The 57671-nt window shown below is 44.2% G+C and carries 49 protein-coding genes (2 of these 49 only partly in view); 37 read left to right on the top strand and 12 right to left on the bottom strand.

What is annotated here, in order from left to right:
• The 3 genes in view from AB1K89_RS08000 to AB1K89_RS07990 are tightly spaced (at most 23 nt apart) and all read left to right on the top strand, a layout consistent with a single transcriptional unit that may run on beyond the window.
• Positions 1–407 carry the 3' portion of a nuclease-related domain-containing protein gene (locus AB1K89_RS08000; protein WP_413054239.1) on the top strand. It extends 586 nt beyond the left edge of the window, so 407 of the gene's 993 nt are visible here — the last part of the coding sequence; its start codon lies off the left edge, out of view; it ends in the stop codon at positions 405–407.
• Positions 408–425: 18 nt separating this feature from the next.
• A complete protein-coding gene (gene trmB / locus AB1K89_RS07995; RefSeq protein WP_413054238.1) occupies positions 426–1070 on the top strand; it encodes a tRNA (guanosine(46)-N7)-methyltransferase TrmB in 645 nt (214 codons plus the stop codon).
• Between the two features lie 23 nt (positions 1071–1093).
• On the top strand, positions 1094–1939 hold the full coding sequence (locus AB1K89_RS07990) for a YtnP family quorum-quenching lactonase (protein ID WP_413054237.1): 846 nt from the start codon (positions 1094–1096) through the stop codon (positions 1937–1939).
• A gap of 77 nt (positions 1940–2016) precedes the next feature.
• Here the strand turns inward: AB1K89_RS07990 and AB1K89_RS07985 are convergent, their stop codons facing one another.
• Positions 2017–2331: a hypothetical protein gene (locus AB1K89_RS07985; protein ID WP_413054236.1), complete on the bottom strand. Its 315-nt coding sequence runs from the start codon at positions 2329–2331 to the stop codon at positions 2017–2019.
• Between the two features lie 185 nt (positions 2332–2516).
• On the opposite strand from AB1K89_RS07985, the gene AB1K89_RS07980 reads away from it, so the two are divergent.
• The 9 genes from AB1K89_RS07980 (at position 2517) to AB1K89_RS07940 (ending at position 12800) form a co-directional block, all read left to right on the top strand.
• Positions 2517–3590, top strand: a complete 1074-nt coding sequence (locus AB1K89_RS07980) for a M42 family metallopeptidase (RefSeq protein ID WP_413054235.1) — start codon at positions 2517–2519, stop codon at positions 3588–3590.
• A 72-nt stretch (positions 3591–3662) separates the two neighbouring features.
• On the top strand, positions 3663–4181 hold the full coding sequence (locus AB1K89_RS07975) for a DUF84 family protein (RefSeq protein WP_413054234.1): 519 nt from the start codon (positions 3663–3665) through the stop codon (positions 4179–4181).
• A 74-nt stretch (positions 4182–4255) separates the two neighbouring features.
• A complete protein-coding gene (locus tag AB1K89_RS07970) occupies positions 4256–4771 on the top strand; it encodes a hypothetical protein (protein WP_413054233.1) in 516 nt (171 codons plus the stop codon).
• A 72-nt stretch (positions 4772–4843) separates the two neighbouring features.
• On the top strand, positions 4844–5662 hold the full coding sequence (locus tag AB1K89_RS07965; RefSeq protein WP_413054232.1) for a DUF1444 domain-containing protein: 819 nt from the start codon (positions 4844–4846) through the stop codon (positions 5660–5662).
• The gene (gene ytpR, locus AB1K89_RS07960; RefSeq protein ID WP_413054231.1) at positions 5659–6264 is read left to right on the top strand and encodes a YtpR family tRNA-binding protein; all 606 of its coding nucleotides are present in this window, start codon (positions 5659–5661) and stop codon (positions 6262–6264) included. Before AB1K89_RS07965 ends, ytpR begins: the two co-directional genes overlap by 4 nt.
• A 115-nt stretch (positions 6265–6379) precedes the next feature.
• The gene (locus AB1K89_RS07955) at positions 6380–9175 is read left to right on the top strand and encodes a DNA translocase FtsK (protein WP_413054230.1); all 2796 of its coding nucleotides are present in this window, start codon (positions 6380–6382) and stop codon (positions 9173–9175) included.
• 140 nt (positions 9176–9315) lie between these two features.
• Entirely contained in the window at positions 9316–10629 is a 1314-nt protein-coding gene (gene murC, locus AB1K89_RS07950; RefSeq protein ID WP_413054229.1) for a UDP-N-acetylmuramate--L-alanine ligase, read from the top strand.
• An 897-nt stretch (positions 10630–11526) separates the two neighbouring features.
• Entirely contained in the window at positions 11527–12012 is a 486-nt protein-coding gene (locus AB1K89_RS07945) for a DUF948 domain-containing protein (RefSeq protein ID WP_413054228.1), read from the top strand.
• Between the two features lie 149 nt (positions 12013–12161).
• Entirely contained in the window at positions 12162–12800 is a 639-nt protein-coding gene (locus AB1K89_RS07940) for a YtxH domain-containing protein (protein WP_413054227.1), read from the top strand.
• 57 nt (positions 12801–12857) lie between these two features.
• On the opposite strand, the gene AB1K89_RS07935 is transcribed toward AB1K89_RS07940, so the two are convergent.
• Positions 12858–15008 carry a cell division protein FtsA gene (locus tag AB1K89_RS07935; protein ID WP_413054226.1) on the bottom strand — a complete coding sequence of 717 codons (2151 nt, stop codon included), beginning with the start codon at positions 15006–15008 and terminating at the stop codon, positions 12858–12860.
• A gap of 140 nt (positions 15009–15148) precedes the next feature.
• Between AB1K89_RS07935 and AB1K89_RS07930 the strand changes: the two genes are divergently transcribed.
• Positions 15149–16231, top strand: coding sequence for a bifunctional 3-deoxy-7-phosphoheptulonate synthase/chorismate mutase (locus AB1K89_RS07930; protein ID WP_252503200.1), 1083 nt, complete (start codon positions 15149–15151; stop codon positions 16229–16231).
• A gap of 101 nt (positions 16232–16332) precedes the next feature.
• Positions 16333–17331, top strand: coding sequence for a catabolite control protein A (ccpA, locus tag AB1K89_RS07925; RefSeq protein ID WP_413054225.1), 999 nt, complete (start codon positions 16333–16335; stop codon positions 17329–17331).
• An 83-nt stretch (positions 17332–17414) separates the two neighbouring features.
• On the opposite strand, the gene AB1K89_RS07920 is transcribed toward ccpA, so the two are convergent.
• Genes AB1K89_RS07920 through AB1K89_RS07910 form a run of 3 tightly spaced genes read right to left on the bottom strand, consistent with a single transcriptional unit; the run spans position 17415 to position 19864 of the window.
• The gene (locus AB1K89_RS07920) at positions 17415–18569 is read right to left on the bottom strand and encodes an acetoin utilization protein AcuC (RefSeq protein WP_413054224.1); all 1155 of its coding nucleotides are present in this window, start codon (positions 18567–18569) and stop codon (positions 17415–17417) included.
• Entirely contained in the window at positions 18569–19216 is a 648-nt protein-coding gene (locus AB1K89_RS07915) for an acetoin utilization AcuB family protein (protein WP_413054223.1), read from the bottom strand. The genes AB1K89_RS07920 and AB1K89_RS07915 overlap by 1 nt, the downstream gene beginning before the upstream one ends.
• A 15-nt stretch (positions 19217–19231) precedes the next feature.
• The gene (locus AB1K89_RS07910; RefSeq protein ID WP_413054222.1) at positions 19232–19864 is read right to left on the bottom strand and encodes a GNAT family N-acetyltransferase; all 633 of its coding nucleotides are present in this window, start codon (positions 19862–19864) and stop codon (positions 19232–19234) included.
• Positions 19865–20043: 179 nt separating this feature from the next.
• Between AB1K89_RS07910 and acsA the strand changes: the two genes are divergently transcribed.
• Positions 20044–21762 (top strand): acetate--CoA ligase, encoded by a 1719-nt coding sequence (gene acsA / locus AB1K89_RS07905; RefSeq protein WP_413054221.1) that lies wholly within the window; start codon positions 20044–20046, stop codon positions 21760–21762.
• 55 nt (positions 21763–21817) lie between these two features.
• Here the strand turns inward: acsA and AB1K89_RS07900 are convergent, their stop codons facing one another.
• Positions 21818–24799 (bottom strand): transglycosylase domain-containing protein, encoded by a 2982-nt coding sequence (locus AB1K89_RS07900; RefSeq protein WP_413054220.1) that lies wholly within the window; start codon positions 24797–24799, stop codon positions 21818–21820.
• Positions 24800–25163: 364 nt separating this feature from the next.
• On the opposite strand from AB1K89_RS07900, the gene tyrS reads away from it, so the two are divergent.
• The gene (gene tyrS, locus AB1K89_RS07895) at positions 25164–26429 is read left to right on the top strand and encodes a tyrosine--tRNA ligase (protein ID WP_413054219.1); all 1266 of its coding nucleotides are present in this window, start codon (positions 25164–25166) and stop codon (positions 26427–26429) included.
• 124 nt (positions 26430–26553) lie between these two features.
• Here tyrS and ku read toward each other — a convergent pair whose 3' ends face one another.
• The gene (gene ku, locus AB1K89_RS07890; protein WP_413054218.1) at positions 26554–27381 is read right to left on the bottom strand and encodes a non-homologous end joining protein Ku; all 828 of its coding nucleotides are present in this window, start codon (positions 27379–27381) and stop codon (positions 26554–26556) included.
• Between the two features lie 122 nt (positions 27382–27503).
• Here ku and AB1K89_RS07885 point away from each other — a divergent pair, with 122 nt between their 5' ends.
• Positions 27504–29345 (top strand): DNA ligase D, encoded by a 1842-nt coding sequence (locus tag AB1K89_RS07885; protein WP_413054217.1) that lies wholly within the window; start codon positions 27504–27506, stop codon positions 29343–29345.
• A gap of 194 nt (positions 29346–29539) precedes the next feature.
• Complete coding sequence (locus AB1K89_RS07880; RefSeq protein ID WP_413054216.1) at positions 29540–31132, top strand: long-chain-fatty-acid--CoA ligase; 1593 nt, start codon at positions 29540–29542, stop codon at positions 31130–31132.
• A gap of 61 nt (positions 31133–31193) precedes the next feature.
• Here AB1K89_RS07880 and rpsD read toward each other — a convergent pair whose 3' ends face one another.
• Entirely contained in the window at positions 31194–31796 is a 603-nt protein-coding gene (gene rpsD / locus AB1K89_RS07875) for a 30S ribosomal protein S4 (protein ID WP_413054215.1), read from the bottom strand.
• 345 nt (positions 31797–32141) lie between these two features.
• On the opposite strand from rpsD, the gene AB1K89_RS07870 reads away from it, so the two are divergent.
• Positions 32142–34010: a sensor domain-containing diguanylate cyclase gene (locus tag AB1K89_RS07870; RefSeq protein ID WP_413054214.1), complete on the top strand. Its 1869-nt coding sequence runs from the start codon at positions 32142–32144 to the stop codon at positions 34008–34010.
• Between the two features lie 84 nt (positions 34011–34094).
• Complete coding sequence (megL, locus tag AB1K89_RS07865; RefSeq protein ID WP_413054213.1) at positions 34095–35306, top strand: methionine gamma-lyase; 1212 nt, start codon at positions 34095–34097, stop codon at positions 35304–35306.
• 49 nt (positions 35307–35355) lie between these two features.
• Here the strand turns inward: megL and AB1K89_RS07860 are convergent, their stop codons facing one another.
• The gene (locus tag AB1K89_RS07860; RefSeq protein ID WP_413054212.1) at positions 35356–35838 is read right to left on the bottom strand and encodes a GAF domain-containing protein; all 483 of its coding nucleotides are present in this window, start codon (positions 35836–35838) and stop codon (positions 35356–35358) included.
• A gap of 211 nt (positions 35839–36049) precedes the next feature.
• On the opposite strand from AB1K89_RS07860, the gene ezrA reads away from it, so the two are divergent.
• From ezrA to AB1K89_RS07805, 11 genes are all read left to right on the top strand, one after another.
• A complete protein-coding gene (gene ezrA, locus AB1K89_RS07855) occupies positions 36050–37744 on the top strand; it encodes a septation ring formation regulator EzrA (protein ID WP_413054211.1) in 1695 nt (564 codons plus the stop codon).
• A 217-nt stretch (positions 37745–37961) separates the two neighbouring features.
• Positions 37962–39092 carry a cysteine desulfurase family protein gene (locus AB1K89_RS07850; protein WP_413054210.1) on the top strand — a complete coding sequence of 377 codons (1131 nt, stop codon included), beginning with the start codon at positions 37962–37964 and terminating at the stop codon, positions 39090–39092.
• 3 nt (positions 39093–39095) lie between these two features.
• Positions 39096–40301, top strand: a complete 1206-nt coding sequence (gene thiI, locus AB1K89_RS07845) for a tRNA uracil 4-sulfurtransferase ThiI (protein WP_413054209.1) — start codon at positions 39096–39098, stop codon at positions 40299–40301.
• An 84-nt stretch (positions 40302–40385) separates the two neighbouring features.
• On the top strand, positions 40386–40595 hold the full coding sequence (locus AB1K89_RS07840; RefSeq protein WP_252502615.1) for an alpha/beta-type small acid-soluble spore protein: 210 nt from the start codon (positions 40386–40388) through the stop codon (positions 40593–40595).
• Between the two features lie 175 nt (positions 40596–40770).
• Positions 40771–42345 carry an acyl-CoA synthetase MbcS gene (gene mbcS, locus AB1K89_RS07835; RefSeq protein WP_413054208.1) on the top strand — a complete coding sequence of 525 codons (1575 nt, stop codon included), beginning with the start codon at positions 40771–40773 and terminating at the stop codon, positions 42343–42345.
• 109 nt (positions 42346–42454) lie between these two features.
• Positions 42455–43372: an EamA family transporter RarD gene (gene rarD, locus AB1K89_RS07830; RefSeq protein ID WP_413054207.1), complete on the top strand. Its 918-nt coding sequence runs from the start codon at positions 42455–42457 to the stop codon at positions 43370–43372.
• Between the two features lie 63 nt (positions 43373–43435).
• Positions 43436–44440 (top strand): signal peptide peptidase SppA, encoded by a 1005-nt coding sequence (sppA, locus tag AB1K89_RS07825; protein WP_413054206.1) that lies wholly within the window; start codon positions 43436–43438, stop codon positions 44438–44440.
• A 12-nt stretch (positions 44441–44452) separates the two neighbouring features.
• A complete protein-coding gene (locus tag AB1K89_RS07820) occupies positions 44453–45037 on the top strand; it encodes an RDD family protein (RefSeq protein WP_413054205.1) in 585 nt (194 codons plus the stop codon).
• Between the two features lie 33 nt (positions 45038–45070).
• Positions 45071–45577, top strand: coding sequence for a thiol peroxidase (gene tpx, locus AB1K89_RS07815; protein WP_413054204.1), 507 nt, complete (start codon positions 45071–45073; stop codon positions 45575–45577).
• 87 nt (positions 45578–45664) lie between these two features.
• Positions 45665–46585, top strand: coding sequence for a class I SAM-dependent methyltransferase (locus AB1K89_RS07810; protein ID WP_413054203.1), 921 nt, complete (start codon positions 45665–45667; stop codon positions 46583–46585).
• 234 nt (positions 46586–46819) lie between these two features.
• On the top strand, positions 46820–47461 hold the full coding sequence (locus AB1K89_RS07805; protein WP_413054202.1) for an HD domain-containing protein: 642 nt from the start codon (positions 46820–46822) through the stop codon (positions 47459–47461).
• A gap of 70 nt (positions 47462–47531) precedes the next feature.
• Here the strand turns inward: AB1K89_RS07805 and AB1K89_RS07800 are convergent, their stop codons facing one another.
• Entirely contained in the window at positions 47532–47981 is a 450-nt protein-coding gene (locus tag AB1K89_RS07800) for a universal stress protein (protein ID WP_252502623.1), read from the bottom strand.
• Between the two features lie 347 nt (positions 47982–48328).
• Here AB1K89_RS07800 and ald point away from each other — a divergent pair, with 347 nt between their 5' ends.
• Positions 48329–49444 carry an alanine dehydrogenase gene (gene ald, locus AB1K89_RS07795; protein WP_413054201.1) on the top strand — a complete coding sequence of 372 codons (1116 nt, stop codon included), beginning with the start codon at positions 48329–48331 and terminating at the stop codon, positions 49442–49444.
• 42 nt (positions 49445–49486) lie between these two features.
• On the opposite strand, the gene AB1K89_RS07790 is transcribed toward ald, so the two are convergent.
• Positions 49487–50584, bottom strand: coding sequence for a M24 family metallopeptidase (locus AB1K89_RS07790; RefSeq protein WP_413054200.1), 1098 nt, complete (start codon positions 50582–50584; stop codon positions 49487–49489).
• 105 nt (positions 50585–50689) lie between these two features.
• On the opposite strand from AB1K89_RS07790, the gene AB1K89_RS07785 reads away from it, so the two are divergent.
• Both AB1K89_RS07785 and AB1K89_RS07780 read left to right on the top strand, forming a co-directional pair.
• The gene (locus tag AB1K89_RS07785; RefSeq protein WP_413054199.1) at positions 50690–51370 is read left to right on the top strand and encodes a metal-dependent hydrolase; all 681 of its coding nucleotides are present in this window, start codon (positions 50690–50692) and stop codon (positions 51368–51370) included.
• 144 nt (positions 51371–51514) lie between these two features.
• Positions 51515–52822 (top strand): DRTGG domain-containing protein, encoded by a 1308-nt coding sequence (locus tag AB1K89_RS07780; protein ID WP_413054198.1) that lies wholly within the window; start codon positions 51515–51517, stop codon positions 52820–52822.
• A gap of 34 nt (positions 52823–52856) precedes the next feature.
• Here the strand turns inward: AB1K89_RS07780 and AB1K89_RS07775 are convergent, their stop codons facing one another.
• Positions 52857–53177: a YtpI family protein gene (locus tag AB1K89_RS07775; RefSeq protein WP_413054197.1), complete on the bottom strand. Its 321-nt coding sequence runs from the start codon at positions 53175–53177 to the stop codon at positions 52857–52859.
• Between the two features lie 91 nt (positions 53178–53268).
• On the opposite strand from AB1K89_RS07775, the gene AB1K89_RS07770 reads away from it, so the two are divergent.
• From AB1K89_RS07770 to AB1K89_RS07760, 3 genes are all read left to right on the top strand, one after another.
• Positions 53269–54210 carry a DHH family phosphoesterase gene (locus AB1K89_RS07770; protein ID WP_413054196.1) on the top strand — a complete coding sequence of 314 codons (942 nt, stop codon included), beginning with the start codon at positions 53269–53271 and terminating at the stop codon, positions 54208–54210.
• Positions 54211–54229: 19 nt separating this feature from the next.
• Positions 54230–57295: a DNA polymerase III subunit alpha gene (locus tag AB1K89_RS07765; RefSeq protein WP_413054195.1), complete on the top strand. Its 3066-nt coding sequence runs from the start codon at positions 54230–54232 to the stop codon at positions 57293–57295.
• 152 nt (positions 57296–57447) lie between these two features.
• A protein-coding gene (locus AB1K89_RS07760; RefSeq protein WP_413054194.1) for a FadR/GntR family transcriptional regulator crosses the window boundary here: on the top strand, positions 57448–57671 show its beginning. The gene runs 427 nt beyond the window's last position; only the first 224 of its 651 coding nucleotides appear in the window; its start codon is at positions 57448–57450; its stop codon lies beyond the right edge, outside the window.

Genomic DNA, 57671 nt, shown 5'->3' with positions numbered 1-57671 from the left:
TGTTGGAAGCCGAGAGCGCGGCTGCATATATCGGAAATGGAGACCGGTTTTGGACGAAGAAATTCGGGGATCAGGAATCCAGGGTATTAAATCCGCTTATCGGACTGACAAGGATGGAGAAAATAGTGTCGGGAATCTTTGCGGCGAACGAAGTCGATTTCCCTATTAAGAAATTGATTATCTCAAGAAACGGCTATATTGATTACCCAGGGTTGCCTTACGATACAGACATCGTCGACCGAAGAACGTACGAAAACTGGTTTGCCTCGCTCCGGAAATCGACAGTGCCAATGAAGTACAACCAATTCAAGGCAGCACAATCGATTTTGGATAACGGGCAAACTACTGCGGTGAGCAGACTTTTTGAAGAGCAGATTGATCAGGGACAGCCTGATAATAATGAATAGAAATGAGTGTAATTGATTATGCGGCTTCGCAATAAACCGTGGGCAAAAGATTTCATGGCAGAGCATCCTGATGTGTTGATCCACGAAGAAGAAGGAACAGCAATAGAGTGGAAAGCGGTTTTCGGCAATGAAAATCCGATACATGTAGAAGTCGGAACAGGGAAAGGGCAATTCGTCATCGGCATGGCTCTAGCCAATCCAGACATCAACTATATAGGAATTGAGCATTTCGATAATGTGATCGTGTCCGCATTGGAAAAGGTCATTGAGTCGGAAAAACCTTCCAACTTACGGCTTCTTAGAGGAAATGGTGCCAATCTAGAGGGATTATTCCAAGCAGGGGAATTGGATAGGATCTACTTGAACTTCTCCGATCCTTGGCCGAAATCACGCCATGAAAAACGCCGGTTGACCCATGCATCATTTTTGGCCCGCTATGAGACGGTGTTGAAGAAAAGAGGGGAAATCCATTTCAAGACTGACAACAGGAAGCTGTTCGAGTACTCTCTCGTTTCCATGTCGGCTTACGGGATGATTCTTCAGGATGTGTCACTTGATTTGCATGCGGAAATGCCTGAGGATAATATTATGACAGAATATGAGGAAAAGTTCTCAGCAAAGGGGCAGCCTATCTACCGGTTGGAAGCAATGTTCAATAATTAGACGTGCGAAAGGGGATGTTATGTTTGGATACATACAATTTTCACGATATGAAACTAGCTTGGCTTGATGGGGGAGTCAATTTTCTTGACGGCGGAACGATGTTCGGGGTAGTTCCGAAAGCGTTATGGTCGCGTAAATATGATGTCGATGAAAACAACTTGATCGAGCTTCGTACTGATCCGATCTATATTTCCTATGAAGGCAAACATATCCTCATAGATTCAGGGATCGGGAAAGGGAAGCTTTCGGACAAGTTGAAGCGCAATCTCGGCGTCCGTGCCGAGACGAAAGTGGAGGAGAGTTTGGCAGAACTTGGATTGACGCCTGCTGACATCGATATGATCCTCATGACGCATTTGCATAATGACCATGCTGCAGGATTGACTGGTTATGCGAATGATGAACTTGTGTCGGTTTTTCCGAATGCGGAAATTCATGTATCTCAAGTCGAATGGGATGAAATGAGGAACCCTAATATCCGTTCGAGGAATACATACTGGAAAGAGAACTGGGAACCTGTCCAGCATCAAGTGAAAACATTCGAAGGTCGGGTGGAGATCTTGCCAGGCATCGAAATGATCCATACGGGTGGCCATAGCGACGGACATAGTGTAATTAAATTGACCCGAAAAGGTGAAACACTCCTTCATATGGGAGATCTTATGCCGACGCATGCCCATAGCAATCCGTTATGGGTGTTGGCTTTTGACGACTACCCGATGACTTCGATCTTTGCGAAGGAAAAGCTCATGAAAGAAGCATTGCCTGACCGATATCGTTTCATCTTCTACCATGATGCGGTTTACCGTCTCGTCCAATGGGATGAAGGCGGCAAAGAAATTACCGAATCGGTCGAGCGTACAAGATAATAAACATAAAAAAGCAACAGGTGAGGGGAATTGTTATGCTCCTTCACCTGTTGCTTTTAGTATGCATATTTTCTTTTTCATTTTTGAATCAATTCGACGACAGTGCCTGTTTGAGCGTTAGCCGCAAATTCGAATTGCTCCAGTTCGCCATTACGGATTCTTGTGATGCCGCCGCGGTACACTTCCATCGACAGGACATTGTTTGTAAACGGCTCTGGTTTCATTACAATCCACGAACCATCAATTGGGCCTTCTATTTTGAAGGCGTCCTTCACGGCATTCAAGACATGCTCCGCCGGAGTGTTCGGGTTCATCTTTCCGATTGCCTGATTGACAACGAGTCCGGCAGCTACACCTGTTAAAACTCCTGCTATGAAATCTTTCACTTTCATGTCTGTGAAACCCCCTCCATCAATCTTCCCCAAGTGTACCATATTTCAAAAAAATGTTTAACTCTTGAAATGGGAAATCATTTTTGAGTGAAAAACTAATTCGGAAAGCTAAATATTATAATGGAAAGTTTCAAATTCGTGCACTATACTAGAAGAAGTACATATCGAATTGGGGGAAAATTCTCATGAACAATGAAACGTTGACGATGTTTAAAACATTGACGGAACTGCCTGGAGCGCCAGGAAATGAGCATATGGTCCGCAACTATATGCGCGAAGAACTAGGCAAGTATTCCGATGAAATCATCCAAGACAATCTTGGTGGTATTTTCGGCGTCCGTAAAGGTCCTGAAGATGGTCCGCGGATCATGGTTGCGGGACATATGGATGAAGTTGGTTTCATGGTCACTGCGATCACCGATAACGGCATGCTCCGTTTCCAACCGCTTGGGGGCTGGTGGAGTCAAGTTCTATTGGCGCAGCGTGTCCAAATTATTACTGATAAAGGACCAGTAGTCGGTGTAATCGGCTCCATTCCACCACATCTGCTTAGCGATGAAATCCGAAATAAACCGATGGATATTAAGAACATGCTCATCGATATCGGAGCGGATGATAAAGAGGATGCAAAAAAAATCGGCATCCGTCCAGGACAGCAAATTGTTCCGATTTGCCCATTCACCCCAATGGCAAACGACAAAAAGATTCTGGCGAAAGCGTGGGATAACCGTTACGGCTGTGGCTTGGCGATCGAGCTGTTGAAAGAGGTTCATGGGGAAACGCTCCCGAATAACCTTTACTCTGGAGCGAATGTCATGGAAGAAGTCGGTTTACGCGGAGCGCAGGCTGCCGCTCGGATGATCAATCCTGATCTGTTCTTCGCTTTGGATGCGAGTCCGGCAAATGACGCTTCCGGCAATAAAAATGAATTTGGCCAACTTGGAAAAGGAACATTGTTGCGCATATTCGACCGTTCGATGGTGACGCACCGCGGCATGCGAGAATTTATTCTTGATACTGCGGAAACGAACAATATCCCTTATCAATATTTCATCTCCATGGGTGGAACAGATGCCGGACAAGTACACATTTCAAATGAAGGCGTGCCAAGTGCGGTAATTGGAATCTGTTCACGATACATCCACACGTCCGCTTCCATCATCCATACCGATGACTACGCGGCGGCAAAAGAGCTTCTCGTTAAATTAGTAAAAGCTTGCGATAAAACGACTGTTGAAACGATAAAGAGTAATGTTTGATTGAATTGCGATACAGCCATCCTTTTAAGTAACATTGAGGGTGGCTTTTTTTAGGACAGAAAGGAGAACAGCATGAATTTCATCATTGGTTCGACCAATCAAGCGAAAGTCAAAGCGGCACGTACAGTTATCGAAAACCACTTTCCAGGAAGCAAGGTGTCCGAAGTGAAAGTTCCGTCCGGAGTGAAGGATCAGCCTGTTGGCGATGAAGAAACGAGAGCCGGAGCATTGAACCGCGCAACGAATGCCACTAATGAATTAGTTGGGGCTATCGGCATCGGCTTGGAAGGCGGGGTGAAGGTGCTTGAGGACGAAATGTTCGTTTGCAACTGGGGTGCTCTCGTGTTGCCTTCAGGGAAATCATTCACAGCCGGAGGAGCGCAGATTCCATTGCCTGACGAAATCGCGTCCGAATTGCTGAAAGGACGGGAATTGGGAATTGTCGTCGATGAATATTTTAAAGCTAGCGGCATCCGGCATAGCGAAGGCGCAATCGGGATGTTCACTGCACATGCAGTCACGCGTGATAAGCTTTTCGAACACGTCATGCAATTATTGATTGGTCAATTGAAGTACTACAAGAACGCTTAATTTGCATATAGGCGTTATTATCTTTAAAATAGGTATCGGTATTTAATTAAAAATGTACGATTGGAGGAAGCTGAATGTTCCGCTTTTGGAAATTCTTATTCCTGGCACTCCTATCCATAATTGTATTAACCGCATGTGGCAAATCTTACGATGAACAAGCCACCGAGGCGATCCTCTCGGCAAAAGAGGCTTTTCAATTGCATGATCAACATGTGAATGATGAAGTCCATGGCGTTTCATTATATAAACCAGCCGGATTTACGGTAGACGAGAAGTCCGATGCCCACAATATCGTTATGAAAAAAGGCGATGAAACTTTCCTTCTTTTCATTAATCCAAATGAAAAAAAGGATAGCACACTCTTTTACGATCTGTTGAAAAAAACAGAGGATAAAGACAGGTTCGAGGAAGTGTTCACCGACGATGGATATTTCGGTTTCGCATCGATTGCCAAAAAAGGTGAGGATCAGGCCGAGCTCATTGCAAGTGTAGGCGGAATTAAAATAACGACAATTACTAAGATTAATAATATTGAAGCGAATATGGGCAAAATGATGGAAATTGTACGCTCCATCGAACAAGGCTCCTAATTCGTTGACGATTCGGTCACCCGGCGCAATTGCGGCGAGCGGCCGTTTATTTTTGAAGAAAGGGTGAAGGGCATGAATTCACAAAAATTAGTGGAACTACTGAAAGAGCAACTGCCATCCGAGCATTTGCAATGGAGCTTCGATCGGAAAACTGATAAAGTCCGTTTGGAGCATTCCATTCTGAAAAGAGGGATGGATATTTCCTTGCCGGAAATCCTTGCGAAATATGAAACGAAAAAAGAAGCTGCAATTAATGAAATCGTATACACGATACGGGAAACGTTCAATGCGATGGAAAAAGAGCAGACGGAAGGATTCTTGAAAGAAAATGGAATCTATCCCGTCATTCGTTCGACTTCCTTCCCAAAAACGTCAAAGGCGGGAGATCGCTTCATTGTAAAAGATCATACAGCGGAGACAAGAATCTTCTATGCGCTGGACTTGGGTACTACATACCGTCTTATCGATGAGTCGATGCTTGAATCTCTTGGCATGACGGAGTCGGAAATAATGGAATCAGCACTGTTCAAGGTGAGATCGTTGCCGACAACTATGAAAAAGGACGAAGTGGCAGGAAACCTGTTTTATTTCGTCAATAATAATGACGGTTACGATGCGAGTCGTATTTTAAATCATTCCTTCCTGAAGGAAATGGAAGAGAATATTGAAGGACATATGACCGTTTCGGTTCCTCATCAGGACGTTCTGATTATCGGCGATATCCGAAATGATACCGGGTATGATGTGCTTGCACAAATGACGATGCAATTTTTCACAGTCGGGGCGGTGCCAGTCACCTCCTTGTCATTCATTTATGAAGATGGTAAATTGGAACCGATTTTCATAATGGCAAAAAATCGGGTTGCTCGAAAGGAAGGTAAAAAGAAATGAATATTTTTTACAATGAAAACGGAGTGGGCGATGTACTCCTCGTTCAATTGACGACAGAACGCCCAGAAAATAGTGAAATTGAAAAGAAGAATGATATTGCTCTTATTAAAGACGCAGCAACGGATAAAGTCGTTGGTTTCAACGTCTTCAATGCTTCAGACTATGTGAAGACGGAAGTTAACGGACAAGTTGAAACGACGGAAGAAATTGTCGATCAGCTGCAAGAAGCGCTGAAGTCGAATGGAGTGGATCTCGAGTTGGATGTCGATTTCACTCCGAAGTTCGTAGTCGGGCACGTCGTAGCAAAAGAAAAGCATCCAAATGCGGATAAATTGAGTGTGTGCAAAGTCGATGTGGGAAATGAAACACTTCAAATCGTCTGTGGTGCGCCAAATGTCGAAGAAGGCCAAAAAGTCGTCGTGGCGAAAGTGGGGGCGGTCATGCCTTCTGGAATGGTCATCAGAGATGCGGAGCTCAGAGGAATCGCTTCCTCGGGAATGATTTGTTCAGCTAAGGAACTAGGCATTCCAAATGCTCCTGCTGAAAAAGGGATTATGGTCCTTGGTGCAGATGCGACTCCCGGTGATTCTTTTACAATATGACATTAGAAAAACGTACTGCCCCATGCAGTACGTTTTTCTTATTTTGTCCATACGATTGATTTAATCGTCGAAAACCTGCTAAAATAGAATGATCGACTTGAAGAGAGTGATAGATTTGACTTGGATTAAAAAAATGATGAACCGAATACTTGATACAGATAAAAATGAAGAATATGAAGAAAATTTAATCGACATTGAACTTGAAGAGCAAGAAGAGGAAGTACGAATTGAAAAGCCGGCTTTCCGTTTTCCAATCATTACCGATGCTGAAATCTATGGCTGGGAACCCGATCCGGAAAACGAACGTAGAAAAGCGGGTAATTTAATTACGGAACTTGAAGACGATGGGTTCGAACCTGTTCCGTTATATAAAAATGAAAGATGGCCAGGAGGAAACGAAAAACCGACTATCCATCGTGCGACAGCTCCGCTGAAGTATCAAAAGAAGCATGAACTCGAACCGGAAGCAATCCCGAGACTAGCTCCTAAAAAGGACGCCGTGCCTGCCGAAGAAGATAAAGAGAAAAATAGTTCGACAATTATCCGGAAACGGAGCAGCCGTCCGTTCACACCGACTGAAGTGGTGTCACCGATCTATGGCTATTCGAGACCAGAGGTTAAGAATTTTCACGCCATGCTCGACGAGTGGGATACTGGAACCGAAAAAATTAATGATTTAACCCATACCGACTCGACATTTGATCAAAACGATGCTAACTTCACTAATGGACAAATAGTGGCGGAAGAAGAAAATAACCGCATTGATTTAGTAGATCATGCACATACTTTGGATAAAGAAGAAGTGCTGAATAGTGATCATCCGGCCGATCAGAGTTTTGCGGAATTGGATGAGCCCGAAAACGAAATGGGAATGAGCGACGGTCAGCTTCCGGTAATGGATGAACGTCATTTAGTCCATGTGGAAGAGGTTGTTGAAGAGGAACATTTCAAAGCTGAATCATTCGAATCGGCGGTTGACCAAGTGGAAGAAACGATTACGGTTGAAATGGACGGACATCTTGGTGAGTTATACGAATCAGAGGCTGTAGAACAGCATGAACCTGGGCTTGATCCGGAACTAACGGCTAAGGAAGAGGTCGAAGTGGATCCGCAACCGATAATCGAAGAATTCAAGTATGAACAGACTCCGGAAGCTCCAGAAGTGGAAGAGCTAACGTATGAACGTTCTTCGGAAACCTCTAATGAGAAAGAGTCTCCGACTGTCCATGCTACGGAAACGAGAATGGAAGACGCTTCTGATCCTGTACGCAGCCCTGTACAGAAAAAAGAAAAGATAGTGCCTTTCAATGTCCTCATGTTGAAAAATGATAAATTGAAATATGAGGAACGCGAAAAAAGAGTGAACAGTAAGCCTGTATTGGAATCTAAACCAGGTGATGTTGAAACAGCAGCTGCTGTACAAACGGAACCCGAACACGACCTAGACGCGGATCAGGAAGAGCTGGAAGACCAACCTTATTATGCATTCCCTTCGAAAGAGTTTCTTATTCAGCCTGAGGAGCATATAGAAGATTCGGAATGGCTCCAGTCCCAGTCAGAAAAGCTGGAAGAGGCGCTTTCCTATTTCGCAGTGCAGGCAAACGTCATTGAAGCAGTGCAAGGACCGACTGTCACGAGATTCGAGTTGACAGTTGGGCACGGAACGAAAGTGAGCAAGGTCCGTAATTTAACAGATGATTTGAAGTTGGCTCTTGCGGCGGAGGATATTCGGATTCAGGCGCCGATTCCGGGAACGAGCTCGATCGGAATCGAAATCCCGAACCGGAAGCCGAGGGCCGTCCGGATTTCGGAAGTGATCGAAACGAAACGGTTCCAAGACTCGGAATCTCCATTGGAAGCGGTTCTAGGGCTTAGCTTGACAGGCGAGCCGGTAACGTTGGATTTGCGTAAAATGCCGCATGGAATGATTGCCGGAGCAACGGGATCAGGAAAATCTGTGTGCATCAATTCAATTTTAATCAGTTTATTGTATAAAGCTTCACCTGCAGATTTGAAAATGCTGCTCATCGATCCAAAAATGGTGGAACTGGCTCCTTTTAACGGAATACCGCATTTGTTGAGCCCAGTCATCACAGACGTTAAGGCCGCGACTGCTGCCTTGAAATGGGCGGTCGGTGAAATGGAGCGCCGATATGAACTATTTGCGCATGTCGGAGCGAGAAATATTGAACGATATAATGAAATGGCAGAGAAGGACCGCAAATTTTCTTTGAAACTGCCTTACTTGCTCATCGTCATTGACGAGCTGGCGGACTTGATGATGATGGCTCCTGCAGACGTGGAAGTTTCAATCAGCAGAATCACCCAAAAAGCAAGAGCATGCGGCATTCACTTGATTATTGCGACACAACGCCCATCCGTCGATGTCATTACCGGGACGATCAAGGCGAATGTCCCGACCCGTATTGCATTTTCGGTTTCTTCCCAGATTGACTCCCGTACAATCATCGATACACCGGGAGCTGAAAGACTTCTAGGAAAAGGCGATATGCTTTATCTTGGAAACGGTCAATCTTCTGCAATGCGGTTACAAGGTACATTTGTCACGGATGCCGAAATTGAACGTATAATAGAACACGTTCAGAACGAAGCGGAGCCGGATTATTTATTCGGCCAAGAGGACTTATTGGCGAACACAATGGAAGAAGAGGAGTCAGATCCTTTATTCGCCAATGCCTGCAAGTTCATTATCGAACAAGGCAGTGCTTCTACTTCCTTATTGCAACGTAACTTCAGCATCGGCTATAACCGTGCCGCAAAACTGATGGACCGCATGGAGAAATTAGGTTTTATTTCCGAGCAAAGGGGAAGTAAAGCACGGGAAGTCTATTTGACAGAAAGTGAGCTTAACCATTTTTTGAATGGTAATGAAAAGCCGGTTGACTTGTAATAAATTTGATTAACGATTCACTTGAAATGGAATTGGGAATAGAGATTACTAAAAAATGAATGGGGAATTGGCTGTTGGGCGTTTGCTCCTGGCTGATGAACCATAGTGTGGGAACATTTATGATCCCGGGAGGTTGCATTATGACATTGTACCATTTTATAGGAATTAAAGGATCGGGAATGAGTTCCCTTGCACAGATCCTTCATGATTCATCTTATACAGTGCAAGGTTCCGACGTGGAGAAGTATTTCTTTACGGAAGACCCGTTGCATGAAAGAAAAATAACGATTTTACCTTTTGATGAAAATAATATTAAGCCTGGGATGACTGTTATTGCGGGGAATGCTTTCCCCGACAGCCATCCCGAAATCGTAAGAGCACACGAATTAGGCATCGAAGTAATACGCTATCACGTTTTCTTAGGCAACTATATGAAGAAATCCATTTCTGTAGGTGTTACGGGGTCTCATGGAAAGACATCAACAACTGGGTTGTTGGCGCACGTTTTGGCCGGGAATGCACCGACGTCCTATCTAATCGGTGATGGCACAGGCAAAGGAGTCGAGGACAGCGAATACTTCGTTTTCGAAGCGTGCGAATATAAACGTCATTTCCTTGCCTACGAGCCTGACTACGCGATTATGACCAATATTGATTTTGATCATCCTGATTATTTTAAGGATTTGGATGATGTAATGGATGCATTCGGCCAAATGGCTTTGCGCGTAAAGAAAGCGATTATTGCTTGCGGTGATGATCTTCATTTACCGCAAATCAAAGCGAATGTTCCTGTTGTCTTCTATGGTTTTGACGAAGTGAATGACTTCTCTGCTAAAAACATAGTTAAGTCGGAAAAGGGCGCAACATTTGACGTGTATGTGCGAAACGAATACTACCATACGTTCAGCATCGCATTGGCGGGTGACCATGGAATTTTGAATTCCTTAGGTGTCATTGCATTATGCCACTATGAGGGAATTCCGGCTGCAGGCATTGAAGAGAGATTGGCGACTTTTAATGGCGTCAAAAGACGTTTCACTGTAACGGAATCATTCGGCCGCACGATTGTGGACGATTATGCCCATCATCCGACGGAAATTAGGGCGACTTTGCAATCAGCTAGGCAGAAGTATCCCGACAAGGAAATCATCGCGATTTTCCAGCCGCATACGTTTACGCGCACCGCGGCTCTCCTTGAGCAATTCGCAGACAGCCTATCAGCTGCAGACCACGTCTATTTATGCGACATTTTCGGCTCTGCCCGGGAAAAATCAGGCAATTTGACGATCGATGACCTCGTCGGCAAAATCCCTGGAGCAAAGCATCTCGATTTGAATAACATCGATGTTCTCGATGAGCACGGAAATGCAGTTTATCTATTCATGGGAGCGGGCGACATTCAAAAGTATTTAAATGTCTTCGCCGAACATACAAAAAAAGAAGAAACAGCCTGATCCCCTTCGGATCAAGCTGTCAGACTGTAGACCAAACTCCGGAAATTTCGGCGTTTGACTACAGTCTTTTTTCTTTTAAAAGGATCTATAATATTTATTGGGGTATTCACCAAATTCAACAAAAAAATGCGCGTAATCACCGTTGGTATTTAGATCGTTATCTAGGCTTGTGTAATGAAATTGCAGAGGGCATATGTACTGAAAGAGGAATACTTAAAATGGTTTGACTGGGCAAAGACCACAGAGGATATGGCAACTTTAAAGCAAAGATATTATTGAACATTCGATATGGAGAAATCGGGGTTCATTTAGGTTAATGATTTAATTTACTGCGATATTGATTTAAAAGAGATTCGTTGATTGGAGCGTAAGGCGGCGACTCCTGCGGGAACAGCACGAGCAGAAGACCCTGGACTGAGCGAAAGCCGTAACGAAGAACGGCTTTTGCGAGTAAAAGCGTAGCGTTACGAGCATAGGGGTGCTGTCTAATTTCTGCACAAAACGCAGAAATTAGACAAATCGAACCCTTCGCTGTTCGATTGGCTGATGCCGTGCCCGCAGAAAGCGTCCGCCTGAGCGCAAATCAACATTATTCTAAGCTAAACCTAAATGAAAGAGTGACGTGCAGATCACTTCACCCCAACATTTGATATAGAACCGTCTTTTAAGGAAGCTCCTTGTCTACTCTTCAGATCAAATCGCGCGGTTCTTCCAGCATTCCATATATCTATCCAATGACGTGTAAATCAATATACTTAATATCCAGAAATAATTTATTTCGGAAAAATTGAAGGAGATTTGCTAAAGATGTCGAAAAAGGTTAGAGTAGGCGGCGTTTATTTATTTCATTTATAGGGTAGAAATTATCTATGGATGTTTATCGGGAGGAGGATTGCCATGGAAGTATTACTGTATATTGCTGCAATCGTTGCGGCAATCGCATTTTTGATTTTATGCATTAGCCTTGCAATGACATTAGGTTCATTGAAAACGACATTACGAAGCGTTTCCGAAACATTGGATGGCTTGACGAACCAGTTGGAAGGGGTCACGTCTGAAACGACGGAACTTCTTCATAAGACAAATGCCCTTGCCGAGGATATTCAACAGAAATCCGAAAAATTGAACACTGTCGTTGATGCAGTGAAAGGTGTAGGAAACTCTGTCAGCGACTTGAATAGCTCAGTTCGCCGAGTCACCAATTCAATCACTGTCGAAGCCGAGAAGAACAGTGATAAAATAGCTCAAGTCGTTCAATGGAGCAATGTCGCATTCGGCATCATCGGCAAAGTGAAAGATATGAAAGCGGAAAGATCATCAGGATGGACTGTCTATAAACCTGACACTGGACAGAAGAGATTGCCTGGTCCGGATGTACGCTAATATGACCGCCTAAAGGGAAACTTCAATCGGTGGGGTTCCTGCCGATTGTTAGTAGAACCAATCCTTCATGGACTGTCTGTTGAGCATACACGTAAGCGAATGTTTAACAGACAGATGATGCGGGAAAAAAACATATAGGAGGAATTCACATGACTGATAAATTAAAACCGAACTATAACGATGCGCAATACGATCACCACTATTACGGGAACCAAGAATATAAGAACACTTTTGGTGAGCCATCCCAGCTGCCTGTTAGCTATCCATACCGTTCCAATACGGATGATTTCTATGATAACGACGACTCCGGAGCAGGAAGCTTCCTGTTGGGAGCACTCGTTGGTGGCGTAATTGGCGCGGCAGCGGCATTGTTCTTGGCACCGAAAACGGGCAGGGAAATGCGCGACGATTTCTCGGAGCAAGCTGTTCAACTGAAAAATAAGGGAATCGAATTGAGTACTGTAGCGAAGGATAAAGCGACAGAAATCACTTCTGTGGCAAAGGAAAAGACTGACGGCTTGACGAAAACGATTCAAGAACAATCCGGCCAGATTGTCGATAAAGTGAAATCGATGGCAAATAAAACATCTGTGCCAATGGATGATGGAACAGCGTCGTCCGAAGGTGAAGAGGCTATCGACTTCGTCGGAACTTCAACGGAGCAGGATAAAAAAGACGCTAAGGATCAATCGACAAAGAATAGCGATGTTTCCTATGACAATAGCGAGAACTTCGGACAAGATAAAAATGTGAATCAAAATCATATTTCTGTCGAAAAAGAAAAATGATAGTAAAGAGCCAGACAGCCCTGAATGGGTTGTCTGGCTCTTTCGTTTCTAGGATTGTCAGGTGCCGAATCGGATTTCGAGTGCGTCCCCGCTGTAAACAGGATCATTGAAGCCAATCGGCTCTCCGTTACGTAACAGCTGATAGGAAGTAGATGCAGTTTTTGGCAACGAATAATCGATAAATAGGAAAACATCACTGAACAGAAATGGCCTTTGTACCGTCTCTTGTATTATAAGCCGGTCCCCTGGGTGGACGATTGTGGAAGTATCAACTTGTTGCTCATTCAATAGGATGGAAGCTCCAATGTTCATCATCGTCACCGGTTCGCCATTGAATGTTACACTCGCTGTTGCAAAAGTGAATTTCTCCAATGAAGAAATGACTTCCCCGACGGTAGGATAAGTTTGCATCTCTAAACGGACTTCATCATCAGCTTTGAGACGATGATCCAAAGGAACAGGCATATTGCCAACAATGTATTGTGGAGTCAAGTTTTCCAAAATGACACTTTTATTATTCACGTAAACTTGGAAAGGCTCGAAAGTTTCAATGCCGATTTCTGATAGCACATTATTCAGTTTCGTTGAATGAGAATAATATATTTCATCTCTATCGTTCACAACGGTATCAAGCCCAACCGGAATGCCATTGCATTCTATACTTGGCACAATAGTATGTTCACGTCCGTTGATCGTCACTTCGATTGGAGAAAAATCACCGATCAAATCGCGAATTATTGCGGATGCATCCTTTCCATCCAATCCACGTTCCAAAGTAATTTCATCGCCGTTCGAAATGAAATCTTTCGTACTGGCGGGTTTCCCGTTCAGCAGTATTATGGAAGGTCTGCCATGTTCGCCAGGAATCGTCATGAGGCTGCCGTTCAAAGTAACCGACATCCCCAATCCTGGCTTGCCATACAATTGTCTAGCTTTTATATTTGCAGCAAGCAATGCATCCCCGACTGTCATCTCCTTCAATTCAAACAAACGGATTGTTTTTTCATTTACAATTACCGACATATAATGGATTGGTGCCCGTCTTGCTGCAATCGCGATGCCGATTGGCGTAACGAGGGCAGGTGTGGAGACGATGCCATCTGATAAAGTGATGTCTGCCAAAGCATCGAGGCCGCGGATGCCGACACGGTTTTCAGGCAAGTCGAGTCGGATGCTCAATTCCTTTGTCAAAAGAGGCGTGAGACTCCCGCCGCCGACAACCATGACGGCTTGCGGCGACTTACTATTATTAAGCCTTTTGATTTCTTCTGCGATGCTTGACGCCAGCTTCTCGATGGAAGGCTTGATAAGTGTTATGACTTCCGAAGAGGGCACTTGCTGTTCAAAGCCGAGAATATCGGACACTGTAATCGTTTCATCTGTTGCAAGAGAGCGCTTTGCAATTTCAGCTACCGGGAAGTCAAGAAGATAATGGTTGCTGAGCGCTTCCGTAATTTCATCCCCTGCGATAGGAACCATGCCATACGAGACGACTGTATTATTATTCGTAATGGCAATATCCGAAGTTCCTGCTCCGATATCGACGAGAGAGACATTCAATCTGCGCATGGAAGGGGGGATGAGAACATTGATAGCGGCAATCGGTTCGAGTGTCAAAGCCTCCATTTCAAGATTTGCACGCTTCAATGCGGATAGAAGCGACTCGACGACTACGCGAGGGAGGAATGTCGCAATGACTTCAGCTGTTGCGGTTCTGCCTGCCTGATCGATCAGACTGCCAATTTCATCCCCATCAAGCTTATAATGAAGGACTGAATAGCCGACACAGTAATAATAATCGTCAGTAGTGGATGCAGAAGATAATAATTTCTGTTGTGCTTGTTGGACCGCGGCCAATTCGAGTCGGTTTATATCCTCCGAAGTGAAAAGTGATGTCCCTGCGATGTCAATCGTCATGGAACCTTCCATCGTTTTCAACGCACGTCCTGCGGCAGCAACACTCACTCTCTTTAGAGTCCCGTGTCGTTCCTCCAGTATGGACTTTATTTCGGATATGACGGCGGCGACGCTAACAATATTATGTATTTGCCCATCAATCATCGACCGTTCCTTATGTTCGATCGTGACGAGATCGGCAACGTGATAACGGCCATCCTGTTCGGTCAAGATGATGCCGACGACAGAACGTGTACCGATATCGAGTGCAAAAAGTTTGTTCGACAGAATAACACACCTCTTTTTCGTCAAATACTAAGAAAATTAGACAATATATAAAAATGACGTGACTTTTCAAATACTTTTCTTTATACTTGGACTATTATATAAAAATGTAACATAGAATTCCTTCTTCGAAAAGGGAATGATATGTGCGGGGAGGAGACGTAATGATGAGACAAAATGATTTAGATCAGCTTAGGGGTCAAGTAGATGAGTTGAATACCAAAATATTGGACTTGATCAATGAACGTACATCGGTTGTCCAAGAAATTGGAAGAGTGAAGGAAAAGCAAGGTGTCAACAGGTATGATCCGATCCGTGAAAGGGAAATGCTCAACGCCTTGGTCCAATCGAATAAAGGACCGATTCCAAACGGGATTCTGGAACAGATTTTCAAAGGTATCTTCATGTCGGCACTTGAGATTCAGGAAGATGAGCAACGCAATGCATTGCTTGTTTCCCGTGAACGCAAGCCTGAAGACACGATTGTAGATGTGAATGGACAAAAAATCGGAAATGGGGAACCGACTTTCATTTTCGGACCTTGTGCCGTTGAATCATACGAACAAGTTCTTGCAGTTGCTCAATCAATCAAAGCAAAAGGGTTGACGATGCTAAGAGGCGGCGCTTACAAACCGCGTACATCCCCTTATGACTTCCAAGGGCTCGGCCTCGAAGGCTTGAAAATCTTGAAGCGTGTCGCTGATGAAACAGGCTTATCTATCGTTACGGAAATCATTACGCCTTCCCACTTGGAAGAGGCTCTCGATTATATCGATGTCATCCAAATCGGGGCACGCAACATGCAGAACTTCGAATTGCTGAAGGAAGCGGGCATGGTGAATAAACCGGTTCTCCTGAAACGTGGATTGGCGGCGACGATTGATGAATTCATCAATGCAGCTGAATATATCATTTCCAAAGGGAATAGCCAGATCATGCTTTGCGAACGTGGAATCCGTACATATGAGCGGGCAACACGCAACACATTGGACATATCTGCAGTTCCGATCTTAAAACAGGAAACACATTTACCTGTATTTGTGGACGTCACTCACTCGACAGGCAGAAAAGACTTGTTGCTTCCGACTGCAAAAGCGGCAATTGCCGTCGGAGCGGACGGTGTAATGGCGGAAGTGCATCCTGATCCGGCTGTTGCTCTTTCCGATGCGGCACAGCAAATGGATATTAAACAGTTCGATGAGTTCTATGCGGAAATTGAAAGATTCATGAACACCCATCAGACTGTCTAAGTTTGTATTATTCTATAAACAACGCCGGACCTTTCAAGGATCCGGTGTTTTGTTTATAATGAAAGTAAGCGAATACATACTGATGGGAAGGAGATTCGTCAATGGCAGTTACTATATATGATGTAGCAAGGGAAGCGAATGTTTCCATGGCTACTGTTTCTCGTGTTGTGAACGGGAATCAGAACGTAAAACCGGCAACACGAAAAAAGGTCCTCGAGTGTATCGAGCGCCTCGGCTATCGTCCAAATGCAGTGGCGAGAGGGCTTGCTAGTAAAAAAACGACAACGGTGGGTGTCATCGTTCCGGATATTTCAAAAAGCTATTATGCCGAACTTTCCCGAGGCATTGCAGATATTGCGACGATGTATGAATACAATATCATCTTATCCAACTCGGATAAGCGGGCGACAAGGGAAGTTGAGCTATTAGAAGATCATCTCGGCAAACAGGTTGATGGCCTCATTTTCATGAGCGATTCCCTCTCAGAGGAAATCCGATCTGAAATGGCGACGGCAAATGTGCCAATTGTTTTGGCTGGCACGTTAGGGGATGACACGAAATTGCCGACGGTGAACATTGACCATGAGGAAGCGGCGTATGAAGCCGTAAAGAAATTGATAGAAAATGGACATGAGCGTATCGTACATGTAAGCGGACCGATGTCCAGGGACATCAATCGCCTATGTAAGAAAGTCGGATACGAGAGGGCGTTGAAGGAAGCAGGCCTTCCTCTCATTGAGGAGTATTTCATAGAAACGGATAATACGTATGATGACGCTTACGAAAAATGGACCGTTATTCGTGAACTTGAAGAGAAGCCGACCGCCATTTTTGCAGGCAATGATGAAATTGCAGTTGGTGTGTTAAATGGAATTAGGGATGATGGCTATTCGGTGCCGGATGATTACGAAGTGATCTGTTTCCAACATTCATTGCTATCACGTGCAGTAAGGCCGCAATTGACAGCCATCGTCGTCCCTTTATATGACTTGGGCGCGGTTTCGATGAGATTGTTGACGAAACTGATGAACGGTGAGGAAGTCGATGATGTAAATGTCATTCTGCCTTACCATAAAGAAGTACGCCAATCAACGAAATGAAAAGCTGTTCCGGATAAAATTCCGGAACAGCTTTTTTTCACGCCAAGGCTCATTTATTCCCACCAAGGCTCGATTAGGCACCGCTATTGCTGACTCCTCACAATATGTAAAGCGCGATCGAGCATTTGAGCATTCTTTTCTGTAATTTCCGCTTTCCTTGGAATCGGCTCGTACAACGGATCGGGATCCTCCCACGTTTCGATGAAAGGTACAGGGGACTCAGCTTGCCAAGCATTGAGCCATTGTTTCGGCAACCTCCCTGTAGGAACCGGGAGTTGCTTCATAGCTAGCCAAATATGCGACCATGCTCTCGGGACAACCCGCCATATATCATATCCGCCGCCGCCGACAGCAATCCATCGGCCATCACAATAGCGATCGGCAATTTCACGTGCAATCCGTGGTATTTGTTCATATATTTTCATCGTTCCGTACAAATGGGTGAGGGGGTCGAAATAATGTGCATCCGCTCCATTTTGGGTCAAGATGACGTCGGGTTTGAAATAAGCGGCGACCTCTTCAATTGCAGTCTTGTAAATGGTTAGAAACGACTCGTCCTCCGTGAATGCATCAATCGGGAAATTGAAAGACGTCCCGTAACCTTCGCCATTCCCACGTTCAGTGACAGCACCCGTCCCGGGGAAAAGATATCTACCAGTTTCATGGATGGAAAGTGTGCAGACGTTCGGATCGTCGTAAAAGGTCCATTGCACGCCGTCTCCATGATGTGCATCCGTGTCAATATAGAGCACACGGGCGCCATATTTCTTCTGAATATATTTGATGGCGACCGAGCTGTCGTTATATACGCAGAATCCAGATGCCTTTCCTTGGAATCCATGATGGAGTCCACCACCCAAGTTCAATGCGTATTTCGCCCTTCCTTCCATCACTTCATCGACTGCCGTCAACGTCCCACCGACAAGCATGGCACTCGCTTCGTGCATATTCGGGAAGATGGGGGTGTCTTCCGTTCCAATGCCATAAACGGAACCGATATCTTCACTGATGAGTCCCCGGCCGGCTCTTTTCACAATGTCGATGAACTTCGCATCATGGACCAATAATAATTCCTCATCAGTCGCGGTTCTCGGGATGATGATGTCATCATCCGAGATTGCATCACTTTTCTTCAAAAGATCCAATGTCAAAACAATTCTCTTCTGATTAAAAGGGTGGGTGTCCGAAAATGAATAGCCAAGTTGCTCCTCCGAAAAAATGAAAACAGCATCTCTCATCATAGGTCAATGCCAGGAACATTCGGCCACAAGACTTCAAATCCATTTTTACGCAAGCCATCTATGACATTGAGCGGATTCATCGTCTTGACGCGAATTACAAGAATTTTATTATTTTCATTTTCCTTATCGGGGTATACGAGAACACTAAGCACATTCAATTTATGCTCATGGAACACTTTGGACACTTCAAAGAGGATGCCGGGTATATTCGGTACACGGACTTCAATCTGGGATCCCGGCTGATGTACCCCGGTCAACTCGATATACTTATACAATAGATCCGTTTCCGTCAGGATGCCGACGAGCTTCCCGTTGGAGACAATCGGAAGACAACCGATTTGATTATCATAAAATATGACTGCCGCCTCTTCGACAAAGTCCATTGGATGGCCGCTAATTGTATTTGTCGTCATGATTTCAGATAAGGGTTTCTTGAAAACGGTTACATCGCGAGAATCGGAATAGAGGGAAGGGACCACTTCTTTCAGATCTCGGTCCGTTACGATTCCCACGAGGCCTTTAGCATCCGAAACGATCGGGAGATGCCGAATTTTATTTTCCTGCATGATTGTCAAGGCATCTCTCACAGTATGTTCAGGTGAAAGGGAGATGACCTCCCTTTTCATAATCTCTTCAATTAACACTAGAATAACCTCCCATCAATACATGAAACGGTTCATGAAACGAAGACTGTCAAATTGTTGGACTGATTCCTGATCGACTCTTTTGCCGATTCTCGCCATGAGGCAATTCGCGGGATGCGAGCTGATTTCTGGATCATCAGTTGCATAATATTCCAACCCGCCAGCATTCATCATCTTCTCCATCACTTTCCGATATTCCCACACATTCAGTTTCGTCCCTTTTAAATCCCAATGCCAATAATATTCGGTCGTGATGATGATATAATCCTCCATTGCATCATCCATCATGGACACTTCCAGCAACGCCTTCCCAACTCCGCCGCCCCTATATTTAGGAATCACTTCGATTGCGCCCAACTCGATGAGATTTTCCATCTTTCCTTTCGACCATCTCTCAAGCGGATCGGGATATAAATACGTTACGTAACCGACGACTTGGTTCATGTCGCGTACGATGATTATCCGTCCTTCCGGAAGATCGGCGATTTCAATCAGTGCTTTATGCTGCTGCTCAGGCGGTCTGAAAGCAATTAAATCTTCATGGAATTCAAGGTTGGCCAATTCGTTGCCCGGAATCGGGCCTTCTATGACGAGGTTGCCATTTTTATGTTTCACTTCCATCGCGTTATACGTTTTCCTATGCTCCAAATTTATCACCGTCCTACAATTAAATAGATCTTATTCACAGTATACAACAATTAAGTTCGAGGCAGAGAACTTCTTGATGACAAATTAATCAACAATACTAAAGATATGAATTTATTAGCAAATAAAGAATGAATAATGTAGAATAATAGAGGTAAATGTTCCACGAAAGGGTGATAGGAATGGAAAATAATATTTTACCTGTAATGCAAGGGGACTATCAATTACAGGATTATGACCAAACAGCGAAGGATTTTAAATGGTCTGACGTAGAGAAGGAGTTCAGCTGGTATGAGACCGGGCTTATTAACATCGCGCACGAGGCTGTGGATCGTCATGCGAATTCCTATCGGAAAAACAAAGTAGCTCTTTTTTACAAAGATGCGGAACGCAAGGAAGCGTTTACGTATAATGAAATGAAAAGAATGTCCAATAAAGCGGCGAATGTACTGACGAACCATTCGACATTGGAAAAAGGGGACCGTATTTTCGTTTTCATGCCGCGCTCACCTGAGTTGTATTTTGCGATACTTGGGGCATTGAAGATGGGGACGATTGTTGGACCGCTTTTCGAAGCGTTCATGGAAGGGGCGGTCTATGACAGGCTTTCCGACAGCGAAGCGAAAGCGATTGTGACGACACCTGAATTGTTGGACAGGATTCCTGTAGACAAATTACCACACTTGAAAACAATCTTTTTAGTTGGCGAAAATATTGAAGAAAATGATAAGTATATAGATTTCAAGAAACATTTGAAAACAGCGTCTCCGTACTTCCAAGTAGAGTGGTTGGATCGAGAGTCTCCGACGCTGCTCCACTATACGTCCGGCTCTACCGGCAAACCTAAAGGTGTTTTGCATGTACAGGAAGCAATGGTGCAGCAGTTGCAGACGGCTCGCTGGGTATTGGATTTGAAGGACGAAGATGTTTTTTGGTGTACGGCGGATCCTGGTTGGGTTACAGGGACGGCGTACGGGATCTTTGGTCCGATGCTTGCTGGTGCGACATCGCTTATTGTCGGCGGGAGATTTTCCACGGATAGCTGGTATGAATCCATTCAAGAGTATGGCGTAACGGTTTGGTATAGTGCGCCGACAGCTTTCAGGATGTTGATGGGCGCGGGTGCGGGTCCATTGGAGAAATATGATCTATCATCTTTGCGTCATATTTTGTCAGTCGGAGAACCATTGAACCCAGAAGTTATCCGTTGGGGGATGGAAGTGTTCAAGCTACGGATCCATGACACTTGGTGGATGACAGAAACAGGGGCGCAAACGATCTGCAACTTCGGATCATTGCCGATCAAATTGGGCTCGATGGGGAAAGCGGTACCGGGCATTGAAGCGGCAATCGTAGATGATCGCGGGCAAGTGTTGCCTCCGAATCGGATGGGTAATCTGGCGATCAAAAAAGGCTGGCCTGCAATGATGAGGCAAATTTGGAATAACCCCGAGAAATATGATTCGTATTTCTTGAATGATGAATGGTATGTCTCCGGAGATTCTGCTTACATGGACGAGGACGGCTATTTCTTCTTCCAAGGCCGTGTCGATGATGTCATTATGACGAGCGGCGAACGAGTAGGGCCGTTCGAAGTGGAAAGCAAGCTGCTGGAGCATCCGGCGATTGTAGAGGCGGGTGTCATCGGAAAGCCCGATCCGGTCCGCGGTGAAATCATAAAGGCATTTGTTGCGCTTCATGAAGGATATGAGCCTACCGAAAAACTTGAGGAAGACATTAAGCAATTCGTCAAAAAGGAACTTGCCGCGCATGCAGCGCCAAGAGAAATTGAATTTAAGGACAAGCTTCCGAAGACAAGAAGCGGTAAAATAATGCGCCGAGTGTTGAAAGCATGGGAACTGAACCTGCCGACTGGCGACTTATCGACGATGGAAGACTGATAACAGATTAGAAAAGGGACTCCCAGTTTGCGGGAGTCCCTTTCTATTTGACTGTTTAATCGTCGTCATCATCGTCTGAAGGGGGTTTGTTGCCGCCTCCGGTATTGCTGTTATTGCCATTTCCGTTATTTCCGTTGTTTTCGCCGTCGCTCCCATTTCCGTTATCATTCCCATTGTTGCCTTCGCTGTTTCCACCGCCATTATTTTCATTTCCTGGCGGTGTCGCCGGTGGTTTATTCTCGTCGTCCGGCGTATCGGTCGGTGGCGGTTCCGGGCTATCGACGATTACGATGTTGGAGCCTCCGGATAAAAGTCCGGTAATATCGACCGCTCGTACGTAATAATCACCAGGGCCAATAGCGAGAGAATTTGCAGATCCATCAATGACTGTCGCAATTCGTTCGTTGTTCCGATAAACATAATAACCAATGACATCATTGGAAGGGGATTCTGACCAAACCAATGTCGATCCGTTAAGGGATGCGCTAACTCCTCCTGGTGCAGCATCGTCAGCAGGGAAGGTTGCACCCGATACGACGCTGGAAGAGAACGCGGATATTGATGGGAACAACTTCGAAGCATCTCCGCCCCATGGTCCAAGCATCCGGTCGATGAATGCCTGGTTAACTCCAGTTCCACCTGAAACGATAAACTCTGCTGGCGTCGAAGGAAGCGCCATGTATCGGCTGCCTTTGACAGAGACATAGGATGCATTAATTATGCTGTCATCTGGTTCAGTAGGCAACATCACTTTTGAATTGAATAAGTCAGACCTGACCAATCCCGCTGAAGTACACGCAGCAGACGGAGCCAATCCGGATATTCCACAGAAAGGTTTTGAAACGACGCCTTTCGGCTGTTTAAACGTGCTGGCTGCACCGATTATATCCGGTCTTACTTTGTTCGCAGCATTCATCAGTCTGCCGAATAGCATTGTAGTACGTGTGGTCGGGTGCATTTGCCCTGATCCGCGTGTATACAGTTTCCGTGTTTGGTCGTAATAGCCAAACCATAGCCCCATTGAAATGTTCGGGTTATAACCGACAAGCCAAGCATCCGCATATTTATTCGTTGTTCCTGTCTTTGCGGCCAAATCGGTTTTGAAATTCATGAAGCTAGGTAACTGCTGACCTGTTCCTCCAGGCTTTAGAACATCCCGGAGCATATCTGTAACGATATAAGATGTTTCTGGACTGAATACATCGACAGGTTTTATTTCATGTTGATAAACAACATTGCCTGACATATCCTCGATTCGTTCGATGATATACGATTGGATGAATTTGCCGCCGTTCGCGAACGTGGCGAATGCATTCGTGTTTTCTTCAACACTAACTCCGACCTTCATACCTCCGAAAGAGGTTGAATAGTTAGTATAGTCTTCCTTATGAAGCTTGGTGAAATTCATCTTCTCTAAAAACTCTGCAGGGCGCCTGTCCACAATTTCCCTATATAATCGGGCTGTTGGCAAGTTCAGTGATTCCGCCAATGCTTTCCTTGCCGGGATAATCCCGTTTTCCACATCGGCATTATAGTTTGAAGGACTCCACGTATCAGTTCCGTCCGGTACTTCGAATTTGACATCGACGACAGGGCTACCTGCGCCGATCACACCATACTCAATCGCTGGTGCATAGACAAGGAGCGGTTTCATCGACGAGCCGTTTGGCCGATGAGCTTGCGTAGCATGGTTCGTAGCTATCAGTTGGTGATCACGTCCTCCGATAAAGGATAGAATCTTTCCAGTACTATTTTCAATCATAATAGCTCCGACTTGAACAGGGTCATCTTTCAGAATAATCTCCCCGGTACTGTAATCCTTCTCTTCGCGTGTATATGTGAACCCGTAATGCTCGAATTCCTGAGCGATTTTATTCATTTCATCATAAAGATCCTTTTCGACAGTCGAATAAATTCTATATCCGCCTGTCCGCATTTCGCGCTCTGCAAGAATCTCGTATTTTTCCTGTACTTTACGATCTTCCTCAACCCGTTCGGGGTCGATGCCATCCTTTTCCGCCAAGATCTTCGCTAAAATTTCGATGGTTTCCTTTTGAATTTCCTGTGTCAAATAAGGGTATCTTTCGGTTGCGCGCTCCGTCTTTTCACGGAAATCTTTTGTAATATCATAAGCGACTGCTTCTTCATATTGCTTATCTGTAATATAGCCGGTTTCCTTCATACGAAAAAGGACCGTTTTCATCCTATCGATTCCAGGTTTAATATTTTCATCATTTTTCAAGCCGCCGCCATAATAGCTGCCCTTAAATGGTGTATACGCAAACGGGGCTTGCGGAATTCCTGTGATATACGCTGCCTGGGGAAGGTTTAGTTCTTTTGCAGTCACACCAAAAATACCTTCTGCTGCAGTTTCGATTCCCGCTATATTTTGCCCCATTGCGTTTCTTCCATATGGAATGATATTTAAGTAGGCTTCGAGAATTTCCTCTTTATCCATGAAATGTTCAAGCCGCATGGCGAGAAGGATTTCTTTTGCCTTCCGCTCATAGGAAACTTCATTCGTCAAAATCTGGTTTTTAATCAATTGTTGGGTAAGGGTCGATCCACCTGTCTGACTGGATGAATTTGTCACGTCCTGAAAAAGTCCACGGAAAATCGCTTTTGGAACAATCCCTTCATGTGTTTCAAAATACTCGTCTTCCGTCGCCAAAACGGCATCGATGACGAAAGGAGAAACATCCTTCAATGTCGTCTCTTTCCGTTCGATATCGGCATTTACTTTCCCTAAATAAATATCATTGGCAAAATAAATTTCCGAAGTCTCTTCATAATTAAAAATATTACTCCGCATTTCAGTTTTGGATCGTAACGGTTCTTTCGCGACAAGTGATGCAAAATAACCGGCGCCGACTGAAGCCGCAAAAACGCCGAGAGTCAGCCCGAAGATGAGGAAGAGGAGAAAGAGGTTCCAAATGACCCCAGATGTGATTCGAACTCCCTTTGCCCATCTTTTTTTCTTTAGTGTTTCAAATTTCTCTTCTATAAGATCTATCCTGTTTTTACGTTTTTCGCTCAAGTTTTCATCCCCCCTAAAATCCTTCCTATTATAGCACATTTCGTGGAAATCAATAGAAAATGTTTGACAAACCGATATTTTAGACTACAATAAGACTTATATCATTTTTCACATGGTGAGGAAGCCGGAGTAGGAACGGTCGAGCCGTCTAGAGAGGCAGCGGTTGGTGGAAGCTGTCCGGTACATCGTTTGCGAATTACAGCTTTGGAGTGTGACGCGTACGCAGCGATAATGCGTCTTAAAGCGGAGAGTTTTTATATTCTCAAGCCGGGTGGTACCGCGTTAGTTGACATTGTGTCTAACGTCCCTGCATGATTCATTTGAATCGTGTAGGGGCTTTTTTTACTTTATTGGAGGGATTATGATGAAGAACGGATTGCTGGAAGACTTGAAATGGAGAGGCCTGCTGTATCAGCAGACGGATGAGGAAGGCCTTGAAAAAGTATTGAATGAAGAAAAAATTTCATTGTATTGCGGAACAGACCCGACGGCGGACAGCTTGCACATCGGTCATATTGTCCCTTTTCTGACGCTTCGCCGTTTTCAGCAACACGGACATCGTCCTATCGTTCTAGTGGGCGGGGCAACTGGCATGATTGGGGATCCATCCTTCAAGGCGGAAGAGCGTCAGCTTTTATCCGATGAGCAAATCGCGAAAAACGTGGCGGGCATTCGCAAGCAATTGGAGCATATTTTCGATTTCGACAGTGAAAACGGAGCTATCTTAGTTGATAACAAAGACTGGTTTGGCGAAATGTCTGCCATCAGCTTCCTCCGTGACTACGGAAAGCTGTTAAGCGTCAACTATATGCTAGCGAAAGAGAACGTTGCTTCCCGTCTGGAAACGGGCATCTCCTTCACGGAGTTTTCATATATGCTCATCCAAGGCGCAGACTTCAGCCACTTGTACGACAAGTACAACTGCCGTTTGCAAATCGGAGGCTCCGATCAATGGGGCAACATTACAACAGGACTTGAAATTATCAGGAAAACACATAGCGAAGAAGCAAAAGCATTCGGAATCACGATGCCGCTCATCACGAAAGCGGATGGCACGAAATTCGGAAAAACTGCTGGGGGTTCTGTTTGGCTTGATGCAGAAAAGACTTCGCCTTATGAGTTCTATCAGTTCTGGATTAACACGGCAGATGCGGAAGTCATCAATTATTTGAAAATCTTTACATTCATGAGCCGGGAAGAAATCGAAGCGCTTGAGGCATCTGTTCAGAATGAGCCGCACCTTCGCAAAGCTCAGCAAGCACTGGCGGAAGAAATGACGCGTCTCATCCACGGTCAGGATGCCCTCGACCAAGCGATACGTATTTCGAAAGCACTTTTCAGCGGAGACTTGAAGGCATTGACGGTTGCGGAAATGAAAGACGCATTCAAAGACGTGCCGACGGCAGAACTTACGAAGGCGGATAAAAACATCGTCGACTTCATCGTTGAGGCGGGTGTATCGCCATCCAAACGCCAAGCACGTGAAGACGTAACAAACGGCGCCATTTCTCTGAACGGAGAAAAAGTGACGGATCTTGCATACGAAATCACGGCCAAAGACCGTTTGGATGACGTGTTCACGATCGTCCGTAGAGGGAAGAAAAATTATAAAATGGTGAAATTCGTTTAATGCAAGAGGCCATCCTTTAGAGGGATGGCCTTTTTGTTGTGGAAAAGGGGGAGTCGGTGATAAACCATCGCAAGTCGGTGATAAACTCCCGAGAGTCGGTGATAACGCGTCGCCGCGGAGCCTTTTATGCTTTCATCTTCGCCGCCGCTTTTTTCCGTGGCGCAGGCTTTTTCTTTTTCGTCTTATCGAGCGATGCTTGCAACGCCGCCATCAAATCGGTTGTATTGGAAGGGGAAATTGCCTGTTTCTCAGTTTTGGCAACAGTAACATTGCCTGCTTTCTTCTCTTCGATCAATTCCATTAAAGCTGTTCTATATTCATCCGTATATTTCTCTGGATCGAATGCAGTCGTTAATTGATCGACTAACAGAAGTGCTGTATCGAGTTCCTTTTTTACGACTGTGTCTTCTTCTGGAATATTCGGGACTTCTTGTACATTTCGCACTTCATCAGGGAAGTGGATTGTTTCCATCAACAAAGCATCTTTATATACCCGGACGACGGCCAATTGCTCCTTCGAGCGGATAATGATCTTTGCCACGCCAATTTTTCCGGATTCCTTTAAAGCTTTCCGCAATAAAGCATAAGCCTTACCACCGTTAGCGTCAGGAGCCATGAAATAGCTCTTTTCGAAATAAATTGGATCAATTTCCTCCAACTTTACAAAATCAATGATTTCAACGGCTTTGTCCTCATTTTCCTTCTTCAGCTTTTCAAGCTCTTCATCATCGAGCACGACAAACTTGTTTTTCGTATACTCATACGCTTTCACGATTTCTTCGCTTTTCACTTCTTTATCGCAAATTGGGCATACTTTCTGATAACTGATTGGAGAATGGCACTCCTTGTGAAGTTGTCGCAATTTAATATCGTTGTTTTCAGTCGCCGCATGAAGCTTTATAGGGATATTGACGAGTCCGAAACTGATGCTGCCTTTCCAAATTGTATGCAATGAAATCACCCGCTTTTCTTCTTAGTATGGAAAGCTGACTCATTCCTATGTATACGAAATTCAATCCGTCAAACACTAAATAAAATCATTACCTAAAGTATTAAAAACATGGAGCGATAATTATGAAACCGATGTTGATGATGGATGCAGAGGAAATTCCTGTAGGGAAGGATTGGATATATGAAACGAAGTTCGACGGATTCAGAGCAATCCTTATATGGAATGAGGAAGGAATTCAGCTTTTTAGCAGAAATGAAAAATTACTGAACGATATCTTTCCGGAGGTCATAGAGGATTGCCGTCGTATTGAACAATTGATAAAGCCTTTTCTTCCACTCTCCTTTGACGGGGAATTGGTCTGTTTGCAAAACGATTTCAGCAGTGAATTTTCTATCGTGCAAACGAGGGGACGGATGCGGAAGAAAGAAGTGATTGCTCAACATTCCAAAATATTTCCATGCCAATATATTGTCTTCGATTTATTGTCTTTAAAGGGGAAGGATGTAACCGCCTCTGCGCTTGACAAGAGGAAGGTGCAATTGAAGAAGTGTTTTGAACAGATTGGACTGCCGAGTGCGGTCCAATATCGCCACGAAAGTTTAATTCAATTAATAGAAACGTTTACGGACGGCAATGAAATATGGAATCATGTCCGGCTTAGCAATGGAGAAGGGGCGATCGCCAAACGGAGGAAAAGTGTCTGGAGCAATGAAAAAAGGACGAATCAATGGTTGAAAGTAAAAAACTGGCGATTGGTCACAGTCATTATTACGAAATATGAACAGGTAAATGGATTTTTTACAGGCGCTATTTATAGAGAAGGTCACCTTATTGAGATAACAACATTCAAACATGGAATGACAGATGAGGAAATGAAGTCCCTTAGCGAATTGTTTCTAGCAAACGGGCAAAATATCGGAAATTCTACTTATGAGATTGCGCCATCCATCTGTGCGAACATAAATTGCATCAGCTTTGATGGGAAACATCTACGGGAACCTAGGTTCCATTCCTTTCAATTTGAAGTGAATCCAGAAGAGTGCCAGTGGCGGCGATTGCTTCGACAGGTGAACCCGATTCCTGAGCAAGTACAAATTACGCATCCGGACAAACCGGTTTGGCCGAAGGAAAGCTTGCAGAAGGATGACTATTTGCTGTACTTGCAAATGGCGGCACCTTTCATGCTTCCATTTCTCAAAGAGCGGCATCTTACCTTAATCCGTTTTCCACACGGCGTGCCGGGCGAGAAGTTTTATCAGAAAAGCGTTCCCGATTACGCACCTAATTTCATCCAGACGTCTAAAGATGAAGATATTGACTATATCGTTTGCAATGACATAACGACATTGCTATGGCTAGGGAATCAGCTTGCGCTTGAATACCATATTCCGTTTCAAACGATCGACACGACAATGCCGACAGAAATCGTCTTCGATTTGGATCCGCCTTCAGTGAAAGAATTCTCACTCTCCGTAGAAGCTGCAGTACGCATGAAGGCGATATTCGACCAGTTTCAACTGACTTCATTCATCAAAACATCCGGTGGGAAAGGGCTGCAATTATATATCCCGCTCCCATTCAATACATTCACTTATGAAGATACCCGCCTCTTCACAAAATTCGTCTCCGACTTCCTTTGCGATCAAGAGCCGCAATGGTTCACGACTGAACGCTTGAAAAAGAACAGGGGAAACAAACTATATTTGGACTACGTGCAACATCACGAAGGAAAAACGATCGTCGCTCCATATTCACCGAGAGGAAACGAACTGGCGACAGTCGCAACCCCATTGAACTGGGATGAAGTTAGAGCTTCATTACGGCCAGAGCAGTTTACAATTAACAGTGTAATGGAGCGGATGAAAACGATTGGAGACCCTTTCCGTGAATTTAGGAAAGTGGGGAATACACAACCGTTTGAAGTTGTGCTTGAACAGTTGAAGGAGTTGTTAGAGGGAAAATAATCCCGCTATTGTAAAAGCAATAGCGGGGAAAACTGAGTGAGCGGGAAATGGCGAAAGTTAAACCTTGCTAGCATTCCATATTCACGGTTCATTATTTACAAGAGGCTGAATTTTGTGATAAGGTTTACTTTATATTGCTAGGATTATATAAGGCAGTGCTAGTTTGGCAGATCTTATTATAGAGGAGGGGTATTATGGAAGTGCCATTAATTTTAACTCAGTTTTTAGATAATGCCGTGAAACTCTATGGGGATAAAAAAGCAATTATCTGTGACGACCGAGTGTTTACTTATCGAGAGATGAATGAACGAGTCAATCAGTTGTCAAATGGCCTTCGCACATTAGGTGTGAAAAAAGGAGATCGAGTGGCATTTCTGGCACCAAATACTGTAGAAATGTTGGAAGGCTTCTATGGTGTGTTTCAGCTAGGGGCAATCATGGTGCCATTGAATATTCGCTTAAAACCTGAGGATTACCTATATATTTTGAATCATAGTGAATCCAAGGTTTTGTTTGTTGATCAGGACTTATACCATTTAATCCTACCTATTAAAGAAAAGCTAGAGACCGTTGAAGAGATTATTGTGCACTACTATGATGGCACCTGTGATGAAGTAAATTATGATGAATTTTTACAGAAGCATTCAACAAAAGCTTTTAATCGGGAAGCTTTAGAAGAAACCGATGTATGTAGCTTGCTTTATACGAGTGGAACAACCGGCAATCCAAAAGGTGTAATGTTGACGCATCGCAACAATTATATCCATGCCTTAACGTGTATGCATCACTTGCGGGTTACCGACGAAGATGTTCTTGCACATGTGTTGCCAATGTTTCATGTCAACGGTTGGGGCTCACCATTCTACTATACAGCAAACGGAGCAACTCAAGTCTGTTTAAGAAAAGTTTCTCCAGATAGTATTTTTGAAGCGATTGAGAAACATGGTGTTACAGTAATGCATATGGCTCCAACGGTGTTGAATTCATTAATACAACATTACGATAAAAATCATCCGGAAATTGAGCAAAACATTCGTGTATTCATTGCAGGATCGGCACCACCAACAGCATTTGTCACTAGAGTGGAAGAGGAGCTAGGCTGGGAGTTTATCCAAGTGTACGGCATGACGGAATCTAGTCCGTTAAGTACCATCTCTAGAATTCGCCCACATATCAAAGATATTTCAAGAGAAGAAGAGTCTCGAATAAAAGCAAAAACCGGATACCAAATGATCGGCACAGATGTAAAAGTCGTTAATGAATTAGGAGAAGAAGTAGCTTGGAACGAAAAAGAAATTGGCGAACTCATTGTCCGTGGAAATGGCGTCATGAAAGGCTATTGGAAAAATGAAGAAGCGACAATGGAAGCCATTCGTAATGGCTGGCTCTATACCGGGGACATGGCTACTGTAGATGAGTATGGACATATTGGAATCGTTGATCGGAAAAAAGATGTCATTATCTCTGGCGGTGAGAATATTTCTTCCATTGAAGTCGAGGGTGCTTTATATGACCATCCAGCTATTTTGGAGGCTGCGGTCATTGCAGTTCCTCATGAAAAATGGGGAGAGACGCCTCATGCCTATGTCGTTTTACGTCCAGGGAAAGTAGCGACAGAAGAAGAACTAATTCAATTCTCAAGGGAGAAGCTAGCTCATTTTAAAGCGATTACGGGAGTCAGCTTCGTAGACGAACTTCCTAAAAATGCTTCCGGTAAGATTTTAAAAGTTCAGCTGCGTAACAACTACTGGGAGTCGGTTGGAAAAGCAGAGAGATTTGTTAACTGAACAACAACAGAAAAAACCCCGAAATTGCAAATGCAATTTCGGGGTTTTCATATGGAAGCGATTAACGAGAGTAGAACTCAACGATAAGAGCTTCGTTAATTTCAGCAGCAAGTTCGCTACGTTCAGGCATACGTACGAATGTACCAACTTTAGTGTCAGCATTGAAAGTAACGTACTCAGGAACATAGTTGTTCACTTCTAGAGCTTCGTTAACAACATCAAGGTTTTGAGATTTTTCACGAAGAGAGATCTCTTGACCAGGTTTTACGCTGTAAGATGGGATGTCAACGCGTTTACCGTCAACCAAGATGTGGCCGTGGTTAACAAGTTGGCGTGCTGCACGACGAGTGCGTGCAAGACCCATGCGGTATACGAGGTTGTCAAGGCGAGTTTCAAGAAGAATCATGAAGTTTTCACCGTGTTTACCAGGCATTTTACCAGCTTTGTTGAAAACAGTTTTGAATTGACGTTCGTTCACGCCGAACATGAAACGAAGTTTTTGTTTTTCTTGTAATTGCATTCCGTATTCGGAAAGTTTTTTACGTTGAGTAGGACCGTGTTGTCCTGGTGCGTAAGGGCGTTTTTCGATTTCTTTTCCAGTACCGCTTAGCGAGATGCCAAGACGACGGGAAAGTTTCCAAGATGGACCTGTATAACGAGCCATGAAAGACTCCTCCTCTGTTTTGGTTTTATTTTGTTGTAAAATAAGAACCAGATGTATTCAATCCATGTGCCATTCTATTATCTTGCATCCTCGCCTCAGCAGCCTCGAGGTTACACGATGCACCTTACTGAAAGGAATAGACTGGACAACAGGGATCATACAACTGCTGCAACTATTTTACACAAGGAATATCATAACAATTATTCGAAAGTGAGTCAAGCTCTTTTCCTCACGAACCAAATATATGAGAGAACTCGATTGAAAAGCTGTAAAAAATAGGTTCTATGTATTAGAATATAAGTATAGGTATAAATTACGAGGGACGTAAAACGAGGGTGATGGCAAATGAACGACAATGAATTGACATTATATGAAGTGAAATGCGCCGTTTTTGATTTATTATCAAATTTGAATGTCGAAAGTCCTCTGGAAGACAAGCTGGTACAATTCAAAGAGCTGTTCATGAATCAATTCGAAATCAAGAACGCTGCTATCCTTCTGTATGATAACAATCGTTTCGTACCGCTGTTCGATAGTGAGACTACAAAGAAAAACTGTGCTATGTGTCATGAATCTTTTACAAAAGACCATCCAATCTTCAATGTTTCATTCATGTCCCACGCTTCTGGCAGGGAATATGAATTCGCTGACGACTCGCTCATCATAAGGGATGTCCATCTTGCTCCTCTTGGCGCTCTGTTGTTCAAGGCGAGTGAAAAATGGCATGCCTTCGCCTTGACGGATCATTTGAAGGATTTGAAAAAAGCGTTCGGCACTTTCATTAGCCAAGCCGTCAAATTGCATGAGCTCTCGGTCAAGGAAAAGACTTATCGCCATTTATTCGAAGTGGCCGAGCTTTTCAACTCCACAATGGAAAGTGATGTCATCCTTGAAGGGCTTATGGAAGCGGTGATGGGATCCTATCCGGCTTATGATGTACATCTTCTCCTTTCGAATGAACAGAAAGGGAAAACGAATGAGTATAGTTTGTTTGATTATGCGAATGAGAGGGCGTCCGCTGTCGATGCCTTTCTGTCAGGGGATTTGACGATTGAAAACGCTTCGGATATTTCAAGCGTCCTTATGAATGCGCCAATTCGTGGAAGACAGGGAATTTACGGTGTCTTACAGATCACTGCCCCGAAAGACACGGAATTTACAGTGACGCAGAAGAGTTTTATACGATCGATAGCGAATGCCGCGGGTAGTGCACTTGAAAATGCGAGTCTTTACGACCAATCCCATCGGCTCGTCGACGATTTGCGCTTAGTGAATGAAGCTTCAAGGAAGTTGAACAACAATTTGGAGCTTGACGAAATGATCGCCTATCTCAAAAACCAATTTCTGAAAGCTTTTTGCCCGAACGAGATGGCGTTTGTTTTTTATGATGATCAATGCAGCTATTCCATTTCCCCTTCGAGTACGCCATTCTTCACGAATGACGCTGGGAAGAAATATATAGATTCAGTTTCGGCCCGCTTATGTAAGGGGGAAGAAGCGGTTTTTGACGCAAATACAAACATATGCCCCGATGATGTCTATAGTTTCAAATCCATTGTCGCCCTCCCAATAAGCAATGGTGGTGAAATGATCGGATTCGTCATCCTCATGCACCGGGAAGAGTACTTTTTCTCATTTGACAGTTTCAAATTGATGCGCTCGCTCATCCGCCATTCATCGCTTGCGATATCGAACATTATGCTGCGCGATCAATTGCAGGAACTTGTCAATAAAGATCATTTGACAAAATTATTCACCCGTTCGTATTTAGATGAAATTGTCAACTCTACCATGGAAAAAGAGGAATGCGGTGTCTTCATCTTAATGGATGTCGATGACTTCAAGTTGGTTAACGACTCCTATGGTCATACGACGGGAGATTTAGTGCTGCAGCAAATCTCGACCTTTATCCTGTCCAAAGTGGAAGGCCGAGGGATTGCTAGCAGGTGGGGCGGTGAGGAAATTGCCATCTTTGCCCCTTCGGCAACGGTCGACGAAGGTGTCGATTTAGCCCGGCAACTTGTGGAGGGAATCCCTGGAGCAACCGATCCGAGCGTAACGGTATCAATTGGTTTGAGCGGCTGGTCTCCAGAAGACGGTAAGTCTTATAAGGAGCTTTTCCAATCTACGGATTCTGCTTTATATGATGCGAAAAATAATGGAAAGAACCGGTTCGTTCTGCATGGAGCGGCTTCGGCGATAAATTGTCGCTGAAGTTGCTCTTTTTCTTTTTCGGAAAAGAGGGTAAAATGAAAATAGGAAATGTAAGTGCTTACAATAGTGAAGGGCGGAATGGAAATGAAAAAAACGACACTCCATAAAGACACGCTTGTGATCCATGAAGGCTATGATGATACAAAGCATCACGGCAGCTTAGCGGTGCCACTCTATCAGACTTCGACATATTCTTTTGAAAATGCGGTTCAAGGGGAAAAACGTTTTTCCGGTGAAGAGGCGGGTAATATTTACTCGAGGCTTGGCAATCCGACAGTCCGTACACTGGAGGAAAGAATGGCCGCGCTTGAAAACGGGGCGGGTGCACTTGCTTTTGGCTCAGGAATGGCAGCTGTAAGCTCCATTCTTGTCCACTTGACGAAAGCGGGGGACCATATCATCTGCTCGAGGGGAATCTATGGATGTACGTTCGGCTTACTCGGAATCATGCAAGAGAAATATAATATTACCCATAGCTTGATCAGCATGACGACTGAGGAAGAGATTGAAAGGGCGATTACTCCGGATACCGTATGCATTTATGTAGAAACACCAATCAACCCGACGATGGAATTGGTTGATTTGAAATTGGTCTGCGATGTAGCTCAGAAACACGGATTGACTGTAGTCGTAGATAACACTTTCACATCCCCATATTTGCAAAACCCAATCGATTTTGGCGCGGATTTTGTCTTGCATAGCGCAACGAAATATATTAATGGACATGGAGATGTCATCGCGGGATTGCTTGTAGGGAAAGATGCCGATGAGATGCACAAACTAAAGATGACGGTCCAGAAAGACTACGGAGCGATCATGTCCCCATTTGACGCATGGCTGCTCATCCGGGGATTGAAGACACTGCCCGTCAGGATGGAAAGGCATACGGCAAATGCCGAAAAAATCCTCGCTTATTTGAAAAATCAGCGGCTTGTCGAAGATATCTATTATCCTTTCGATCAAGGAAATCCGCAGTTTGAAATTGCTCAGCGTCAAATGAAAGCTGGCGGCGGGCTCATTTCATTTACAGTGAAAGGCGGCAAGGAAGGTGCCCAAACGTTCATGGATAGTCTCTCGTTGATCAAAATTGCCGTCAGTCTTGGAGATGCCGAGACGCTCATTCAGCACCCGGCTACAATGACGCATTCAGGCGTGCCGGGAGCGGACCGCTTACAGATGGGCATTACGGACTCCTTGCTCCGTCTATCTGTCGGTCTCGAACACGCAGACGACCTTATCGCCGACTTGGATTCCGCATTTATCGCACTGGAACAGAACCGTTCGACACATGCATGAAAAAATGCCCGGCGTGAACCATACGTCGGGCATCTTTACCTTCTATTTATTAGATATGTTTAACAAGCACTTCCACAAATTGCTCGAGTCCTTCTTGATCGTCTTCATTAAAACGATCATACTCCGGACTGTCGATATCAAGAACACCGATTACTTCCCCGTCTTTCATCAACGGAACGACAATTTCGGAACGTGATGCGGCATCACATGCGATATGTCCCGGAAACTGGTTGACGTCAGGAACTAATATGGTCTCTTTCTTTTGCGCTGAAGTCCCGCATACGCCTTTCCCAAGTGGAATCCGGATGCAAGCAGGCAAACCTTGGAATGGACCGAGTACGAGCTCATCCTCGCTATCCATCATATAAAACCCAACCCAATTGATACGATCGAAAAATTGATTCAGCAAAGCAGAGGCATTGCTTAAATTCGCATAACGGTTGCTCTCTCCGGAAAGTAGCGCATCAAGCTGTTTTGCCAGTTGTCCATACTTCTCCTTCGGGATATCTGAATAATCAGTTGTAGTAAACAAAAAAACACCCCCTGAATATAATCCTCTTTAGTATACGTTTCTCACGGATTTTCTACAAATTTCGCGGGAATCAGCCTCAAAAACACCTTTTTCCCTATAATTCGTCCAAATTCATACGAAAATGCTTTAAACATGTTACTATATAAGATAATATTATTTTTAACTAGTGGTTAAAAGTTCATTTCAGTGACTTCGGAATAGGGGGATCACAATGGTGAAATATTTCATCATTCCAATTATTGTTCTACTTGTGCTCATTACCATCGCCTTTTTATTCAGGCGTAAACATATTAGCGAAATCAATAAACTGGAACATGAGAAGATGCAAATCCAGAATAAGCCGATTTTTGAAGAGATGATGAAAGTCAAACAATTGAATATGACAGGAGAAACAGAGGAGAAATTCGAACGGTGGCGCAATGAGTGGACAGAAGTTGTGGACGTACATATGCCAAAAATTGATTCTTTGCTATTTGATGCGGAGGATATGATTGATCGGTTCCGTTTCAAAAAAGCGACAACGTTAGAAAAAGCGATCCAGGAAAAAATCCGCCAATGTGATAAGAGGAAAAACGACATATTGGAAGAGCTGAATGAATTGATCGGCAGCGAGGAAAAGAACAGGATTGAAATCGAAAACCTTCGTGATCAATATCGATTGGCAAGGAAAACAATTTTGGCTCACCAGCACTCTTTTGGAATGGCTGTCGGGCCATTGGAGAAAGAGCTCGAATCCTTCACTCCGAAATTCGAGGAGTATGATGAGTTGACGGCTAATGGAAATTACCTACTTGCGCGCGAAATCGTCATTTCCCTGTCTTCGAAAGGTGAGCGGTTGTCGACACTTATCCATGAAATCCCGTCATTATTGACGGAGCTTCAAAACAAAATGCCTGCATCCATCCGGGAATTACGGAACGGAATTAAAGAAATGGAAGACCAATCTTATTACTTGGGGCATTTGAATCTGCCAAACCAATTGGATGAAATCGAAGAAGGGATCGGGGAGCAGTTAACGAAGCTGGCCGAACTTGATATCGATACGGCGCGACAAAACGTATTGGATATGAACGACCGCATTGATGCCTTTTATGATTCATTAGAAAATGAAGTGAATGCAAAGCATTACGTTGATTTCCATTTTGCTGAAGTCGAGGAATCGTTAGAAGCGATCATACAATTGACGAGGGCAACGTCCGATGAAGCTGTCTACGTTCAACAGAGTTACCGCCTCGATGAAAAAGAAGCGAAATTGCCGCAGTTTAGCTTGAAAAAGTTGGAGACGATCCAAAATCGTCATGATAACTTGAAAATGATGCTAGAGGAAGAACAATCTGCATATTCATACTTGCAATCGGAATTGAAAGGCATTTCCGAAGAGCTTGAAGAAATTGCAATGGAACAAGAAAGTCTCGCTAATCGGATGAAAAACCTTCGAATAGATGAAAATAATGTCAGAGGTAAACTGGATAATCTTGCGCGTGATTTGCAAAACGTAGATCGGAAACTTCATCGTGGAAATATCCCAGGCATTCCAGACGAAATGGATGCACGGCTTGAGGAAGCGGAAGAGCAGCTATTCCTTGTCAGCCAAAGCTTGCAGGAAGTTCCGTTAAATATGTCGGTTGCAGAAAGCTATTTGGCGAATGCGGAATCCGCTGTAAAAGAAGTGAATGAAAAGGTCGATGAGCTTTTGGAAAACGTCATGCTTGTTGAACGGATCATTCAATACGGAAATCGCTACCGTGCGTCCAATCCAGAGATGCATGAAAGATTGCTCGATGCAGAAGAGTCATTCAGACAATTCCGATATGCGAAAGCGCTGGAAGAGGCAGCTACGGCCGTGGAAGCGGTCGAGCCGGGTGCGATGAAGCGAATCGAAGAAATGTTGCAGGAACAAGTTTAACTTAATCAAGCAATTGATAGTGGGTTGACGTTAACGAGCCACCGGCATACTAAGTGCAGGTGGCTTTGTTGTGCGAAAAGCGAAAGGCGCTTGCTTAGATGCGACGGGCATAAGACGAAGATGCGGCGTGGCTTTTTGCCACAAAGCAGATTTGGCTTATGACCCGAGCATCTAGCGCCTGTAGCTGGACAACGAAAAGTGAGAAAGGAAAATCTATATGATTTATTTTGATAATAGCTCAACGACGCAGCCTGATGAAAGTGTACTCGATTCTTTCATCGCTGCGAATAAAAAATATTACGCAAATCCCGCTTCGTTGCATGTGCTAGGAAGGGAAGCGGAATCTCTATTGAGTCGTTCGAAGGAACAGATGCTGGCACTCGTCGGCAATGAAGATGGTGAAGTCGTACTTACATCAGGTGGAACCGAAGCGAATAATTTGGCCATCTTCGGTTTAGCTGAAGCTTATCGATCTAGAGGAAACCATATTATTACGACTCAAATTGAACATCCTTCCGTATTGAATGCGTGCCGTGAATTGGAGAGTAAAGGATTTCAAGTGGATTATTTGACGGTAGATGCCGAAGGGCTTATTTCGCTCGAGGAACTTGAGAAGACGTTGAAAAAAGATACAATCCTCGTCAGCATCATGCATGTCAACAACGAAATCGGCACAATCCAACCGATCCTGCAGTGCGCTGAACTGATTAAAAAAAATAGCCGCGCAGTTTTTCACTCCGATTGTGTCCAAAGTTTTGGGAAGCTGCATGTCGATATGGCCTCATTACAATTAGATGCGATCACCATTTCTGCACATAAGGTTAACGGCTTAAAGAACTCCGGCGCATTGATTTTGAAAAAAGGCATCACGCCTCATGCTATCAATTTTGGCGGTGGTCAAGAAAACGGCTTGAGAAGTGGAACTGTTTCCGTTCCGAATGCTGTTGCGATGGCTAAGGCGATGAGAATCAGCTCGGTATTAGAAGAAAGGGCAGATTATAGGGAATGGCGGAATTTGCTCATGGAAGTATGTCGTCCATACGACAACATACACATTCTTTCGCCGGATAATGGAGCGCCACATATATTATCCATTGCTTTCAAATCGATCAATGGAGAAGTGGCGGTAAATTATTTTCAAGAGCATGGCATCATCATCTCAACTTCGAGTGCCTGCTCGTCCAAAACTAAAGATGCTGGACATGTCATCGAAGCGATCGGATTGGAGAATAAATTTAAAAACGGTGTCATCCGTATCAGTTTCGGCAACACTAATACAAAAGACCAAGTAGTCGAATTTATAAACGTGCTTAAAAGCTTTGTGGAATTGATTGAGAGGGGAATGTAACTAATGAAATGGAAAGAAATTTTAATTCGTTATGGAGAATTGTCTTTAAAAGGACGAAATCGTAACCATTTTGTACGAAAGTTAAGAAATAACATAAAAGATGCATTGACTGATTTGAAATCTGTTCAACTGCGTGCTGAACGGGATCGTATGTTTTTACTTGCAGATGATGAGGCCGATATGAAAGAGGCGATTGAACGGTTGCCGCATATTTTCGGCATCCAATCGTTCAGTCCGGTCGCCATGTGTGAGGCGGATCTTGACGCAATCAAACAGAAAGCGCTTGAAGTGATTGGAACCGAACATACGGCAGGAAAAACATTCAAAGTGGAAATAAAGCGTGCCGACAAAACATTCCCATATGTAACGGGTGAACTGCAACAAGCAATTGGTGGACATGTATTGCACCATTTCCCTGAACTTACCGTTCAAGTGAGGAAGCCCGATATTATGTTACTCGTCGATATTCGTAAAGAAGGGGCATTCCTCACGTCGAAAGTATATAAAGGGGCAGGAGGCATGCCTGTTGGGTCCAATGGGCATTCTTTGCTCATGCTATCGGGAGGCATTGATAGCCCAGTCGCGGGATACCTTCTAATGAAACGCGGCGTCTCGATCGATGCAATCCATTTTGCAAGCCCTCCATATACGAGCGAGTTAGCAAAACGGAAAGTGATGGATTTAACAGAAAAACTTTGCTCATTCGGAGCCCCGGTCCGCCTACATGTCATCCCGTTTACAGAACTGCAACAAGCAATCGTCAAACAAGTGCCTGACAACTTGACGATGACAACAACAAGAAGGATGATGCTTCAAATCGCCGATAAAGTGCGAAAAGAAATTGGCGCATTAGCATTAGTTACTGGAGAGAGCCTTGGTCAAGTGGCAAGTCAGACACTTGAAAGCCTGACTGCTATTAATGAAGTGACTGCAACTCCTATCCTTCGTCCATTAATCGCGATGGATAAACTGGATATAATCGAAATTTCCCAACAAATCGGGACATATGATACTTCAATTAGACCATATGAGGATTGCTGTACAATCTTTACCCCGAGCAACCCAAAAACAAAACCGAAACTTGAACGGGTTCTTCATTTCGAAAGCTTTTTTGATTTTCAACCTATGATTGAAGAAGCGGTGAAAAACAGAGAGGTTATTGAAGTTTGGCGGCAGCAAGAGAAGGATGAATTCGAGGATCTTCTATAATATAAAAGAAATAATTCCCATTGTACCTCCTGCATGAATTTCCGGAAACGGTCCATTCTATATGCACAAGGAGGTGACAACGACATGGCTAACAACAACAGCGGCAACTCGAACCAACTCCTAGTTCCAGGGGTACAACAAGCGCTTGACCAAATGAAAAACGAAATCGCAGCAGAATTTGGTGTAAACCTTGGACCAGACTCCACATCGCGTGCCAACGGTTCCGTCGGCGGAGAAATTACTAAGCGATTAGTGCGTCAAGCCCAACAACAAATGAAGGGTTTCCAACAATAATAACGAATGCATTAAAGCTGTCCCGGATTTCCGGGGCAGTTTTTCTTTTATTACACATCAGTCTTGACTTCGAATAGAAAGCTTATTCAACATTTCTGAAAGAAAAATGAATATGTTTTGAACTTTCTACAAGTCGTTTGTATAATTGAGTCATACGTAAAAGGGGGAGATCAGTTTGAATCGTGATGAATTACTTGCACCGGAAATGTATAACCTCGTTTCTGAATTCGAGCGGTACGCAACGGGAAAAGAAAAGCGTGCACTAATTTATGTTAATTCAGATGGACAGGAAAAGTACATTACATACGATGAGTTAATGGCTTCCGCGAATAAAGCCGCAAACGTATTTATCGAAAATGGATTGGGAAAAGGAGATGTCATTCTCGTTATGGTTCCCCGAACGATCGATGCGTACGTGACATATATAGGAGCATTAAAGGCTGGGATTGTTGTCATTCCAAGCTCTGAAATGCTACGTTCCTCTGATATCGAATATCGCTTGGAGCACAGTCGGGCGAAAGCGATTGTCGCCTACGATGCGTTTATGGATCAGTTTGAAGCCGTGAAAAATCTACAAGACGTCCAATTGTTTGTAATCGGCGAAGCGAGTGACGGACAGAAATCATTAACTCGTCTGATGGAATCTGCTTCATCGAAATTCGATGCTCCACCGACAAAAAGTTCGGATATGGCGTTTCTATCATACACATCGGGCACGACAGGAAAGCCGAAAGGGGTCGTCCATACACATGCATGGGCTTATGCACATTTACGGACCGCGGGACCGAACTGGCTTGGCATAGAAGAAGGGGACGTCGTATGGGCGACCGCTGCGCCGGGATGGCAAAAATGGATTTGGTCCCCTTTCCTTTCCGTGCTGGGCAGCGGCGCGACAGGTCTTGTTTATGACGGGAAATTCGATGTGAAAACTTATTTGGATCTAATCAAAAAATATGCCGTAAACGTGCTATGCTGTACGCCTACGGAATACCGGTTCATGGCAAAAGCTGAAAACTTACAGGACTATGACCTATCCTCACTTCGTAGCGCCGTATCCGCAGGCGAGCCGCTAAACAGGGAAGTGATCGATATTTTTGAGAAGATATTCAATCTTGCGGTCAGGGATGGATATGGGCAAACGGAAAATACACTTCTTGTCGGGACGATGATAGGGATGGAAGCAAGGCCGGGCTCGATGGGGAAACCTACGCCAGGAAACAAGGTCGATATTATCGATGAAGAAGGGAAGCCGGTTTCCGCAGGAGAGGTGGGCGATATTGCCGTCCACATTTCAACGCCTGCTCTCTTCAAAGAGTATTTAAATGACCCTGAAAGGACAAAAATGCAATTTAGGGGCGAATACTATGTGACAGGGGACCGGGCGAAACTCGATGAAGATGGATACTTCTGGTTCGAAGGGCGGGGCGATGATATTATTATCAGCTCAGGTTATACGATCGGACCCTTTGAAGTTGAAGATGCATTGACGAAGCATCCGGCAGTACGTGAATGTGCAGTTGTCGGCAGTCCAGATGAAGTTCGGGGCAGCATCGTCAAAGCGTTCATCGTATTGCGTAATCCCGAAATGGAGCATCATGAAAATCTCGTGCAAGAATTGCAGGAACATGTGAAGACATTGACGGCTCCTTATAAGTATCCACGCAAAATTGAATTCGTGAAAGAATTGCCGAAGACCGCCTCGGGTAAAATCATGCGAGTCGAATTGAGAAAGTTAGAAAAGAATAAATGAAAGCCTTAGACCGTCCTATGCCCGAATGGCATGGACGGTTTTTCCTTCGCGGGTTTACGAATGGTTTTGAAAGGACTATAATTGTCCTATTCGAAAGGAGGGTGCCTGAATGCAGTCTGAAAAAAGTGGTATCCTATGGGTCGTCGGAGCCTTCCTCATTTGGGGATTCATGCCGATTTACTGGAAGCATCTTGAACATGTGCAAAGTGATGAAATTCTAACGGGGCGGATTATGTGGGCATTCGTTTCAACAGTCCTTGTTGTTTTGCTCATGAAAAATGGCAGACAGCTTATTTATGATATTCGGGAGCTGTGGAAAAGCCAGTCTCAATTTTGGAGTCTTTTCGTCGCAACCGTGTTAATCACGGCAAATTGGTTCACCTACATATGGGCGGTCAATCATAATTACATCGTACAAACGAGTCTTGGTTATTATATTAATCCTTTAGTATCTGTCTTACTCGGAATCTTCTTTCTGAAGGAGAAGCTTTCATCCTCACAGAAGATCGCTTTCCTGCTTGCCTTTACGGGAGTCATCATCTTGACGGTTTCATACGGAAGATTTCCGTGGATCGCTTTAAGTCTTGCAATTACTTTCGCTGTTTATGGATTCATTAAGAAAAACATCAAATTGGATGCCCTTCGTGGATTGGCGATCGAGACATTATTCATTACGCCATTCGCAGTTGGCTATTACACCTATTTGTTCATGAAAGGGCAAGCCGTCTTTTTACACGGAGATACTAAAACGGATATCCTCCTCATCTTTACAGGCATCGCAACTGCACTTCCACTTGTCATGTATTCGAAAGGAGTTCGGATGATTCCATTGTATGTGGCGGGTTTCATCCAATATATTGCCCCTACCATGATGTTGTTCCTAGGTGTAGTTGTCTACAAGGAATCGTTTGGTGGAATTGAAATGCTATCATTTTCTTTAATATGGGCAGCACTTATTCTTTTCACGGTTTCAAAGGTTTATGAATCAGTTTTGACAAAACGGAGCGCTCATGAATCTTCCAAGTAAAATGAAACATTTGTCAGGATTGAAACGTATACAATGATGCAGGAAAGAAGGGGGAATTACATAATGGCGATGAAAAGATGGATCGCAATCATCGTAGCTGCGGTGCTTATCTTCATTTCAATAGGCATCAATTCGCTTTCGTATTTATTCACGAGAGATTTCAGTGGTTTCATGGAAGAATTGGCAGCAGGAAATACGGGTTATAGTGAAGTGGTCATTGAACAAGGAAAAGGAAGGGATCGAATTGCCGTTCTTACATTGGATGGCGTCATCCAGGATGTTGGCAGCTCCTTATTCGCATCCGGCGGTTACAACCACCAGGTATTCATGTCTCAGCTTCATGATATTTTAAACGATCAAACGGTCAAAGGTGTTGTCCTATCAGTGAACACGCCAGGTGGCGGAGTTGTGGAGTCATCGGATATTTATGATGCCATTAGGGCAATCCAAACCGAAAGGGAAATTCCGGTTTACGTAGCAATGGGTGGACTGGCCGCATCAGGAGGCTATTATGTATCAGCACCAGCTGAAAAAATATTCGTACACCCTGAAACAATTACTGGATCTATCGGGGTCATCATGGAAAGCGTCAATTATGCTAAGCTTGCCGAAAAGTATGGGATTGATTTTAATACGATTAAAACAGGGCCTTACAAAGATATCATGAGCGGCTCCCGTGAAATGACTGAAGAAGAGCATGATATGCTTCAAGAAATGATCAATGATTCGTATGATCGGTTTGTGTCGATTGTTGCAGAGGGCCGCGATATGTCGACGGAACAAGTGAAGAAAGTGGCGGATGGCCGCATAATGAACGGCAGACAGGCGATTGAATCTGGTCTTGCAGATGATTACGGCAAAATGGGCGATGTCATCGATGCATTGAAAGCTGATTATAAGTTGGAAAATGCAACGGTCTTTGAATACGCGCCGATGGATAGCTTAGGCTCCATTTTCGGAGTGAAGGTCGGAAATCTATTCGGACGCAATATTGAGTCGGAACTGATCGGGAAATTGCTTTCCGATTACTATGCACCACGGATGATGTACTTATATGGAGAAAAATAAGGAGGGAAAGGCATGACGGATCATATTGAAGATAATCAGTCGATTAGGGACATTCCCAAGCCGGATCGCCTCCCTGAATATGAAATTGTCCGAACGGAGCGCTTTATACCGAAATTTGCCGGTTTTTGGACACGTTTCTGGGCATATGTCATTGACTTGCTGATCGTTTCATCGATAAGCGGAATATTCATCAAACCGGTATTCAGGGTTTTAGATATTAAAATTTCCAATCCTTCATTTCTTTTATTCAGCCCATACAAAGTGACACTCCTCATTCTTTTTCTAGGCTATTTCGCACTCATGACGAAAGTTGCCGGTCAGACAATCGGGAAAATGATTTTAGGAATAAAAGTCGTCAGACAAGATGGCGGAAAGCTGACTTGGGGCACGATTCTTTTTAGGGAAGTGATTGGTCGCTTCATTTCTAAGCTTCTTACAATCCCTTATTTGCTCGTTGTCTTCATGCCGAACAAGGAGTCCTTGCACGACCTTTTTGCTGACACGTTCGTCATCCATGAACAATCATTTGAAAGGGAAGTCATTGAGACGCGGCAGGAGCGCAAGGGTGAAGAGTTGCATGCCGGAACAATTGTTTAGTAGAATGAACTGAAATGATAAGGAGGCGTCTTCATGGTAAATGTCACTTTTAAACAAAACCCGGTCACATTGCTCGGAAAAGAAGTAACAGTAGGCGACAAAGCTCCAGATTTCACAGTTCTATCCAATGATTTGCAACCGGTTACGCTGAATGATTCGAAAGGGAAAATTCGCTTAATCAGCGTTGTTCCATCCATCGATACTGGTGTTTGCTCAGAGCAAACGCGTAAATTCAGCCAAGAAGCGACTTCGCTCGGAGATGATGTGGAAGTGCTCACGATTTCCGTCGACCTTCCTTTTGCACAAGCAAGATGGGGTGCAACAGAAGGGGTCAGCAATGTCCAGACATTATCGGACCATCGGGACCTTTCATTCGGAGAAGCATACGGTGTCGTCATGAAAGAGCTACGGCTATTGGCGCGCTCAATCTTCGTTGTCGACAAAGACGATACAGTCACTTATGTCGAGTATGTTATGGAAGGCACAGACCATCCTAATTATGAAAAGGCGATTGCAGCAGTAAACGAACTTACGAAATAATTGGCTGGCCCACTCGGCAACGGGTGGGCCACATTACCGTTATAAAAAGATTTTAGCAAGGCATATTTTGGATTAGAGGGATATTATATGGTGACAAATACTGAACAGATTTTTACATTTTTAAATGATTATGCAGAAGCGAAAAAAGAAGATCTTTATTTGGAAGCGCTCATCGAGGCTTGCCAACAATGGCTGTCGGAGGAGAGCATGCCCCGCTTGACTCCTTCCGTGACAAAAGAGGAAATCCGAAGAGGAATTCAGCTCGCTGTCCTAAAGGGGATGAAAGAGCAAGCTCAGCCAAATCATCAAATGACACCGGATGCAATCGGCATGCTCATCGGGCATTTCGCAAACAAACTGATGCAACATAAAAATCAAACAACTTTACTTGATCCGGCAGCGGGAACGGGCAATTTACTGTTCACCGTCATGAATACACTAGGTGATAAAGTTAACGCGACATCTGTGGAAATCGATGAACTGCTCGTCAGATTGTCCGCAGTTACTGCTGACCTTCTGGAACAGCCAGTCCGATTTTTCATCCAGGATGCATTGCGGCCATTGCTTGTCGATCCTGTTGACTTGGTCGTTTGCGATCTTCCAGTCGGCTATTACCCTGATGATGACAATGCGCTCAACTTCGAAATGATGCCTGCGGAAGGACATGCATTCGCCCATCATCTATTCATCGAACAGTCGATGAACCATTTAAAAGAGGGCGGATATGCAATCTTCCTGACGCCGGCATCCCTTTTTGAATCGGATCAATCAGAGGTACTTCACCGCTATTTGAAAAAGAATGCTGTCATACGGGCAGTCCTCCAACTTCCGGCTACATTATTCCGTAGCGCTGCACACGAGAAAAGCATCTTCATCTTGCAGAAGCCGTACGCTGAAATGAAAGCCAAGCCGGATGTACTGCTGACAAAAGTGCCGAATATGTCGGATAAACTAGCGATGTCCCGCTTCCTCGAACAAATCGATGACTGGATAGGAGAAGAATCCTAAATACTTTTAATTTCCGTTTCAGTCGGTTTAAATTAACCCCTTCTTATCCCTCTATGGATTGGAAGGGGTTTTTGTATGGCATTCAATGAGTTGGAGTATTGAATTGGCTGTGTGATATTATCCCTTTCCTGCATACTTTAGTGAGAATAAGGGAAAGTATTTATTCAAGAAGTAATTATGATTCGTCTGTATGACAGATAGTCCTAAAAAATATAGAAAATGGTGATGAATAGGATGGGTGTACATCAATATTTTAAAAGCTTATCTGATTTAGAACAAATTATTCGTTGTCCAGGAAAATTCAAATATCAGCAGCATTCCGTCGCCAGTCATTCTTTTAAGGTGGCGAAAATCGCTCAATTTCTTGGAACAGTTGAAGAGGAATGTGGGCAGAAAGTGGATTGGAGACTCCTATATGAAAAAGCATTGAACCATGATTACGCGGAACTTTTTACTGGGGATATAAAGACGCCTGTAAAATATGCTTCGCAAGAGTTGAAGCAGCTATTCAGTGAAGTGGAGGAAGAAATGACTAGGAAGTTTGTAGAAAAGGAACTTCCACCAGAGTTTCAAGCCATTTATTTGGAACGATTTAAAGAAGGTAAAGATGAGACATTGGAGGGGCGTATTTTATCAGTTGCTGATAAAGTCGATTTGCTTTATGAAGCATTCGGTGAGATTCAAAAGGCAAATCCGGAGCCTTTGTTTTTAGAGATATACGAAGAAGCATTGAGGACGATACTGCTGTTTCAAGATATGAACTGTGTAAAATACTTCCTGGGGCATATTCTTACCGATATGCTCAATGAACGATTCACTGAACACGACGAGTTAACCGGGATTGCAATGCAAATAATCGAAGAAAATGGAAGTTAAAAGCCATACATATGATGCATAGTTATTATAAAAACCTGCCCGATTGATGGGCAGGTTCTTCTTTTTCATATCAATCTTCTTCAGGAGTACGCACAACAAGCACGTCGCAGGCTGATGTACGGACAATGTTTTCGGAAACGCTGCCAATGAGGAAACGTTCCACTTTGTTCAAACCGGTTGCGCCGCAAATGATGAGGTCAGCCCCAAGCTTCTTGGTTAAGTCACGGGAAATCATCGTTTTCGGAGAACCGTACTCAACGTGGATGTTTACGTTGCTCAAACCAAGGGCCTCCGCCTCTTGCTTGTATTCCGTTAGCAGCTCTTCTGCAAATTTGTGGGCACGTTCTGATATGGATCGATCATATGCTTCCACTGCCGCATATGAACGAGTATCTATGATGTTCACCAAATTCAAGGAGGCGTTATTACGTTGCGCAATGCCCATCGCTTTTTTGAATGCCCATCCGGATTCTTTCGATCCATCGACGGCTACGATAATTTGATTGTATTTCAATACCATTCCAATCACTCCATCCTATAAATTATGTTTACATTATACTAACTTCGATGAAAATACGGAAAAACCTTTCTTTTTCAATGAAATCAAAATGGAACTGCTGGATTTTGGCGGAAATGTGACAGTGTCTATCATTATATTCCCTTTCTTATCTAAGAAAAACATGATGAAAAAGCCCGGTAATTTCTTAAATGAAAGGAAGTAATTGAAAAATCCTAAATCTGAAAATTTATTTATAATCAATATAGAGAGCAAATTTGTATAATTTCTGATAGAATTGATTTTACATTGGCCGTGTCGAATTGTCGATATTTGGCCAACTAACTTTCTTATATTTAGGAGGATCAGAAATGCGTATTGGGATTCCAAAAGAAGTGAAGAATAACGAAAATCGGGTGGCAATGACACCTGCAGGGGCATACAACTTAAAGTCTGCAGGACATGAAGTATTAATTGAAACTGGTGCCGGTCTAGGTTCCAGCTTCACAGACGAGGATTATATCGAAGCGGGTGCCACAATCGTATCCACTGCTAAAGAAGCATGGGATGCAGATATGGTCATGAAAGTAAAAGAACCGCTAGCTTCCGAGTATGGTTATTTCCGTGAAGGGCTAATCTTATTCACATATTTACACCTTGCCCCTGAATTGGAATTGACGAAAGCTATGCTTGATAGCAAAGTAGTAGGCATTGCCTATGAAACTGTACAAGTGAACAATTCTTTACCGTTGCTAGCTCCGATGAGCGAAGTTGCTGGCCGTATGGCGACACAAATCGGCGCGCAATATCTTGAAAAGATCAACGGAGGAAAAGGAATCCTTCTTTCAGGAGTCCCAGGCGTTTCACGCGGAAAAGTCACAGTTATCGGCGGCGGACAGGCGGGTACGAACGCTGCGAAAATCGCTGTCGGCATGGGTGCGAAGGTGACTGTGCTAGATTTGTCTGTTGACCGTCTTCGCCAACTGGATGAAATGTTTGGAGATAGCATTCAGACGCTTGTTTCCAATCCATTTAATATCGCTGAATCGGTCAAGGATTCAGATCTCGTTATCGGCTGCGTATTGATTCCAGGTGCTAAAGCGCCGAAATTGGTTTCTGAAGAGATGGTAAAATCGATGAAGCCAGGATCGGTTCTTGTTGACATCGCAATCGACCAAGGCGGAATCTTCGAAACATCCGACCGCGTCACAACTCATGATAATCCTACTTATGAGAAGCATGGTGTTGTACACTATGCAGTTGCGAACATGCCAGGCGCTGTTCCACGCACTTCGACAATGGCATTGACGAACGTAACAGTTCCATATGCATTGCAAATTGCAAACAAAGGCTACAAGCAAGCGTGCTTGGATAATGCTGCATTGCAAAAAGGGATTAACACATTGGAAGGCCATGTAACATATAGAGCTGTTGCAGACGCGCAAGGCTTGGAGTATGTTCCTGTAGAAACCCTATTAAACAAATAATGAAAACGCTGTCCGAAACGAATCGGACAGCGTTTTTTATGTTCATGGCTTGATAATCTGAAGTTCTTTCGGGAATTTCGTAAGCACTTCTACACCATCAGACGTGACAACTACATCATCTTCAATTCGCACGCCCGTTATTTCAGGATGATAAATACCTGGTTCGACAGTGAAGACCATTCCTTCTTCTAGCTCCATATCATTCGTGCCTGTAATTGAAGGGAATTCATGCACAGAAATCCCGAGACCATGTCCAAGGCGATGTGTGAAATACTCACCGTAACCTGCTTCAGTAATGACATCCCTTGCAGCTTTATCCAAATCTCTTGCTTTCACGCCCGGACGGATCATATCGATCGCCGTTTGTTCCGCTTTCTTAACGGTTTCATAAATCTCACGCTGTTTTTCGGATGGTTCCCCAAATGCGACTGTTCTTGTAATGTCCGAACAATATCCTTCATATACGACACCTAGGTCGAACAGGATGAAATCGCCTTTCTGGATTTTCCGGTCTCCCGGTGTTCCGTGTGGAGAAGCGGTTTTCGGTCCTGATAACACCATCGTATCGAATGCCATCTTCTCCGCGCCTTGTTTCTTCATCTCGAATTCAATTGCCATAAGGATTTCAAGCTCGGTTTTGCCTTCAGCAATTTCCTTGCAGCCAATCTCGACGGCATAATCCGCCAAAGCAGCCGCTTTGCGCATTTTCTCAAGTTCTTCCTCGCTTTTGATGTTTCTCATCTTGTTCAATTGCTCATCGAGACGCGGGAAAGTAGCACTGTCAAAAAGTTCTTCCATCCGCTCCAACCGTTCCACAGTTAAATGTGATTTTTCGATTGCGATGTTTTTTAGAGAAACTCCTCTTTTTTGCGCTGCAGTCGCAAGAACTTCCCAAGCATCTTCCGTATCCTGGTGTCCAATTGCTTCGAATGTCCATCCAGAAGCTTTCAAGTCGGGCACTTCCATTAGAGGACAAATGACGAATGGTTCAGCTTCCTTGAAAATCATTACACCTAATAGCCTTTCATGCGGTTCGCTGCGGAACCCGGAAACATAAAAAACATTGTCCGGAGTAGTAATGAAAGCCGCATCTACATCGTTTTTCTGCAAATTATCTTTAATTTCGTTAATTTTATCCAAACCTATCCCTCCTATATGAACATAATTAATCATACCAAAAAGAAGGGTTTTCCGGTTAAATAACGAAGTGTATATATGTATGAACATATTTGGAGGGATTTGCAAATGAAAATTTCTTATCACGGACATTCAGTCGTGAAAATTGAGACTGAAGGGAAGACATTATTATTTGATCCGTTCATCACTGGAAATGAATTGACGGATTTGGATGCTTCCGAACAGACTCCCGATGTGATTCTGCTAACTCACGGACATAACGATCATGTCGGAGATACATTTGAAATAGCGAAGCGATGCAACCCGCTTATTGTTGCGCCGAACGAACTGGCGGTCTATTTAGGCTGGCAAAACCTAAATGCTCACGGAATGAACATCGGAGGTTCCCATACATTCGATTTCGGAACAGTGAAATATACACAAGCATTCCATAGTTCTTCCTATACGACCGAACAAAACGAAATCATCTATACTGGCATGCCTGCAGGGATATTGTTCACCGCTGAAGGGAAGACGATCTATCATGCAGGGGACACGTCTCTGTTTGGGGACATGGCTTTAATCGGGAAGCGCCACTCCATCGACGTTGCATTTTTGCCGATAGGTGATAATTTCACGATGGGTCCGGAAGATGCTGCTGCAGCAGTCGAATTGCTGAATCCGAAGCTTGTCGTACCTATCCATTACGACACTTTCCCGCCAATTAGGCAAAACCCGCAAACCTTCAAGGATCTTGTCACTTCCCATGAAGTGAAAATCATGAAGGCTGGAGATTCATTCGAACTATAAAACAGAGACCGATCCGGACATCAATTGCACCGGATCGGCTTTTCATTATTAGTAATGAAATATATGCCCGAGTCTTCCTGCAATCACTATTCATTCCTATCTATGTTAAAATGGAAGCAGGTAAAAAGAGAAAAAGGTGAAAAGATGTCGACAAAACATGAGCTGATATTACGCTATATTGAAGGGTTGGCAGTGGGCGAAAAAATTTCTGTCCGCCAAGTTGCCAAAGCCCTATCCGTCAGTGAAGGAACGGCATACCGGGCGATAAAAGAAGCTGAAAACCAAAAGCTCGTCAATACGATTGAACGTGTTGGCACAATCCGTATTGAAAAGAAGAAAAAAGAGAATATTGAAAGGCTGACATTTGCCGAAGTCGTAAACATTGTAGACGGGGTCGTTCTTGGAGGACGGGATGGACTTCATAAGACATTGACGAAATTTGTTATCGGGGCAATGCAGCTTGATGATATGAAGCGGTACATAGATGCGGGCAGCTTATTGATCGTCGGAAACAGGCTTAAAGCGCATGAATTAGCATTAAGTGCAGGGGCGGCAGTGCTTGTCACTGGAGGATTTGATGTTGCCGATGAAGCGAAAAAACTGGCAAATGAACTGAATTTGCCAATCATTTCATCCAGCTACGACACTTTCACAGTTGCTACGATGTTAAACCGGGCGATTTACGACCAATTGATTGAAAAGGAAATTCTTCTTGTGGAAGATATACTGACGCCGCTATCAGAAACGATTACTTTTTCGCCAAAGGACAGTGTAGGCCATTTCAATGAAGTGAACCAGAAAACGGCACACTCGGGATATCCGGTCATAGATCGTAACGGGAAACTAATCGGAATCGTCACATCCCGTGATGCGGTTGGAAAGCTGGGAACCGAGCTGATTGAGAAAGTGATGACCCAGAACCCGATCACTGCGAATGGCAAAACGAGCGTAGCTTCCGCAGGGCATAGCATGATATGGGAAGGCATTGATTTGATGCCGGTTGTTAGCGACAGCGGTATTCTCGAAGGAATCATTAGCCGCCAAGATGTATTGAAAGCATTTCAAATGACACAACGACAGCCTCAACAAGGCGAAAAAATCGATGATATCGTCAAAAGTCAAATGAAAGCCGTATCCGATCAGCCGCTAAATGTTGAATTCACGGTCGTTCCTCAAATGACAAACCAATTGGGTTCACTTTCATACGGAGCGTTGACGACATTGTTGACAGACGTCGGAAACCGTGCAATAAAAATGCGCAAACGTGGCGAAAGTGTTCCTGAAAATATGACAATTTACTTCATAAAGCATGTCCAGCTCGGAAACACAGTAATTGTAGAGCCTCGAATCCTCCATATGAGCCGGAGATTTGTCAAAGTGGATTTCGAACTTTTCTCTGATTCGGAACTTATCGCTAAAGCGATGGTCATGTATCAACTATTCGAAAGGTAACAGTAGGAATGAAAAAACTGATGCGGCGTTCGCATCAGTTTTCGTTCAGCCTTGTCTCTTCGTCGATAAATTGTTTATAATGCTTTGCAGCTTTCGTATTAAAGATAATGATATATGCGCCTAGCACGATGAAAAGACTAGAAACGACGTACGTTGCAACGCCTTGGAATAGAAGAAGCTGGTTTATTCCGAAGAAGAAAAGTAGTCCGCCTAGAAATGTTCCAGCCTTGCTTGCGAAATATTTCTTCCGGATCGGAAATATTTGACTCGTTCGGAATTGACGTGTTTTAAAATAAAAATAGTAGACGCCAGACGCAATAATAAGAAAGACAAGTAAAAAATTGAGAGTTTTCATAAAAGAGCCTCCAGTAAATAACTTCTTTCATTGTAGCGGCTTTTTTTAGTAAATGCGAACAGAAATCATTAATAACCGGAGGAATCGCAAATTGAAACGACAAATCATCGACACAATTGAACAATATGAAACAATCATCATTCACCGTCATGTACGGCCCGACCCGGATGCGTACGGCTCGCAAGTCGGCATGAAGGAATTATTAACAACCAATTACCCTGAAAAGAAAGTGTATGCAGTAGGCACACATGATGACATGCTCACTTATTTGGCGACTCAGGATGTAATCGCACCGGACGATTATAAAAATGCACTTGTTATCGTTACCGATACAGGCAACACGGAGCGGATTGACTCGGAATTTTATGAGAAAGCCGATTTTCTAATAAAGATTGATCACCATCCGAATGTTGACCCATATGGAGATATGAGATGGGTGGATACTGATGCAAGCTCCACTTCCGAAATGATTTATCTCCTATTTAAGGAAGGGGAAGAGCATTACGGGTGGAAGATGTCGGATGCATGCGCCCGTTTGCTATTTGCCGGAATTGTGGGAGATACGGGCCGCTTCCTTTTCCCGAGTGCAACTGTGAGGACATTTGAAATTGCAAGCGGTTTGATCAAATACGATTTCAATCGGACGAAGCTTTTTGCGGAAATGTATGAAGAAGACCGTAGATTGCTTCATTTGAAAGGCTATATATATCAACAATTCACGATTGATGAAAACGGGGCTGCTTTCATTAAAATCGATAAGTCGATTTTGAAGAAGTTTGACGTAACTGCGAGTGAAACTTCCCAACTGGTCGGAGCCCTTGGAGATGTAAAAGGGATTTGCGCATGGGTAATTTTTGTCGAGGAAGATGATCAGATCCGTGTCCGATTCCGTTCGAAGGGGCCAGTTATCAATCAGCTCGCTGCTGAATATGACGGAGGAGGGCATCCGCTTGCATCTGGAGCTTCTATTTACTCGTGGGAAAAATCGGATGAGATCATTGCCAAATTGAAAGAATTATGTGCAGTGAAGTAACGGTTCGGAGGGATTTTCATTGGTACTTGTCTATCCACAAATTGTGACCGGCGCCGATCTACTGCGCGGCATTATAAAACTTGATCAGCTAGCCCCGCTTCTGCAAAGGAGAGGGGCTAGATCCGTTGGAATCGTCAATTCAAAGATGTATGGCGTCCGTTCATTTTGCAAAGTGATGGAGAAGTACGGCATCCATCCCGTCATCGGGCTATCAATCCGGTTGGAGCTTGAGGACGGTTCTGATGTCTTGCTCTATGCGTATGCAAAAGATGACAGAGGCTATAGTAATCTTCTTAAGATGAGCAGTGCAATCTCCATTAGGGACCCGGAGACGCTTCCGTTAAAATGGCTGCAAGCTTATAGCGAAGGCTGTGTCTTCATTTGTCCAATGACCGATCCCTCATGGAATGAAAAACGTGAAATGGAAACAATCCAGACCATCCGGAAAGCCTGCCCGACAGTCTATATCGGCATTTCCCGGCCAGGTGGCGTAAAGCACCATGCCGAAGTTGAAATCCTGATGACAGCTGAAAAGACGGAAACGGCCATTACCGCCTATCATGAATCAAGATATATTGCACAAGAAGATGCATTCGCTTTTGAAGTTGCGACAGCTATCAGGTCTGGATATAAGCTGAATGATCCTTCCAGGCCGAAAATGGAAGTCTATGATGCTCATGTGCCTGAAGAGAGCGAGATGTTGCAATGGTTTTCCGATCGGCCGGAATTGATTGAAAACATGGCTGAAATCATGTTGTCATGCAATGCGAAATTACCTCCTCGACACACGTTGATGCCTGCTTTCCCGGTTCCAGAAGGGGACACTGCGGCTTCTTTGCTGAAAAAGAATTGCGAGGAAGGGTTGATCCGCCGGCTAGGAACCGTCAGCTCGACTTATTATGAGCGACTAGGGACAGAGCTTACGGTCATCGAAAACATGGGCTTTTCCGATTACTTCCTTATCGTGGAGGATTTCATGCGATTCGCAAAGGAGAATGGCATTTTGACAGGTCCCGGACGGGGTTCCTCGGCCGGCTCCCTCGTCGCTTATTCCCTTGGAATCACGGATGTCGATCCAATTAAATATGGACTCATTTTTGAGCGTTTTCTCAACCCCGGAAGAATTACGATGCCTGATATCGATATCGATTTTGCGGATAACCGCCGTTCTGAAGTGATTGAATATGTTGCGAAAAAATACGGAAAAGCGCACGTCGCCCAAATTATTACGTTCGGCACACTGTCATCCAAGTCCGTCGCGCGGAACGTTGCTCGCGTATTTGACTTCTCCAATGAAGAAATGTCTTTCTTGTCCAAGCAAATCCAGGATGGGCATAGCAAAAGGTTGGAAGAGTCCGTGAGCAAGTCAAAAGCGCTTCAAGATTGGATTGCGATGGATTCTGTACGTGCCAAATGGCTTCAGGCAGCAAAAACATTGGAGGGCTTGCCGAGAAATGCTTCCACCCATGCTGCGGGCGTCATCCTATCTCCCATGCCCTTAGTCGAAACAGTTCCGCTTCAAAGTGGCGGAGACGATATTTACTTGACGCAATGGGCGATGGGGGATGTAGAAGAAATCGGCTTATTGAAAATGGATTTCCTCGGGTTGCGAAATTTGACGTTAATGGATCGGATTCGCTCGATGATCCAATACGATACAGGGAAGACAATGCAATTTGAAGACATTCCATTAAATGACGCAAAGACTTTCGCCCTTTTTAAGAAGGGCGACATGACAGGGATTTTCCAATTCGAGTCGGACGGTATGAGAGACGCATTACGACTTATCAAACCTGACGAATTCAGTGATCTATACGCCATTAACGCATTATACCGACCAGGTCCGATGGAAAATATCCCGCTTTATAGCCGAAGGAAAAACAATAAGGAAAAGATCGATTATTTGCATCCACACCTAGAGCCGATCCTCCGGGAAACCGAAGGCATTATCGTATACCAGGAGCAGATCATGCAAATTGCCGTTCAAATTGCAGGATTTACGATGGCGGAGGCGGATTTGTTAAGAAGGGCTGTAAGTAAAAAAAATCGTGAAGTGCTTAGGCAGGAGAGGGAGCACTTTGTAAGGAACGCTGTCCAGCATAATTTCCCTGAGCGTGCTGCAAGTGAAATATATGATTTGATCGTTAAATTCGCTGACTATGGTTTTCCGAAAAGCCATGCGGTTGCATACTCATTGATTTCCTACCAATTGGCATACGTCAAGGCGAATGCCCCTGTCTATTTTTATGCTGCATTACTATCGATGGCTACTGGGAATCAAGATAAAACAATGGAGTACATCCATGAAATCAGAGGGAAGGGCATTGAAATCCTCCCTCCGTCCATTCAAAAAAGCAAATACTCCCATGTCGTCGAGAATGGTTCAATCCGCATCGGTTTAGGGACGATTAAGGGTGTGACACCATCATTTTATAATCTCGTGAAAGAAGCAAGGACGCCTGAAGGGTGGAAGACGCTCTTCGACTTTTCAGCTGCAATTGGCGGAACGCATTTTACCGAAAAAACGATTATTCCGCTAATAAAAGCAGGAGCACTTGATGAATTTGGAGAAGATCGGTCCGTCTTGCTAGCATCGATTGAAGCTGCCCGCAATCATGCCCAATTCGTCAGCCCGGACGGAGACGACTTGCTCCACGATATCATTTATTCGGTAGCGAAGCCGAAGTATTCGCCAGGGGGTTCGATGCCAAGATTTGCAATGCTTGAATACGAACGGGAAATGCTAGGTTTCTACTTATCCGAACATCCAGCGCTGGAAATGAAAAAGACGTTGGAGGAACAAGTGGTGGACCTTGTAACTGTCCCCGATGTAAAAGAACGGACGATGCTAAAAGTCGCGGGAATGATAAGGGAAGTTAAACGGATCCGTACAAAAAAAGGCGAAGCGATGGCTTTCCTTACCCTCCAAGACGAAACAGGAGAACTATCGTGCACAATCTTCCCAAGACAGTACGCCGCCATCAACATCCACATACAAGAGCTTGCAATGGTGCAAATTACGGGCACGATGGAAAAACGCAACGGCCAAACACAACTGATCGTCCAACAGATTATGAGGGTTTAAAGAGACAAGTAGAGACATGTAGATTCATGTCTCTTTTTGTCTTTTCATCATTAAATCCAAGAAATCTCTTTACGATGCCATCACTTTTCTGTATGCTATAACAAGAAGTGGTCAGACCACTCGGATTACGATATTCCAAGAGGGGCGGCCGTATGCAAAATACAAAACCATCATCTAAGATGTTTCTTGACATCGTTGACGAACTCAGGCTGATGATCAAGGCGGAAGGCATCAAAGCAGGTGACAAAATACCATCTGAACGTGTTTTGGCGGAACGTCTACAAGTGGGCAGATCCACAGTTCGGGAGGCACTGAGAAGTCTTGAGCTGCTTGGTCTGATCGAAACCCGCCGCGGCGAAGGGACGTACCTTGCTGA

It is taken from the genome of Sporosarcina pasadenensis (genome assembly GCF_047228845.1).
In the GTDB taxonomy this organism is placed as follows: Bacteria; Bacillota; Bacilli; order Bacillales_A; family Planococcaceae; genus Sporosarcina.
This window is presented reverse-complemented; position numbering and strand designations above follow the sequence as displayed.

Coding starts and splice junctions, on each gene's coding strand:
- AB1K89_RS07885 (WP_413054217.1), top strand. CDS start 27,504: ATGAAACCGATGTTGATGATGGATGCAGAGGAAATTCCTGTAGGGAAG.
- AB1K89_RS07970 (WP_413054233.1), top strand. CDS start 4,256: ATGTTCCGCTTTTGGAAATTCTTATTCCTGGCACTCCTATCCATAATT.
- rarD (WP_413054207.1), top strand. CDS start 42,455: ATGCAGTCTGAAAAAAGTGGTATCCTATGGGTCGTCGGAGCCTTCCTC.
- megL (WP_413054213.1), top strand. CDS start 34,095: ATGAAAAAAACGACACTCCATAAAGACACGCTTGTGATCCATGAAGGC.
- rpsD (WP_413054215.1), bottom strand. CDS start 31,796: ATGGCTCGTTATACAGGTCCATCTTGGAAACTTTCCCGTCGTCTTGGC.
- AB1K89_RS07785 (WP_413054199.1), top strand. CDS start 50,690: ATGAAAATTTCTTATCACGGACATTCAGTCGTGAAAATTGAGACTGAA.
- AB1K89_RS07840 (WP_252502615.1), top strand. CDS start 40,386: ATGGCTAACAACAACAGCGGCAACTCGAACCAACTCCTAGTTCCAGGG.
- AB1K89_RS07805 (WP_413054202.1), top strand. CDS start 46,820: ATGGGTGTACATCAATATTTTAAAAGCTTATCTGATTTAGAACAAATT.
- AB1K89_RS07985 (WP_413054236.1), bottom strand. CDS start 2,331: ATGAAAGTGAAAGATTTCATAGCAGGAGTTTTAACAGGTGTAGCTGCC.
- AB1K89_RS07820 (WP_413054205.1), top strand. CDS start 44,453: ATGACGGATCATATTGAAGATAATCAGTCGATTAGGGACATTCCCAAG.
- AB1K89_RS07920 (WP_413054224.1), bottom strand. CDS start 18,569: ATGAGAGATGCTGTTTTCATTTTTTCGGAGGAGCAACTTGGCTATTCA.
- trmB (WP_413054238.1), top strand. CDS start 426: ATGCGGCTTCGCAATAAACCGTGGGCAAAAGATTTCATGGCAGAGCAT.
- tpx (WP_413054204.1), top strand. CDS start 45,071: ATGGTAAATGTCACTTTTAAACAAAACCCGGTCACATTGCTCGGAAAA.
- AB1K89_RS07800 (WP_252502623.1), bottom strand. CDS start 47,981: ATGGTATTGAAATACAATCAAATTATCGTAGCCGTCGATGGATCGAAA.
- AB1K89_RS07880 (WP_413054216.1), top strand. CDS start 29,540: ATGGAAGTGCCATTAATTTTAACTCAGTTTTTAGATAATGCCGTGAAA.
- acsA (WP_413054221.1), top strand. CDS start 20,044: ATGGAAAATAATATTTTACCTGTAATGCAAGGGGACTATCAATTACAG.
- AB1K89_RS07965 (WP_413054232.1), top strand. CDS start 4,844: ATGAATTCACAAAAATTAGTGGAACTACTGAAAGAGCAACTGCCATCC.
- murC (WP_413054229.1), top strand. CDS start 9,316: ATGACATTGTACCATTTTATAGGAATTAAAGGATCGGGAATGAGTTCC.
- AB1K89_RS07780 (WP_413054198.1), top strand. CDS start 51,515: ATGTCGACAAAACATGAGCTGATATTACGCTATATTGAAGGGTTGGCA.
- AB1K89_RS07975 (WP_413054234.1), top strand. CDS start 3,663: ATGAATTTCATCATTGGTTCGACCAATCAAGCGAAAGTCAAAGCGGCA.
- AB1K89_RS07850 (WP_413054210.1), top strand. CDS start 37,962: ATGATTTATTTTGATAATAGCTCAACGACGCAGCCTGATGAAAGTGTA.
- AB1K89_RS07930 (WP_252503200.1), top strand. CDS start 15,149: ATGAGACAAAATGATTTAGATCAGCTTAGGGGTCAAGTAGATGAGTTG.
- AB1K89_RS07980 (WP_413054235.1), top strand. CDS start 2,517: ATGAACAATGAAACGTTGACGATGTTTAAAACATTGACGGAACTGCCT.
- AB1K89_RS07940 (WP_413054227.1), top strand. CDS start 12,162: ATGACTGATAAATTAAAACCGAACTATAACGATGCGCAATACGATCAC.
- ytpR (WP_413054231.1), top strand. CDS start 5,659: ATGAATATTTTTTACAATGAAAACGGAGTGGGCGATGTACTCCTCGTT.
- ezrA (WP_413054211.1), top strand. CDS start 36,050: ATGGTGAAATATTTCATCATTCCAATTATTGTTCTACTTGTGCTCATT.
- tyrS (WP_413054219.1), top strand. CDS start 25,164: ATGAAGAACGGATTGCTGGAAGACTTGAAATGGAGAGGCCTGCTGTAT.
- ald (WP_413054201.1), top strand. CDS start 48,329: ATGCGTATTGGGATTCCAAAAGAAGTGAAGAATAACGAAAATCGGGTG.
- sppA (WP_413054206.1), top strand. CDS start 43,436: ATGGCGATGAAAAGATGGATCGCAATCATCGTAGCTGCGGTGCTTATC.
- ccpA (WP_413054225.1), top strand. CDS start 16,333: ATGGCAGTTACTATATATGATGTAGCAAGGGAAGCGAATGTTTCCATG.
- AB1K89_RS07870 (WP_413054214.1), top strand. CDS start 32,142: ATGAACGACAATGAATTGACATTATATGAAGTGAAATGCGCCGTTTTT.
- AB1K89_RS07810 (WP_413054203.1), top strand. CDS start 45,665: ATGGTGACAAATACTGAACAGATTTTTACATTTTTAAATGATTATGCA.
- thiI (WP_413054209.1), top strand. CDS start 39,096: ATGAAATGGAAAGAAATTTTAATTCGTTATGGAGAATTGTCTTTAAAA.
- AB1K89_RS07945 (WP_413054228.1), top strand. CDS start 11,527: ATGGAAGTATTACTGTATATTGCTGCAATCGTTGCGGCAATCGCATTT.
- AB1K89_RS07775 (WP_413054197.1), bottom strand. CDS start 53,177: ATGAAAACTCTCAATTTTTTACTTGTCTTTCTTATTATTGCGTCTGGC.